General features: G+C 42.0%; 40 protein-coding genes and 2 riboswitches (2 of these 42 cut by a window edge). Of the genes, 32 read left to right on the top strand and 8 right to left on the bottom strand.

The genetic code is table 11. The annotated features are described in order from the left end of the window. The 3 genes from G587_RS0102925 to G587_RS0102910 all read right to left on the bottom strand — a co-directional run. On the bottom strand, nucleotides 1-802 hold the 5' portion of the coding sequence (locus tag G587_RS0102925; RefSeq protein WP_026491023.1) for a carbohydrate ABC transporter permease. The gene continues 251 nt to the left of window position 1, outside the view; only the first 802 of its 1,053 coding nucleotides appear in the window; it begins with the start codon at nucleotides 800-802; its stop codon lies beyond the left edge, outside the window. A gap of 124 nt (nucleotides 803-926) precedes the next feature. Continuing rightward, nucleotides 927-2,294 carry an ABC transporter substrate-binding protein gene (locus G587_RS0102915; RefSeq protein WP_026491022.1) on the bottom strand — a complete coding sequence of 456 codons (1,368 nt, stop codon included), beginning with the start codon at nucleotides 2,292-2,294 and terminating at the stop codon, nucleotides 927-929. 290 nt (nucleotides 2,295-2,584) lie between these two features. Next, nucleotides 2,585-3,598, bottom strand: coding sequence for a LacI family DNA-binding transcriptional regulator (locus tag G587_RS0102910; RefSeq protein ID WP_026491021.1), 1,014 nt, complete (start codon nucleotides 3,596-3,598; stop codon nucleotides 2,585-2,587). A gap of 209 nt (nucleotides 3,599-3,807) precedes the next feature. Between G587_RS0102910 and G587_RS0102905 the strand changes: the two genes are divergently transcribed. The 20 genes from G587_RS0102905 to malQ all read left to right on the top strand — a co-directional run bounded on the left by G587_RS0102905 (nucleotide 3,808) and on the right by malQ (nucleotide 36,683). After that, nucleotides 3,808-4,752, top strand: coding sequence for an adenylyl-sulfate kinase (locus G587_RS0102905; protein WP_242830017.1), 945 nt, complete (start codon nucleotides 3,808-3,810; stop codon nucleotides 4,750-4,752). Nucleotides 4,753-4,763: 11 nt separating this feature from the next. Beyond that, nucleotides 4,764-6,482 carry an alpha-amylase family glycosyl hydrolase gene (locus G587_RS0102900; protein WP_026491019.1) on the top strand — a complete coding sequence of 573 codons (1,719 nt, stop codon included), beginning with the start codon at nucleotides 4,764-4,766 and terminating at the stop codon, nucleotides 6,480-6,482. 649 nt (nucleotides 6,483-7,131) lie between these two features. Next, on the top strand, nucleotides 7,132-7,857 hold the full coding sequence (locus G587_RS26825) for an Ig-like domain-containing protein (protein ID WP_081679306.1): 726 nt from the start codon (nucleotides 7,132-7,134) through the stop codon (nucleotides 7,855-7,857). A 159-nt stretch (nucleotides 7,858-8,016) separates the two neighbouring features. Then, the gene (locus G587_RS0102890; RefSeq protein WP_026491018.1) at nucleotides 8,017-9,309 is read left to right on the top strand and encodes an adenylosuccinate synthase; all 1,293 of its coding nucleotides are present in this window, start codon (nucleotides 8,017-8,019) and stop codon (nucleotides 9,307-9,309) included. A gap of 65 nt (nucleotides 9,310-9,374) precedes the next feature. Continuing rightward, a complete protein-coding gene (locus G587_RS21155; RefSeq protein ID WP_035785348.1) occupies nucleotides 9,375-9,656 on the top strand; it encodes a hypothetical protein in 282 nt (93 codons plus the stop codon). Between the two features lie 11 nt (nucleotides 9,657-9,667). Further along, nucleotides 9,668-10,276, top strand: a complete 609-nt coding sequence (locus G587_RS0102880) for an HAD family hydrolase (RefSeq protein ID WP_026491017.1) — start codon at nucleotides 9,668-9,670, stop codon at nucleotides 10,274-10,276. A gap of 208 nt (nucleotides 10,277-10,484) precedes the next feature. Next, nucleotides 10,485-11,018 carry a translation initiation factor IF-3 gene (infC, locus tag G587_RS0102875; RefSeq protein ID WP_330364376.1) on the top strand — a complete coding sequence of 178 codons (534 nt, stop codon included), beginning with the start codon at nucleotides 10,485-10,487 and terminating at the stop codon, nucleotides 11,016-11,018. 132 nt (nucleotides 11,019-11,150) lie between these two features. Further along, a complete protein-coding gene (gene rpmI, locus G587_RS0102870; RefSeq protein ID WP_022760514.1) occupies nucleotides 11,151-11,351 on the top strand; it encodes a 50S ribosomal protein L35 in 201 nt (66 codons plus the stop codon). 46 nt (nucleotides 11,352-11,397) lie between these two features. Beyond that, nucleotides 11,398-11,754, top strand: a complete 357-nt coding sequence (gene rplT, locus G587_RS0102865) for a 50S ribosomal protein L20 (RefSeq protein ID WP_022760515.1) — start codon at nucleotides 11,398-11,400, stop codon at nucleotides 11,752-11,754. 473 nt (nucleotides 11,755-12,227) lie between these two features. After that, a riboswitch (cyclic di-GMP riboswitch) is annotated at nucleotides 12,228-12,308 on the top strand. Nucleotides 12,309-12,433: 125 nt separating this feature from the next. Continuing rightward, a complete protein-coding gene (locus G587_RS21150) occupies nucleotides 12,434-18,085 on the top strand; it encodes a SpaA isopeptide-forming pilin-related protein (RefSeq protein WP_155829401.1) in 5,652 nt (1,883 codons plus the stop codon). Between the two features lie 169 nt (nucleotides 18,086-18,254). Then, nucleotides 18,255-18,337: riboswitch (cyclic di-GMP riboswitch) on the top strand. A 169-nt stretch (nucleotides 18,338-18,506) separates the two neighbouring features. After that, entirely contained in the window at nucleotides 18,507-19,547 is a 1,041-nt protein-coding gene (locus G587_RS25775; RefSeq protein ID WP_026491015.1) for a hypothetical protein, read from the top strand. 165 nt (nucleotides 19,548-19,712) lie between these two features. Then, a complete protein-coding gene (gene lepB, locus G587_RS21145) occupies nucleotides 19,713-20,390 on the top strand; it encodes a signal peptidase I (RefSeq protein ID WP_051200591.1) in 678 nt (225 codons plus the stop codon). A 4-nt stretch (nucleotides 20,391-20,394) separates the two neighbouring features. Beyond that, entirely contained in the window at nucleotides 20,395-25,743 is a 5,349-nt protein-coding gene (locus G587_RS0102845) for a choice-of-anchor A family protein (RefSeq protein ID WP_026491014.1), read from the top strand. A gap of 106 nt (nucleotides 25,744-25,849) precedes the next feature. After that, nucleotides 25,850-27,319: a SpaH/EbpB family LPXTG-anchored major pilin gene (locus tag G587_RS0102840; protein WP_026491013.1), complete on the top strand. Its 1,470-nt coding sequence runs from the start codon at nucleotides 25,850-25,852 to the stop codon at nucleotides 27,317-27,319. A gap of 207 nt (nucleotides 27,320-27,526) precedes the next feature. Further along, the gene (locus G587_RS21140) at nucleotides 27,527-28,405 is read left to right on the top strand and encodes a class C sortase (RefSeq protein WP_051200589.1); all 879 of its coding nucleotides are present in this window, start codon (nucleotides 27,527-27,529) and stop codon (nucleotides 28,403-28,405) included. A gap of 5 nt (nucleotides 28,406-28,410) precedes the next feature. Further along, on the top strand, nucleotides 28,411-29,619 hold the full coding sequence (locus G587_RS24080; protein WP_026491012.1) for a Cna B-type domain-containing protein: 1,209 nt from the start codon (nucleotides 28,411-28,413) through the stop codon (nucleotides 29,617-29,619). A gap of 94 nt (nucleotides 29,620-29,713) precedes the next feature. Next, nucleotides 29,714-30,355 (top strand): sortase, encoded by a 642-nt coding sequence (locus G587_RS24075; protein ID WP_051200587.1) that lies wholly within the window; start codon nucleotides 29,714-29,716, stop codon nucleotides 30,353-30,355. A 149-nt stretch (nucleotides 30,356-30,504) separates the two neighbouring features. Beyond that, entirely contained in the window at nucleotides 30,505-32,157 is a 1,653-nt protein-coding gene (locus G587_RS0102820; RefSeq protein WP_026491011.1) for an aminoacyl-histidine dipeptidase, read from the top strand. Nucleotides 32,158-32,390: 233 nt separating this feature from the next. Then, nucleotides 32,391-35,048: a hypothetical protein gene (locus tag G587_RS0102815; protein ID WP_026491010.1), complete on the top strand. Its 2,658-nt coding sequence runs from the start codon at nucleotides 32,391-32,393 to the stop codon at nucleotides 35,046-35,048. 111 nt (nucleotides 35,049-35,159) lie between these two features. Beyond that, complete coding sequence (malQ, locus tag G587_RS21125; protein WP_035785337.1) at nucleotides 35,160-36,683, top strand: 4-alpha-glucanotransferase; 1,524 nt, start codon at nucleotides 35,160-35,162, stop codon at nucleotides 36,681-36,683. A 31-nt stretch (nucleotides 36,684-36,714) separates the two neighbouring features. Here malQ and G587_RS0102805 read toward each other — a convergent pair whose 3' ends face one another. Beyond that, nucleotides 36,715-38,055, bottom strand: coding sequence for a GGDEF domain-containing protein (locus G587_RS0102805; protein WP_207637457.1), 1,341 nt, complete (start codon nucleotides 38,053-38,055; stop codon nucleotides 36,715-36,717). 273 nt (nucleotides 38,056-38,328) lie between these two features. Next, nucleotides 38,329-39,654, bottom strand: coding sequence for a GTPase HflX (gene hflX, locus G587_RS0102800; RefSeq protein WP_051200585.1), 1,326 nt, complete (start codon nucleotides 39,652-39,654; stop codon nucleotides 38,329-38,331). Between the two features lie 111 nt (nucleotides 39,655-39,765). Between hflX and G587_RS0102795 the strand changes: the two genes are divergently transcribed. Next, entirely contained in the window at nucleotides 39,766-40,134 is a 369-nt protein-coding gene (locus tag G587_RS0102795) for a hypothetical protein (protein WP_026491007.1), read from the top strand. Here the strand turns inward: G587_RS0102795 and G587_RS26565 are convergent. Continuing rightward, nucleotides 40,106-41,419 (bottom strand): macro domain-containing protein, encoded by a 1,314-nt coding sequence (locus tag G587_RS26565; RefSeq protein WP_081679304.1) that lies wholly within the window; start codon nucleotides 41,417-41,419, stop codon nucleotides 40,106-40,108. The genes G587_RS0102795 and G587_RS26565 overlap by 29 nt on opposite strands. 23 nt (nucleotides 41,420-41,442) lie before the next feature. Further along, a complete protein-coding gene (locus G587_RS24950; protein WP_026491006.1) occupies nucleotides 41,443-42,027 on the bottom strand; it encodes a DUF4234 domain-containing protein in 585 nt (194 codons plus the stop codon). 110 nt (nucleotides 42,028-42,137) lie between these two features. Here G587_RS24950 and amrA point away from each other — a divergent pair, with 110 nt between their 5' ends. The 4 genes from amrA (at nucleotide 42,138) to G587_RS0102765 (ending at nucleotide 47,220) form a co-directional block, all read left to right on the top strand. After that, the gene (gene amrA / locus G587_RS0102780) at nucleotides 42,138-43,607 is read left to right on the top strand and encodes an AmmeMemoRadiSam system protein A (RefSeq protein WP_026491005.1); all 1,470 of its coding nucleotides are present in this window, start codon (nucleotides 42,138-42,140) and stop codon (nucleotides 43,605-43,607) included. A gap of 49 nt (nucleotides 43,608-43,656) precedes the next feature. Beyond that, the gene (locus G587_RS0102775; protein WP_026491004.1) at nucleotides 43,657-44,736 is read left to right on the top strand and encodes an acyltransferase; all 1,080 of its coding nucleotides are present in this window, start codon (nucleotides 43,657-43,659) and stop codon (nucleotides 44,734-44,736) included. 71 nt (nucleotides 44,737-44,807) lie between these two features. Beyond that, entirely contained in the window at nucleotides 44,808-46,505 is a 1,698-nt protein-coding gene (locus G587_RS0102770) for a C1 family peptidase (protein WP_196812492.1), read from the top strand. Nucleotides 46,506-46,920: 415 nt separating this feature from the next. Then, nucleotides 46,921-47,220: a hypothetical protein gene (locus G587_RS0102765; protein WP_026491002.1), complete on the top strand. Its 300-nt coding sequence runs from the start codon at nucleotides 46,921-46,923 to the stop codon at nucleotides 47,218-47,220. Nucleotides 47,221-47,322: 102 nt separating this feature from the next. Here the strand turns inward: G587_RS0102765 and G587_RS0102760 are convergent, their stop codons facing one another. Next, nucleotides 47,323-47,997: a PilZ domain-containing protein gene (locus G587_RS0102760; protein ID WP_026491001.1), complete on the bottom strand. Its 675-nt coding sequence runs from the start codon at nucleotides 47,995-47,997 to the stop codon at nucleotides 47,323-47,325. Between the two features lie 188 nt (nucleotides 47,998-48,185). Here G587_RS0102760 and G587_RS0102755 point away from each other — a divergent pair, with 188 nt between their 5' ends. From G587_RS0102755 to G587_RS0102725, 7 genes are all read left to right on the top strand, one after another. Continuing rightward, nucleotides 48,186-48,857, top strand: a complete 672-nt coding sequence (locus G587_RS0102755) for a hypothetical protein (RefSeq protein ID WP_196812491.1) — start codon at nucleotides 48,186-48,188, stop codon at nucleotides 48,855-48,857. 32 nt (nucleotides 48,858-48,889) lie between these two features. Continuing rightward, on the top strand, nucleotides 48,890-50,716 hold the full coding sequence (locus G587_RS0102750) for an ABC transporter ATP-binding protein (RefSeq protein ID WP_026490999.1): 1,827 nt from the start codon (nucleotides 48,890-48,892) through the stop codon (nucleotides 50,714-50,716). After that, nucleotides 50,709-52,538, top strand: a complete 1,830-nt coding sequence (locus tag G587_RS21115; RefSeq protein WP_035785334.1) for an ABC transporter ATP-binding protein — start codon at nucleotides 50,709-50,711, stop codon at nucleotides 52,536-52,538. The genes G587_RS0102750 and G587_RS21115 overlap by 8 nt, the downstream gene beginning before the upstream one ends. A gap of 114 nt (nucleotides 52,539-52,652) precedes the next feature. Beyond that, nucleotides 52,653-55,607 carry a glycosyl hydrolase 115 family protein gene (locus G587_RS0102740; protein WP_026490998.1) on the top strand — a complete coding sequence of 985 codons (2,955 nt, stop codon included), beginning with the start codon at nucleotides 52,653-52,655 and terminating at the stop codon, nucleotides 55,605-55,607. Between the two features lie 123 nt (nucleotides 55,608-55,730). Further along, a complete protein-coding gene (locus tag G587_RS0102735) occupies nucleotides 55,731-56,093 on the top strand; it encodes a GntR family transcriptional regulator (RefSeq protein WP_242830015.1) in 363 nt (120 codons plus the stop codon). A gap of 34 nt (nucleotides 56,094-56,127) precedes the next feature. Further along, complete coding sequence (locus G587_RS0102730) at nucleotides 56,128-57,030, top strand: ABC transporter ATP-binding protein (protein ID WP_026490996.1); 903 nt, start codon at nucleotides 56,128-56,130, stop codon at nucleotides 57,028-57,030. Beyond that, nucleotides 57,005-57,671, top strand: partial view of a DUF6449 domain-containing protein gene (locus tag G587_RS0102725; RefSeq protein ID WP_026490995.1) — the 5' portion only. The gene runs 1,583 nt beyond the window's last position; only the first 667 of its 2,250 coding nucleotides appear in the window; its start codon is at nucleotides 57,005-57,007; the stop codon falls past the right edge of the window. Before G587_RS0102730 ends, G587_RS0102725 begins: the two co-directional genes overlap by 26 nt.

Here is a 57,671-nt window from a genome sequence, read left to right as displayed (position 1 = left end):
GGAATGTGCAAATTGTGATGGTAGGAGCGATCATCGGAATCTTTATCTCGAAAAGAGTCTGAAGAGGCTTAGCACCATCGATGGCAGATGCCTCAAGTACGTCGCCTGGGATAGTATTAAGACCGGTGATGTAGATGAGCATTATATAACCTGCATACTGCCAGATATATACGATAATAATAGCAAGGAATGCTGTTTTTGTATCCGCAAGCATAGAGTACTGGGTATGTAAGAGCTCTGTAACTACATTACTGAAAATGAAGTTCCAAATATAACCAAGTACGATACCTCCGATAAGGTTCGGAAGGAAATAAGCGGCTCTGAAGAAGCCAAGTCCCTTTATTCTGGATGTGCACAGAAGTGCAAGCAGGAAAGCTACCAGATTAACAAGGATCATATTAAATACAACGAAAAGGAATGTGATGAATATTGACCACAGGAAACTTGCCTGAGTGAACATTCTTGTGTAGTTGGCAAATCCAACTGCATTCTTAACTCTGATTCCATCCCAGTCTGTAAAGGAATATCCAATACCAAGAACGAGAGGAATAATTACTGTTACCGCAAAAGCAAACAGAAGCGGGAACAGGAAAATGATATTGATGATAGTACGGTGGTGTTTGATTGTCGGATAGAAATATAAGCCGGCAATGATGCCTACAGCTCCAAGCACCAGTGTAGCTCCGCGATATGATACACCTGAACCCATGATATCCATCGCCAAAGACCATATAACAAGTGCAACACCGGCAATCAGGAATAGGATTGACATAACTTGCTTACTAGCAGATGGTGTTTTCATAACTTAATCTCCTTATTATTGAAGAAGCCTTTTGCTTTTGCCTCAAATGATCTGAAAATAGAAACTCTTAAAATTAGTGAAAAACTGGGGCAGAGCATCTAGCCCTGCCCCGGTCAAGTCATTATTAGTTGTTGTAGTAACCAGCAATAACCTTAGAAATCTTGTCTGTGAACTCAGCAGCGTCCTTAATTGTGCCCTTAGCATAGTCAGCGAATACCTGACATGTCTCGTTCTGAAGACCATCCTTCTTAAGCATTGTGTGCCATCCGCTGTAGTTACCAGCATCGATGTAGCTCTTCATGCTCTTGTAGAAAGGATTTGTAGCCTCATACTGGCAATCATCGAAAGGAGATACAAGACCAGCCTTGTTTACAAGGATATCCTGTGCAGAATCGCCTGCGCACCAGTTGAAGAATGCCTTAGCAGCATCTACGTTGCCGTCCTTGTAAGCTACCCAGTATGACGGAGGTCCAGCAATGATTGTGTTGATGCCATCCTCGAATGCGTAAGGAGCGAAACCAACTTCGAAGCTTACATCCTCGGGAGATGTTACACACCAGTTACCCTGTGTGATGAATGCATACTTCCCTTCCTTGAATCCGGCAACCTGGTTATCATATGTACCATCTACAAGAAGGTTAGGATCTGAATACTGGTTCATCATGCCAATGAACTCAGCAAACTTGTTCATTCTGTCCTCATCAATCTTACCACCGTCATTAAGCATGTCGATGTAAGTTGTGTCGTCAGCCTTAAGACCAGCGTCAAGGTACTGACCAAATACGTGTGTTCCTGAAGACCATCCAAGGTTTGCAGGCTCAGCGCACCAACCAAATACAGCTGTGATGCCAAGCTCATCCTTCTTGGAATCAAGTGTCTCACAAGCCTCTGCCCAAGCAGCGGGAGATGTGAGAGAAGCAGGATCAACACCTGCAGCCTTAAGTACGTCAGCGTTATAACCAAGAGCAGTAGCTTCTACTGTATAAGGGAAGCCGATTGTGCCCATGTTTGCGTCAACGAGCTCGAATCCTGTCTTATCTGTCCACTCTTCACCAGCGAGATCAGCAAGCATGCCATCCCATGTTGCAGCCTGGTTAGCTTCGATAACGAAGATGTCAGGCATGTTGTCAGCCTGGTACATTTTCTTAAGCTCATCACCAGCACTTGTGTCACCACCGATTGTCTCGATAGAAACTTCGTTACCAGTCTCAGACTTGTAAAGCTCAGCGAGCTCTAAAAGCTGATCGTTGATCTCAGGCTTACCATTAAGAAGACGAATAGCACCTGCAGCAGCTGTTGTATCAGCAGACTCCTCAGTAGCTGTCTCCTCTGTAGCCTCCTCAGTGGATGTTTCTTCTGTAGCTGTCTCTGTAGAAGCCTCTGCAGTAGAATCAGCTGTGTCAGCAGCGGGTGTGTTGTTAGAACCACCACAAGCTGTCATGCTAAGAACCATTGTTCCAGCAAGAAGAATAGATAATACTTTCTTTTTCATGTTACCCTCCTTATTGTGCACTTTGCTAATCAGTATATGTGATTAGCGGTTACTTTTGCGCATAAGTTTTATGCTGAAATAAAAATACCACGCCAACAGGGAAAATACAAGTATAAATTTCGAAAAAATTGCTGAAAAATCTATACCTTACGCGTGAAAGTAGACTATTACTGGCTTTGTGCAAAACAATCAAAAGTATTAAAGTTTTATAAAAAAGAGCAATGTGCATGATAGCACATTGCTCAAACGTTTTAGAGTATTGCATGGAAACTATTGTGTAATTTGTATACTTAAACCCTAGCTCTTACCGTATCTCGAATGATAAGCTCTGTTGGAAGCTGTATCTGCTTGGGAGTTTTTTCACCTCGAATTCTCTGAAGCAGAGTGTTGGTGGCAACTATACCCTTGTCCTTGACGTTCTGATGAACAGTAGTAAGAGCGGGGCGGTGAAGCTGACCAAGTAATGTATCATCGAAACCGGCAATGGAGATGTCGTCGGGGATACTGAATCCGCGATCCTCAAGAGCACACATCAGCTGGACTGCGTAAAGGTCGGATACACACATGACCGCATCGAATTCTTCTGCGCGGTGGCAGATTTCTTCAAGAGAAGCTTCGATTTCATCTGTGCGGGGTCTTATCTGAAGAAACCAGTCTTCTTCATAATGAATGCCATTTCCCTCAAGGGCATATTTATATCCGGAAAATCTCTCGTAGTCGACGCCCTTCATATTATCAGATAGGAATGCTATTTTTTGATGACCCTGTTTGATCATGTAATTAACCATGTTGAAGCAGCCCTGTCTGTCATTCAGTCCTACATTTATGAAATGCTTTAACCCTTCTATACTATAAGTATCTATACATACGATGGGCTTTTTATACTTTTCACTGACACGGATTCCGTCATTGTCGATCATACCGAAAAGCAGAAGACCGTCTACATTCCAGGTGGAAACGTGACGCATGATCTCGTCGGTGTCACTTGAAATGTACAACATCATAAAGTAGCCGGCGTTTCTGATTGATTCCTCTATACCACCTATAAGTTCGGATACAAAGGGATCCATTAGAAGATTCTCGTATTTGTCAGCTCTCGCCTTAAGTGCAACACCTATGATCTTGGACTCATTCTGTGCAAGATTTCTGGCATTGATATTAGGAACGTAGTCAACTTTTTTCAGATAATCTTCAACTATTTTAATTGTAGCCGGAGATACCTCTCCCGTTTTTCCATGAATAACATTGGAAACAGTAGTTGTACTCAGATTTAATTGGGTTGCAATTTCTTTTATCGTTATCATAAAAAGTCCATTAACTAAAAAAATTAACTTTACAAAAGTTCAAAAATGATTATAGTGTTAAAATATCACAGCGAAATTGCGCTGTCAAAAACTAAAAAATGCACATAATATAAGTAACTTTTGCGTTAAAGTTGTAACCAGGCAATTTTTAATCAAATTTATTTGAAAGGAACCACATAATGAATTCAACTTACAACAAAATCAATCCTATGAATGCAATAACAGCAGACATGGTTCAGACACTTGCACAGAAGGATATCCAGATTCCTTCCGATATACCTCATGGTGATATGCCGGGAGACAAGATCGAGATTGGCGATAGCCATATCGCCAAGGCAAAGACAATCTTCCCTAAGTTACTTGAGGAGCTTTCAAAGGTTACAGCTTCTAACCCTTACGGAAGAGCAGTAATTACAGTTTGCGGAGGATCAGGCGTAGGAAAGTCTGAGATCGCATCACTTCTTTCTTATATGCTTGAGCAGTCAGGCATCGGAAGCTACACAATGTCAGGTGATAACTATCCTCATCGTATTCCTATGTACAACGATGCTGAGAGACTTCACACATTCAGACAGTGCGGTATCAGAGGCATGGTTGACGGCGGAGCCATGAACGCTGAGAACTACAAGATCGTGAAGGGATTCCAGGAGCAGAACGATGATGCTAATGCTGAGCATGTAAAAGAGTATCCATGGTTTGATTCTTATCTCAGTGCAGGTAAGAAGGGACTTGATGCTTACCTTGGAACTCCTAACGAGACAGATTTTGCAGAGGTTGATTCCATCCTTGCAGCATTCAAGAGCGGAGCTGACAAGCTTTGGCTTAAGAGAATGGGTAGAGATGAGACAACTCTCTGGTACGACGAAGTAGATATGACTAATAAGCAGGTTCTTATCATTGAGTGGACTCATGGTAACACAGACTGCATGAAGGAAGTTGATATTCCGATTCTTCTTAACAGCACACCTCAGGAGACTCTTGAGCACAGAAGAAGCCGTGCCCGCGATGGTAAGGTAGACAGTCCTTTCACAATGATGGTTCTTGAGCTCGAGCAGAATAAGCTCGTTGCACAGGCTCACAAGGCTAAGATCATCGTAAGCAAACAGGGCGAGATCATAAGCTATGACGATTTTAAGAAGTTAATGGGAATTTAAAAGGAGTAAAAATGAGTAAATTTGTAGATAACGGACCTATGCTCAATGCATACCCCGACAGCTGTGGCGGTACACTTGGTGATATCGTTACCATGCTTGAAAAGGAAGAGTTTAAGGATACTTTCAGTTCATTCTATATTCTTCCCAGCATATATAACACTGACCTTGACAGAGGATTTTCCGTAATTGATTACGGTATTAATAAGGAACTTGGTTCCAAGGAGGATTTCGACAGACTTCGTGCACTTGGAATTGACCTTAAGCTTGATTTTATTCTTAATCATGCTTCAGTTTTATCACCTCAGTTCCAGGATCTTCTGAAAAATGGTGAGAAATCAAAGTATGCTGACTTTTTCATTAACTGGAACAAATTCTGGGATGGTTGTGGCGAGATGACTGAGGAAGGCTATATCCAGCCTGATCAGAAGTATATTAAGGATATGTTTTTCAGAAAGCCCGGACTTCCTATCCTGATGGTTCGTATGCCTGACGGAAAGGAGATTCCGTACTGGAACACTTTCTATCAGGAAGTACAGTACAGAAGACCCGATGCACAGGATATTATCCAGGCTGTAGAGGATTATAAAGAGAAAAACGTCAGCACTTCTGCTTCTGAAAATGAGCAGGGCGGCGGAAGAATGCAGTACATGACTGCAGAGAGAATCGCTAAGAGTGTCTGCGAGGGACTTAATGAGGGAAAGAAACCGGAAGAAATCGAATTTGGGAAATATGAAGAATATAAGGAGGCTGTTTTAGAGTTTCTTGCAAACGGAAGAAAGTATCTTGGTCAGATGGATCTTAACATCAAGTCTGATCTCGTTTGGGAACACTATGAGAATACTCTTAAAACACTTTCAGGTTACGGAGCTGCGATCGTAAGACTTGATGCATTTGCTTATGCTCCCAAGGAACCCGGAAAGAAGAACTTCTTAAACGAGCCCGATACATGGGATGTACTCGAGAAGGTTAAGGGAATTGCCGATAAGAACAATCTTCGTCTTCTTCCTGAGATTCATGACAGCTACGGCGCAGGAATCTATGAGAAGGTTGCAGACAAGGGCTACATGACCTATGACTTCTTCCTTCCCGGACTTCTCATCTATGCTATGGAGAAGAATAGCGGAGATGTACTTGTTCGTTGGGCTAAGGAGCTTACAGATAAAAATATCAGAGTTGTTAACATGCTCGGTTGTCACGATGGTATTCCGGTTCTTGATCTTAAGGGATTCATTCCGGATGATGAGATCGAGAAGCTTATCGAGGTAGTAGTCGGAAGAGGTGGTCTTGTAAAGAACCTCCACGGCCAGAAGAATATGTACTACCAGGTTAACTCTACATATTACAGTGCGCTCGGTGCTGATGATAAGAAGATGCTCTTCGCAAGAGCTGTTCAGATGTTCATGCCCGGTAAGCCTCAGGTTTGGTATCTTGACCTCTTTGCAGGTAAGAACGACTACGAGGCAGTTGAGAGAGCAGGCGCAGGTGGACATAAGGAAATCAACCGCACCAACCTTACAAACGAGGCTGTTGCAGAGATGATGAAGAAGCCTGTTGTAGAGAAGCAGCTTGAGCTTTTAAGACTCAGAAACACAAATCCTGCCTTCGGATTTGATTCAAAGCTCACTCTTGAGCAGGACGGGTCCGTGACAAAGTTTATCTGGGAAAAGGACGGAAACAGAGTAGCTCTTAAGGCAGACTTTGCTACTTATGACTATGAAATAGAGGCTTGATAGTATAACTTCATTATAAAAACATAGTTGTAATAAAAAAGTTATATACTGCCAAAAAAGGTTATAGATTACTAAAAAAAATAATATTCAGCTTTTAAAAAATTAACCCCTAATTTATAGACTGGTTATTTTCACCCCAATAATATTTATTAGTGTTCGGTACAATACTCCTAGTAAATATGATGTTCTCAAAGGAGCAAGTAATGGTATGAGCTTTCCCTTTGAGAAGGATTGGGGGTAACACATGAGAAATTTTAAGAGCAGACAGCTAAAATCAGCATTTGTGCTTCTATTTGCCATGCTGATTTTTTCTATTTCATGTCCTTACGTAGGTGTTACAGCCTATGCGGAGGAGGACCAGGACATCAGAGTGGTGTTCGAGGATGATGATGAAATAGACGACGATGATGACGATGATGAAGACGACGAAGACGACGGCGAAGATGAGGATGATGCTGATGATGAAGATGATGGCGATGGCGCTGATACCAAGGATGATAACGCCGACCAGGGAAAACAGCCGGAACCCTCAAATAATAGCAATACTACTAATAATAGTAAGAAGTCTTCAAAGTCTACAAGTCGCAAGACCCATCGAAAGGTTACAGTAGAGGCTTCAAGTAAGGCTACTACTTATTATGATAAGGTTGTGCCCGGTGATGATATCAGAATCACTGTAAAGATCAGAGGGCATAAGGTAAAGAGTAAGAAACTGAAATTTTCCTCAAGTAAGAAATCTGTGGCTTCCGTATCAAAGGATGGCGTTATCACAGCCAATAAGAAAGGCACAGCCAAGATTAAAATAAGAAGTAAGACAAATAAGAAAGATAAGTGCACCATGATAGTTACTGTTGCTGATAGCTCAGTAAGGACACTTTTCATAGGTGATTCCAGAAGCGTTGATATCTTCTCGGGATCAGAATCTTCAATTCTTGGTGAAGTGCACGATGACATTGTTGTATGTGCCATGAACAGTGCGAAAATATTCTTCATGAAGGATGTTCTGAAAAACAGCGACTTGAGCGACTATGACACGATCATAACCTGGATGGGTGCAAATGATTATGGTGCGTTCAATCCTTATAAGAAGAATTACTCCAAGCTTGTTTCATCAGGCAAAAAGCTTGTGCTATGCACAGTCGGGGCATCCGGGGATCAATACATGCCACCTCAGGATCTACCGTATTTTGGAAACGGAGTAATAAACAGCTTCAATTCCCAGCTCAAGAAATGGGCCAAGAAGAAAAAGGTTGATACAATACCTTTGTTTGAATATGTTCAGAAAAATGTGCACGTAGATTCAAAGGATGGAGTGCACTATTCGCCAAAGCCCAACAAGAATATATGGAATTACATTTTAGATAATATAAGTTGATCTTTTATATTTTTCTTTCCAGTGCCCAATAGGTGCATTTACTTATTTTCTAATATGTAGTATATTATCAGTTGGTTATTTAGAAAATTATTGTTATGGATATGGGTTCCTTAGTGGTGCGCATATCCATAACCTTGTAACACAGAATGGAGAACAAACATGGTAAAAGCAGTAGTTGGAGCAAACTGGGGAGACGAGGGAAAAGGTAAGATCACAGACATGATGGCTGATCAGGCCGATGTGGTTGTACGTTTTCAGGGAGGCGCGAACGCAGGACATACCATTGTTAATAAATATGGCAAGTTTGCATTACATACACTCCCTTCAGGAGTATTTCATCAGAACATTACTAATATAATCGGTAACGGTGTTGCACTTAACATTCCTGTTCTTATAGGAGAGCTTAAGGCAGTAACAGATCAGAACGTTCCTACACCGAACCTTCTTATTTCAGATCGTTGCCAGATCGTAATGCCTTATCACATCCTTTTCGATCAGTATGAAGAGGAGAGACTTGGCGGTAAGTCATTTGGTTCAACAAAGTCAGGTATCGCACCTTTCTATTCAGATAAATATGCTAAGATCGGTTTCCAGGTTAATGAGCTCTTTGATGAGGAGCTTCTTAAGGAAAAGGTAGAGAGAGTTCTTGTTACAAAGAACATCCTTCTTAAGGAACTTTATCACAAGCCTGAGATTGATCCTACAGAGCTTCTTGAGACTCTTCACGAGTGGAGAGATATGGTTAAGCCTTATGTGGCTGATACAGCTCTTTTCCTTGAAAAGGCTAATAAGGAAGGTAAGACAATCCTCCTTGAGGGTCAGCTTGGAACAATGAAGGATCCCGATCACGGAATTTATCCTATGGTTACATCATCATCTACACTTGCTGCTTATGGCGCAATCGGTGCAGGTATCGCACCTTACGAGATCAAGCAGATCGTAGTTGTTAACAAGGCTTATTCATCAGCAGTTGGAGCAGGTGCTTTCACATCCGAGATCTTCGGTGAGGAGGCTGACGAGCTCAGAAGACGCGGTGGCGATGGCGGTGAGTACGGCGCTACAACAGGACGTCCTCGTCGTATGGGATGGTACGACTGCGTAGCAAGTAAATATGGCTGCAGACTTCAGGGTGCAACAGATGTTGCTTTCACAGTACTTGATGTTCTTGGATACCTTGAAGAGATTCCGGTATGTGTAGGTTATGAGATCAACGGAGAGGTTACTAAGGACTTCCCTGTTACACATCTCCTTGAGAAGGCTAAGCCTGTATACGAGACACTTCCCGGATGGAATTGCGATATCCGCGGAATCAAGAAGTACGAGGATCTTCCCGAGAACTGCCGCAAGTATATCGAGTTCATCGAGAAGGAGATTGGATACCCGATCACAATGGTATCTAACGGACCTGCTAGAGAAGATATTATCTATCGCGAGAGCGCTCTTAGCAAATAAGATGATTTTTACCGGGCTGTCACAGTTAGTGTTGGCAGCCCGTTTTACGGTTTTAAGGAGAAATTATGAAAAATAGCGAAACACCGATGTTTAAGAGAGTAATTGCTATAGCAGGCATTATCTTACTTGTTGGTATATATGTAGTTCTTCTTTTTGAGGCTATATTCGGCGAGATGGGCCCTGGAAGTGCTTTTGCAGGCTGTGCGGCTGCTACGATTGCAATACCGATTTTACTGTGGCTTATTCTGTGGGTATATACCGCGCTTACAGGCAACAGAACAGTAGCATCAGCAGATCCCTATGGTAAGAATGACGTCCCTGCAAAGGACAGCAGTGACGCAGAGTAAGAGGCTTAGTTATGGCAATAAGTACAGTGATTTTTGATATAGGTAATGTCCTTGTGGACTTTTGCTGGGAGGATTTCCTTAGAGATAAGGGCTTCGATGAAGAGATGGTTCAGAGAATCGGAGATGCCAGCACCAGAACAGAGGCGTGGAATGAATTCGACAGAGGTGTTCTTGATTCCAAGGGAATCGTGGATGGCTTTGTGAAAAACGATCCTTCTATAGAAAAAGAGCTCCGAATGGCTTTTTCAGATCTCACAGGACTTCTTAGAAAAAGAGAACGCACAATGCCCTGGATCAAGGCATTGAAGAAGGCAGGCTACAAAGTGCTTGTTCTTTCAAACTTTTCAAAGCAGGCACTTGAACCTAATAAGTTTATGAATGAATTCCTTGATGAGGTAGACGGCGGAATTCTGAGCTATAAATATAAGATCATTAAGCCGGACCGCGCTATATTCGAGCTTATTACCGATAAATACGACCTTGTTCCGGAACAGTGCGTGTTCATTGACGATACTGTGAGGAACATTACAGCCGCTAAGAAATTCGGAATGAACGGTATAGTATATAACTCCTATGAGCAGGTTGAATCAGAGCTTCAGGCCCTGGGAGTAAATTATTGAAAAAATATTGTTGACACACCAATAGCTGTGTGATATATTTTGCTAGTATGAAAATAAAGCAGAGGTTTCCACTCTCACCCTGTGGCGCAGGCTCCAGGCGTTAATAAATTTTCGATGTTTATCCTTTCAGGATTTTATCTGCGAATTTGGATGCAGAGCATAGATGATTGTTAAGTGGATTCTTTTGCGAATCCACTTTTTTTGTTTCGTGAATTGGAGGTACAAAACAATTAGCAACAACGATTTATTCATCAATGAACAGATCAGAGACAAAGAGGTTCGTGTAATTGGAGTTGATAACGAACAGCTTGGGGTAATGGCCATTCAGGATGCCAGAAAGCTTGCAGATGAGGCAGGTGTTGATCTGGTGAAGATCGCTCCCAATGCTAAGCCGCCTGTTTGCCGCATCGTTGATTACGGCAAGTTTAAGTATGAGCAGCTTCGCAAGGAGAAGGAAGCACGTAAGAAGCAGAAGACTGTTGAAATAAAAGAAATTCGTTTGTCACCCAACATTGATACAAACGATCTTAACACCAAGGTTAATGCAGCAAAGAAGTTCCTTGAGAAAGGTAACCGTGTAAAGGTTACTCTGAGATTCAGAGGACGTGAGATGGCACACATGGGTGCAAGCGTTCACATTCTTACAGATTTCGCTGAGGCACTCAGTGATATAGCTGTTATTGATAAGCAGCCCAAGGTTGAGGGACGTAGTATGACAATGTTCCTTACTGAGAAGAAGTAATTGATTGTTTCTCTTCAATAACCCTTAGGAGAGTTACATATAAAGTAATTGTTCAGAATCGTTTCTATGGATGATTACACTGCTTAAATTAGCAGAGAATTTTAATAATTTACAGCATAGGAGGATTTAGTTATGCAGCACAAGATGAAAACAAACAGATCTGCTGCCAAGCGTTTCAAGGTAACAGGCACAGGTAAGCTGATCCGTAACAAGGCGTACAAGCGTCACATTCTTACAAAGAAGTCTACAAAGAGAAAGAGAAATCTTAGACAGGCAGCAGTAGTTGATGCTACTAATGTAAAGACAATGAAGAAGATTCTGCCTTACGTTTAATCTTAAGAGCAGTACCATTTGAAAAAATATTTAGGAGGAAACCGAAATGGCAAGAATTAAAGGTGGCATGAACGCCAAGAAGAAGCATAAAAGAGTTTTAAAGCTCGCTAAGGGCTATAGAGGCGCTAGATCAAAGCAGTATAGAGTTGCTAAGCAGTCAGTTATGAGAGCACTTACATCAGCATTCGCTGGTCGTAAGCAGAAGAAGAGAGATATGAGATCTCTTTGGATTACACGTATCAACGCTGCAGCTCGTCTTAACGGTATGTCTTATTCAAACCTTATGCACGGTCTTAAGCTTGCAGAGGTTGAGATTAACCGCAAGATGCTTGCTGAGATGGCTGTAAATGATCCTGAAGGCTTCAAGACTCTTACAGAGATCGCTAAGCAGAAGATTGCATAACATAAACATGACTATTGCAAAGGTTTTATAAATTGTATCTTATGGCAAGATAATTATTAAGTCGCGCTATCACCAGATAGGGCGACTTTTTATTATTCTAATCTAAAATGTGTGTCTGTAATTTCAATAATTTCCCGTTTTGAAATTCTTATTATAAGAGGATAAAGTTTATAAACAAGGATAAACTCTTGCTTAAAAAACTATGTAAACCCTTGTTTTTTGCATAGTTTCTATGTAAAGTACATCATAGAGGGAGAATGAGTACGAGTAATACTTCCGATGTCAGGCATCAATTCGCTCATAAAATCATATATAAATGAAAACTTGAAAAATACTTTTAAAAAATGATATTCGCTATTGATTTTTTGAATCATACAATGTATCATAAATTTAGATACAGATGTGAAATATAGTTTCAAATATGATAGTCTGCTACTTACGAAGGTGGCCTTACATCTGTAATTACATATGGTAAAGATTCAGGGCAAAACTATCGTGAGGTAGTGACGCAAAGCTACAGGGTCTGTTTTTTGAGCAGATAGCCAGCTGCCTGTACTATTTAGAACAGGTATTAGTCGATAATGCTTGTGATAAATATTTGTGCAGATGAATTTGTTAAAGCCCTGTTTGCATTGTTCAAACAGGGCTTTTTTATAGGAATTTCAGGGATGAGATTCTTGTGGGAAGGTTTTATAGAGCAATGCCGAGACATGTGGGAAAAGAGAAATTAAATGAATACCTGAAGAAGCACGAATTTCTAAAGCGCTGGCTTTCTATTATGCTTGTGCTTTCGCTTCTTGTGGGAACAGGAACACTCTACGCCATGAACAGAGGTGCATCAGCAGTCTCAGAAGAAGGTGCTGAGGAAGTCGGAATGGTTCTGGAGGACTATTCAGATGAGGGCTCTGATGGTGGTGATGATGGAGTTGTTTTTGCAGACTCTGAAGATGAAGAGGAAGAGTCTTATGACGACAGCAGCGAGGAATCAGAAGAAAGCTACGAAGATGAAACAGGATCAGAAGAGACTGAGGAAGCGGTAGAACCTGAAGAAAGCTCTGAGGATACAGAAAATACAGAGGAGAGCACAGAGGAGAATTCTGAGGAAACTGAGAACATAGAGAATCCTGAAAATGAGGAGAATGCTGAAAACCCTGAGAATCAGGAAAATACAGAAGAAGTAGCTCCCGAGGAAACAGCGGAGAATCCTGAGACAGAAGAACCTACAGAGGAAAAAGAGGATGAGATCACAAAGGATATCATTCTGAAAATTTCTTACGTTGATGATGAAGGCAATGTTCTTACTGATAATGATGGCAATGCCTATGCAGATGAAGAAGAGATAGTATTAGACGAAAGCGTTGAGCTTCCTGAGGATGCAGCAGAGCTTGAGGGCTTCGAGTTTAAGAAAGCTACCTATGATGACCTTGAGATCAAGAAGGTCGATGTGAAGAAGTACACAGCCTCTGATGAGACTGAGTATACATATTATGAATTTGTTTCTGATGATATGCCTTCCTACGATGACTACGAGCAGGATGAAGAGGGCAAGTATATCAGCAGAATTAAGGAAGATACCAGCCTTGTTTTCGTATATGAGAAGACCAAGACAGAGGAAGAGGAGTCCGAGGAAGAGAAGAAGGCTGAGAATACAGAAGAAGGAAAGGTCGCAGAGCAGGATATCCCTGAGTCAGTAGATCTTGCGGAGTATGTAACGGAAACTGTAATCGAGAGATTAAAAGAGGATGGAACCTGGGAAGCAATAACAGAGGCTGACATCAAAGAGGGTGATCATCTCCGTATTACAGTTAAGTACAGCATGCCTCAGGAAGCGGCACTTAGTGATGATATTCACATGAGCGTTCCTGAGCAGTATGGAAATGTTATTTCAACACAGCCTGATCTTGATGATGGAAACGGCACCGTTGAGGCTACAGAAGATAACCAGATAAAGGTCAACTACAGTGACGAATACAAAAAGGAGAAAATAGCCGGCGAGTCCGAAGGAAATGACCAGGATAAGACATCTGAGGAAGCTGCTGATACAGATGAAACATCCGAAAGTGGCGAAGAGGATGATAAGACTTCAGAGTCCACAGATGACAATGCAAAACTGAAAAAAAGCGGGAGTCTTACTTCCGCTTTGCTTTCATTTGTATCACCCGTGATGGATTTTTTTGACGGCTTCACAATCGTTGCCCATGCAGCAGGGCAGGATTATGGCAATGCAACTGGGACTCTTACTTATGAGACCATAGTTGATTCAACTAATGACGGTGGCATGAAGATTACTGGAGTATCAGTTAAAAAGAACCCTGATATTCACTGGAATTCAGATGGAACAAAATCCTACACTGGCGGAACTGAGATACAGAGTGGCGCACAGGTAAATCAGGGCGAAGGCCTTATCTTCAGACTTGAGTATATCCTTAAGATAGGAACTGTAAGTAAGGAGAAGCCTTCAGTTACTTATGCCCTTTCAAATCATGGTATAACTGTAGACCAGGCAGCTAGCGGTTCTGTTTACAACGGTAATAACGAAGAGGTTGGTACCTTTACAATCGATGAAAGCGGACTTATTACAATAACCTTCCATGATGAGTTTGCAGATAAAAATAAGACAAATGTAATTGATGACAGCTATTTCTTCTTCTATGCCACTGCAAAGGGAGATGAGGGCAAGGAAAAGACAACCAGGATATACGAGTTTGGAAATGACGTCACATTTACAATAGAAATTTTAAATGTTAAATCTCCGGATTTGACACTTAATAAGAAGATACTGGAGGACTATTCGCGGGCATCCGGAAAAATTAAATATCAGATAACTCTTAGCACCGAGAACGGCTCAGGCACAGAGATTCTGTTTAAAGACTGGCTGGAAGTATATAACAACTGGTCAAATAACAATAACTTTTTGCAGGATCTGACTAATACTGCTAATGCAGGTGCTACCGGAGATTTTAACTTTATTAAAAAGTACAGCGACGGAAGAACTGAAGATGCAAGGCAGTATATGTCGCTAAACAGTGAAAATTACGTGGTTCTTCAAAAGCTTGAGGCGGGAGAATCCTATGTTGCCACATATACACTTAATGTTCCGGACGTAATAGCAAAGTCCACTACACCGCTCAGATTAAAGAACTACGCGGAAGCTACCTTCAACGGATCAAATAAGAGAGAGGTAGCGGTTTATTCTGACTTTTATGGTGACGTACCTACGATTAAGAAGAGCGGAAAGGCTGATAAAAATAAAGGTGAGGTAACCTGGAACATAACCATAAATGAAGGACATGTTAATCTAAAGGGCTACAACTTATCTGACCTTATATACAAATTTGAAGATAGTGGCTGGACACAGGTGACTACTCCTTATATCGGAGAGCTTACCGTAAAGAGCGTAGAAAAGGGAAGTGCTGAAAACTACGGACCATTAGCCAAGGGAAGCACAATAACACTTGGTGAAAACGGATATACCTTTACTCAGGATGATTATTGCAAATATGAATTTACTTACACTTATAAGTATTCTGAAAATGAAATTATCTATGGAAACCTGAAAAATCAAGCACGTATTAGCATTCAGGGCTCACAGAGCGGTAATACTGCTGAAGCTTTTGTTTGGATTGGAACTATCGATCCTGCAAGTAAAACAGCTGAGGGTGTGAGCATAAACGCAGATGGAAGCGCAAAGGTATCCTGGAAGGTTACACTTAACGCTCCTATCCGCAGGAATGAAGGAACAAACAACCAGGAGTACTGGAGATTCTATGAGATGCTCACGGATTCTGACGAGGTATTCACATCGTCAGATATAGAGAACCTAAAGAGTGCGATCAGAAGCGTTTATAGCGGAAGATTTGAGGTATCAGCTTTAGATAGTAAAAAAGCCGGAACTATAAGCGGAACCAGAACTCTTGAAATAAAGTTCTACGATGACATAACTGAGACAGTATCATTTACATTCAGCACGACCGGTAATATCGGAGACGGAAAAGGTTCAGTTTTATTCAAAAACAGAGCGGCTGTATATAACAAGGATGTCTATGCAAGAACAGCGCAGCAGTCCTTCGAGCCTTTTGTTAGAAAGTATGACGGAAAAAATATTGAGAAAGAGTCCGAGGTCGAATACTACACTGAAGACTGCTACAAGCAGGGAATACTTACCTGGATAATCGAGGCGAATATACCGGCAAATAATGAATTGGGAACACTGTATGTAATTGACACATTGCCTTCAGGTGTCTCTTTAATTGAGAACGGAACATATAGCGGTAAATTCCTGTATGGAGTTGAAGTCTCTGAAAACAACAACTTCAGTGGAGCAAGTGGATTTGATGGCGACCAGGCAAGCCTTAACGGAGTAAGCTTCTCTAAATCCGGTGACTCGGGCAATGTAATCATCAGCTTCGATGGCAAGGCAGCCGGTGGAAAGAAATTATATTTCAGAGTACATGCGAAAATAGCAAATGATTATGACTTTGCATCAGTAGGAACCGCTTCTTTTACTAATAACGTTGTGGTTAGCAAGGATGACAGTGGAAGTGAGAAGCTTGGAGAGGCTTCCCAGACACAGAAGGTAACAAAGACAGAGTATGCGATGACCAAAAAGAGTCAGCTTGCATCGGGAAGTATTAATACAATTGAGTATGTTCTTGATGTTAATCCCGGCGCTGCGGATCTTCTTCAGGGGGGTGACACACTTACATTAACGGATGTGCTTGAATCAAAGTGCCTAAAGGATTACACGATCTACCTGGTTCCTGATTCGGCTGTCGCTTATGAAGTGACCACTGATGAAAATGGCGTTGAAACAGAAACACCGCTTTCACAGTCAGAGTACTCATATAGTCTTAGCAGCTATGAATCTGAGGCTTCCTACTATGGAGGAAACGAGAAAGGTAAGTTTGTATACAGCACAATAGTATTCAAGATACCTGATGGAAAGCACCTGAAAATAAAGTACAGATATACCTTTACAGGAGAAACAAATTCCAATGTTGAGCTTTCTAATGACGCGAAGCTTGAAGGAATATCCTTGGAGCACGATTCAGCTAGCAACAGTACAACGGTTACAATTCAGGATGCCGGAGCAAGAGCTAACGTAAGAGGCATTAACCTTTACAAGGTGGATGCTGATAACAGCGGAATAATGCTTCAGGGAGCGATTTTCTCACTCAGCTATTATGATGGTACACAATGGGTAGAGCAGAAAAATGAGAAATCCGCTGATGGAACATATACGACAGACTCCAATGGACTAGTGGCGATAGCACCTCTTGTCTACAACGTTGGATACAAGCTTGTGGAGAAAACGGCGCCTCAGGGCTATGCGAAGGATGAAACACCTATCTGTTTCTACATACCTTCTGCAGATACAGAGAATTACAAGCTTAAGCTGCCTGATAACTTCTTTACAGAGCTTGGAGGAAGTGAGTTTACCGCAGGCCAGCCTGTATATGCTCCCAATAAAAAGAATTCAACTTCATTTACAGTCAAGAAGGATTGGGTAAATGCTGATGATGTTACAAAGCCATCAGCCATTTCAATAAGGATTGGGAGAAGACTTGGAAATGTTGTCAGCGGAAAGTCGGATTCCTCAGGGCTTGGAAATTACTACACAGTAAACATTGACAGGAGAAATCCGAATAACCAGATACTTGAATATGTGGGATTTCCGTCTGTAAAGGATGGTTCACAGCTGACATTCACCTTTGCTACACATGGGAATGATCTTACTAAGGTCATAATCAATGGTGAAGAGCATACATATGCTGATGAAGTTAATTCGAATTCAATAGCCAGGTTGACTAAGACCATTACGATTTCGGGAAATACTACTATACAGATATTGAACGGATGGCAGACCTGTGACAAACCAATGGCCAATGTTTCAGCTACAGTTGCTTCATCCGATGCAGGGCTTGATACATCAAACAGTACCAAGGGAGCCACCGGAGCTACAGTCGGAGCAGAGGATATCGGTTTTAAAAAAGAAACAACAATAACTGCGGTTGACGGCTGGAAGGTTACATTAAACGGACTGGACAGATTCTATAAAGATGATACAACCGGCATTACATACGAGTGGCTATATTATGTTTCTGAGGTTGCAAACCTATATTACACGGCAAGCTACTCTGACAATAATTCACCTGGAGTAAATTCCGGGACAATAACAATTACCAATGCAAGAAATGATGTTCAGGCATATGTTCTTCCATCTACAGGAGGAAGTGGAAGAATACCTTTCACAATAGGTGGACTTGTTCTTGTAACACTAGCTCTTGTGGGTGAGGAGTATTTCAGGAGGAAACGAAGAAAGCGAAAATAAGATCAGTTTATAAAAATTATAAGGTACATAAACTATCCTGGGAAACTCAGTAAAAATCAGTTTCCCAGGAATAAATAAAAAGTTCAAAAAAGCGCATCTTTTCTATTGATTTTTATTTATGGCTATCATATTATGAGTGTGCTGTAAATAACAAAATATGGTTAAGCGAAGAAATTCAGGGCAAAGCTACCGCAAGGTAGTGACGCAAAGCTAAAGGGTCTGTTCAATGGGGATAGACAGCCAGTTGCTGGTGCGCTTAGTAAAGGAAGCGCATCATTATTATTCTTTCTTTTGATGCAAAGCCTTGTTTGAACTCAAACGGGCTATTTTTTTGCCATAAAACAGGTTCAGCTGCTCTATAAACATAGTACGAGGGGACTATTTTGAAGCATTTATATGTGGGGATGAATTAAGGAGATTCATGGCACGTAAAGAACTTAGGAAATTAAACAGGAAAGAATTACTGCAGATGCTGGTTGAGTTTTCTGAAGAAGCAGAATCCATTAGAGCTCACGAAAAGGAGATGCAGAATCAGTTCGACAGGGAACGTGAACAGCTCCTTCAGCAGATGGCTGATGAGAGAGCAGAGCTTCTTGCAAAATTCGATGAAGAAAAGGCTGAGATGAGAAGTAAGTTCACACAGCAGAAGGAACAACTGATCGCACAGCATGCAAGGGAGAAGGCCGCTTATATGCAGCAGGCTGCTATAGAGAGAGCCAACCTCCTAAACGGCTTCAATGAAGAAAAGGCAGAAATGCGTGAGAAGTTCAATGAGCAGAAAGCCAAGGCAGAAGCTTTGTTCCAGAAGGATATCACGGGACTTAGGGCAAGGCATGAGCGTGAATTTAAGGGCTTCCATGCGAGACTGGAGAGAGAAAGAGATGCTCTTCACGCTGAAGAAGAAAAGAAGCTTATGCAGATCCAGGATGCAGGTACGCTTGCAGAGGCGATACTTTCCATAAACGGATTCTTTGAGGCTGCTCAGAAAGCGGCTATACAGTACGAGGAAACTGTTAAGAGGATAGAGGCTATGCGAATAGCCGAGGCCGAGCGCGGCTTTAAGCCGGAAGAAGAGGGTGAGGCTGAGGAAATGCTCAGAATCAAGGAACTCTCCGGCGGACTTAAGAAGGCAGCAGCCAAGAAGACAACCACCAAAAAGACAACCACCAAAAAGACAACAGCCAAAAAGAAGGCTGAGCCGGAAGAGACTGTTGAAGAAGAGAAGCCTGAAAATACAGTAGAGAACGTTGAAGAAGAGAAGTCTGAAAATACAACCGAGACTGGTGAAGAAAAAAAGCCTGTAAAGAGGACAAGAAAGACTTCAACAGCGAAGAAAACTAAGGAAACTACCACTGAGGAGAAGTCTACTGCAACTAAGAAACGCACAACAAGAAAGATAACCAAGAAGGCTGAAATAGATAGTACTGATACGGATAAAATGGAAACTGCCGCAGAAAGTTAAATGTTACATACATAAGAAACTATTGTTGTCAAGTACGGATTATGAATAGCTTAGTGCATAATTCGTATACATAGAAGTTTATAAAAATTTTATAATTGGTAAGCTACGCTTCGAATGTAATGTTCTTATGCGGTTAAGCACAGACAATTAGAGGGTCTGAAAATTATGGAAGATAAAAAGATTCCATCACAAGAAGCTCCAAATGAACAATTGAATAGACCGTCGCTTGAAGAACTGAGAACAGAGCTAAAACGAGAATACAGAAAGCACGACTACAAGAGAACACTCAGAAATACACTGGTGGTTATTGTAGTTGTGGCCGCTATCTCAGTGCTGGTATCAAGCTTTTTTATCACAGTGCTAAGAGTTACAGGTGACAGTATGACACCTACGCTCGAGACAGGTCAGATTGTAATAGCCAATAACTATTCACAATTTGAGGCCGGAGAACTGATCGCGTTTTACTATAACAACAAGGTTCTGGTAAAGAGAGTTGTAGGATCTCCCGGTGACTGGATAAATATCGACGAGGCTGGAAAGGTTTATGTAAACGGCGTTGAGCTGGATGAGCCTTATATATCAGATCCGAGTCAGTATGCAGCCGGCATGGGAGAGGGCGACAAGGTTGAGTTTCCGTATCAGGTTCCGGACAAGAGATATTTTGTTTTAGGAGACCACAGGTCGGTATCAATCGACTCCAGATCAACAACGGTAGGATGTGTTTCTGCAGAACAGTTGATAGGAGGTGTATTTTTCAGACTTTACCCTTTTAAAGATTTTGGGGGGATAGAGAGTAAAGCCAGCACCGGTACAGAAAGTATGGAAGAACCGGAATTACAGTAATTCGATGGGCGGAGAAAAGGTAACAAGGGAAAGAAAAGGAATGAGGAAATTAGACAACAATCGTATAGAGGAATATTTAAAGAAGCATGTTTCCTTGAAGAAATGGGTTTCAATAATGCTTGTTGTGGCACTGCTGGTTACAACAGTAACAATGTACTCATTAAACAAGTCAGCAAATGCTTTGTCAGACGATGCTGCTGATGACGTAGGAATGGTGCTTGAGGGCGAGGATATCGAGCAGCTCGCTTCCGGAAATGAAGATGCCGGGGGTACAGACTCTATTACGGATTCCGAAAGTGAAGACGGCTCTGATGGGGAGAGCACTGAAGAAGAAACTTCTGAGGATGGCAATTCTGAGGAAGGAAATTCTGAAGGTGACAATTCAGAGAATGGCAGTTCAGAGGATGGAAATACTGAGGAAGGTTCTGCTGATGAAGCTAATGGCGAAGAAGGTACATCAAATGAAACTAATTCAGATGACACTACTGATGTAGCTGATGCTTCCACAGATAACACTTCAGAAGATAGTGAGAATGAGGATTCGTCCAATGAGACAGAAGGTCTTAAGGACAGTAACGATGTAGAGCTCACTGAGGATGTTGTTCTTACAGTTTCCTATGTAACCGAGGACGGCGAGCAGATCGCAGATGAGAAGGAAATCAATCTTTCCGAGAGCCTTGACTTTACAACAGAGGCTCCTAAGCAGGAAGGGTATAAATTCAAGAAGGCTGAGATTGATGGAACCGAGATTTCCATGATAACAGCTAAGCAGGATGCTAACGGATATAGATATTATGAAGTTACTGTAGGCAAGAGCACTACAGAAGATGAAGATGCTACAGAAGAGAGCACTACAACCGAGGATACTTCTGATAAGAGCGATTCAACTGAGAATGCTTCTGACGATGGCATTTCAAACGAGACCTCTACAGATGAAGATTCTGTAGATGGAGAATTCACAAATAAGAGCGCATCAGAGGAGGAACCTTCTGAAAATTCAGCTTCCGATAATGCAGCTTCTGAGGAGAATGACTCAAACGATACAACATCAGAAGAGACATCTTCAGATAATTCCCTGGAGAGTGCAACAGATGGAGATGTAGTTGCTATAAAGGAAAACAAGACAGTAGTTCTCACATATAAGTCTGACAAGGCTACTAAGACAGAATATGTATATGAGGACGAGAAGGTTCGTGTAACAGCTACTCTTGAAAACGCTGATGCAGTTCCCGATGATGCTGAGTTCGTTGTTAAGGAAGTAACAACAGAGACAGAAGGTTACAATTACGATGCTTATATGAAGGCTCTTAATGATGGCGAGGAGCAGGGCATTAAGAACCACAATGCAATGAATACTATCCTTTATGACGTAGGTTTCTTTGTAAATAAGACTGACGAAGAGGGCAACGTTATAGAGGGTGAGAAGGTTGAGTATCAGCCTAAGGAAGGAAGCGTAACTGTTAAGTTCGAATTCCTTGACAGCCAGATGTCTGATCTTCTTGAGAGTACTGATAATGAAGCTGAGATCGAAATTGATCATCTTCCTTTAAATGAAAATGTTAAGGAAAGTACAGATTCAACATCAGAAGCAACAAATATTGATGCAACTGATATTCAGAAAGAAAAGGTTGGTACTGTAAACGAGTCTGCCGGAGAGAATGTTGAGATTTCACTTGATAATTTCTCAATAGTCGGTTTCTCTGCAGTAAAAGGAAATAGCTCAGTATACACTTTTAAAAAGGGTGACAGAACACTCACATATGCGGAGAATTCCACTAAGGATGCTTATAGAACAAGTAGTTATTATGATGATTCACTTGCTCTTGGAGTTGCAGGAAACTTCCATATAGTTGCCTTTGATACAGCAAAGCTTAGTACTCACACAAATGGTAATGTACTTGCCAGGACTTTGTACGCAGGCGCTAATTTCGGAACAAATAACATCGAGAATGAGCTCTCATACGCACAGAATTTTACTGCTGTAATGGAGAGAATGGCTTCTAAGGAAGAGCACACACTTGTTGTTGGCGATAAGGTTACTGTTGGTTTATGGGGGAATGACGGACTTTTTTCAGTAAATAATACAAAGGTATCAGCTCCTTACAATATCATTCAGGATACTTCAACAGGCAGCACACCTTACATCGACCTCGCTACAGTAAAGAGTGAGATAAAGGCTATGTCTTCCAAGATGGCTGCTACTGAAGCAGGAGATGTTAAGGTAACAGAGGGAAGCGGTGGACAGAAGATAATTACCTATACAGGACTTGGCGGTGCAGGTTATTTAAACTACACAGGATCCCAGTGGAACAGTCTTGTAGCTAATAAGGAATTGCAGTTTGAGTTCCCTAACGATTTGGAACATCAGTCAATAATTATCAATATTAACTGTGCTGATGTGACAAATGTGATGCATCCTACTAAGGCCAGTGTTATTACGGTAAATAGCACAGCGCTTTCAACCGGCGAGGAGAAGGCGGTTAAGGCAGGACGAGTTGTTTACAACTTCTATAACTGCGATGGCAAAAATATCGACATGGTAGAGGTTTTTGGTCAGATCATAGCTGTGGGCGCAAACCTCACAGTTACTAATGGCAATGGTAACTTCGTAGCTGAGAACGTAACTATTACAGGTGAGACACACAGAAGAGACTTCGTAGGTACTACAGAGAAAGGCGCTCTTGTATCAATAGAAGCTAAGAAGCTTGTCAATGGTAAGGAGCCCAGTGCTGATCAGGTATATACCTTCAAGGCACAGAAGATGAATAGACCTTCTAAAAAAAGTAGTGCTCTTGAATTTACAGATAAGGTAATTACAGGTAAGAATACCGGAAGTAAGATATCAATCGATGTATCTGAGTTTATCGAGAATAAGACAGGAAATTATTATGTTCTTATTTCAGAGGAAGCGGGAGCTGATACATCTGTTACATATGATAAGACACAATATCTTGCTGAAATTCATATCAGCAGTAAGAAGGATGGAAATAAGACAATTTATTATGCTGATTCCATTCAATACTATGGTGATAACTGGACAAAGATAAACTCTGAGAATGTAGTATTCAACAATTCTATAAATGAGCAGCCTGTAAAGATTTCAGCGCAGAAATATGTTGATGATCAGCTTGCAGGTAACGATACTACAGGTAAGTTTGGCTTTACACTTCGCATGCTTGATACAGACGGAAAGTCCTGGAAGAAGGATGCGAACGGAAATGTAAAGACAGCAACCATTAAGAACAATGGAAGCGAGATTTCCTATGACATAAGCCCTGCTGAATGGGGAATGACTTATGGCTGGGATTCATCAAAGGCAAGTGATAGTAGTGGTACTTATCAGAAAGAGCACACCTATTACTTCATGCTTACAGAGAATGATGTAGAAGGATATGCTAAGGATTCATCCGGAATTCTTATAAAGATAAAACATTTTGTAAACGGAGAGGTAAATTACTACAGAATTACATCTGATGAAGTTAAGTCCATGGAGTTAAATCCTGACTATGGATTTTACAATACCCCCAGACGTATAAAGGATAGCAACAATAACAGTGATAAGAAATATAACAATGTTGCTTTCTATAATACTACCGGTGGCGGAATGCTCAGAATCCACAAGATGGTAATCAATGACTTTGGTTCAGATCTTGTTAGAGATTCAGATGCTTCTATCCTTAATGGATGTAGATTTAAGATTACAAATACCGTAACTAAGGACTATATAGTAGTTCATGGCTTTACCGGACATGCTAAGGATACAAATAAAGCACTTGAATATCATAGCAATCATTCATTGACAGGCAAACAGTATACTGTTACCTATAACCAGGGAGCACAGTGGACAATCGAGGGACTTTCTGCTGGAACATACACTGTTGAAGAGGTTGGTGATGGATTCACCTTTGTATATGACGAAGAGAAGGATACAAACAGCCTTAAGCCTGATTCAAAATGGTCCCGCGTTACCAAGTATTATGTGACAGTTGATAATGAGACGGACAATTCTACTTATGGTACAGGCGGAAATAATGAAAGAGTAGTATTCTCTGCAGACCTTACAACAGATGGAGATACAGATGCTCATCATTTGGATGTTTGCCCTGTAGTTTCCGTAGGAGATACTTCGGTTAACAATACTTCACATACTCAGACAGCGCAGATATGTAATTACTACAGTATACCGGTTGGACCGATTAGAATTACTAAGAAATTTACCGGTGGTACCTGGAAGGATATGAACTTTACCTTCAATATCGAAGCTGTAAGCTGTATTGCAAGGGATTCAGCAGGTGCTGAAATACCCGGTGTAAGTGTTCCGATGCCTGAGAGAACATCGGTTACGTTAGCTAATCCTGCAACTACTGAGAATGATGCAGTATCCTCAGCAATAGCTGATTTTGGTGCTATAGCATTTAGATACGAGGGTGAGTACTTCTACAAGATTACCGAGGCAAATACCGGAATTGATGGTGTTAAGTATGATTCCAATGTTTACTATGTAAAGATTGACGTAAAGAAGAAATACACAACTGCTAAGAAGACTTACAAATCAAGCAACATGACAGACCTTGCCAAGTATAAGAATAGTGGAGCTACAACAACAATAGATGATGATTTCTATTACCTTGGAGCAGACATTACTTATACAAATGGTAAGGGAGAGGTTAAGGCTCAGTACAGTCTCTATTTACCTAAGATTGATAGTGCAGACGAGAAGTTTGCCAGCGAATTCTTGGTAAAAGAAATAGCAGGCTCAATAGATGATGTAGTATTCACAAACAGCATCGCTGGTCATTTGACAGTCAATAAGGTTTGGCACGACTCAGCAGGAAATGATGAGAGCGAGAAGCATTCATCTCTCAGACTGAGCATCTGGCAGAGAGTAAAGGGAACAACCCAGTGGAATAAGTATGGTGAAGATATTGTGCTTGCTCCTAATGCTGAAGCTGATAAAAACTGGAGAGCTACCGTTTCTGATCTTCCGATTGTGGATGAAAACGGAAAACCTTATGAATACACTGTGAAAGAGGAAGACAGTTATACTCAGAACTGTGAAGTAATCTATCAATATGTAGGAGCTGATGGATCAAAGGCAGAAGCTAATGCTAATGCACTTCTGAATGATGCTAATAAGATAACCGTTAATGGTCAGACTACATATGACACAGGCTATGTAATGACAAATAGTGGCATTAACTATGGTGAAGTAACAATAACCAACAGAAGTCTTATAGTTAATACACTTCCTAATTCAGGAGGAATGGGAACACTTCCGTTCATGGTAGTTGGTGCTGCCATTGCAATCGCTGCGCTTGGAGCATTGCTCTTTGGCCGCAAGAAAAAGGATTAAGATGCCTATGGCATTTTAACAAGTGCTCATTTGCACAACATAAAGTTACAAAGGAACTAAAAAACGTCTAAAACAGACAAGATTCAAACAAAAGGAGAGAGGTTTAATGAAAGGACTCAAGAAATTTTTAACTGGAATCCTTGCTGGTGCTATGGCTCTTACCATGACACTTTCAGCAGGAACCGCAATGACTGCTAAGGCAGCAAACGGTACTATTACAATTGGTAATGCTGTACCAGGACAGAAGTATAATGCATACCGCGTATTTGACTACGTGCCTGCTAATGAAGCACAGGCTGAAAATGGCGGTGTTTACAAGCTTGCTTCTAAGTTTTCCGGTCTTACAAATTACACATATGATAATGACGGAAACAATGTAGCAATGAGCTCATTTTTTACAGTTGGCGATAATGACATCCTTAGTACAACAGGACTTAGCACAGAAGACGATGCCAAGGTTTTTGGTAAGGCTGTACTTGCTTACGCAAAGGCTAAAGGAATTGAAAATGATGGTTCAGCTGTAGCTAATGACGATGGAGAAGCTACAATTCAAGTTAGTGAATATGGTTACTATGTAATAGATTCATCACTTGGTAGTGCTGTAGGAATTGATACAACAACTCCCAATGCAACTATTAAAGAGAAGAATAGTGTACCTGAACTTAAAAAAGAGGTTACAAGCGCTACTAATTCTTCAACTGTATATACAGATAAGGCAGGAAACAATGCACAGATCGGTGATACAGTAGAGTTCACTATCACAGCTGATCTTAAGGCTGGTGGTAGGGGCTATGTTATCACTGATAAATTGACACCCGGACTTACACTTATTCCTGTCGAGAATAGTAACGTATCTTTCTCAGACAGTGTTACTCTTGATTTTTCAATCAACAATGATTATGTTGCTGATGATGGAAAGAAAGGATTCCAGATCACATTTAATGGTGAGCCTTCAGCTAATACAACTGTAACAGTTACATACAAGGCAGTTCTTAATAAGGATGCAGTTATCGCTGCTGATAAGAATATAAACGAGGCTTACCTCATCTATGGTAACAAAACAGAGACAACTCATGTTACAACAGAGACAATGACATATCCTCTTCAGATTAAGAAGATTGCAAAAGGCGATACAACTGAGAAGGTTCTTGCAGGTGCTGAGTTCAATGTATACAGAGAGTTTGATAATTCACAGGTTATGTTTACAAAGATTTCAGATACTGAGTACAAGGTAGATCCTGAGGGATCAGTAGATACTATCGTAACTGTTGCTGATACAGCTCTTACAATTTCCGGTCTTAACGCAGAGAACTATGTTCTTGTAGAGACAAAGGCTCCTGAGGGCTATAATCTTCTTGAGAGCAGTGTTGGAGAGCATAAACATGCACAGCAGGTAACAGTAGCAACTACTTCTACTACTGAGGCTATTCAGGTTGAGAAGGTTGAAGATGGAACAGGTCTTACACTTCCTTCAACAGGTGGTATCGGTACAACAATCTTCTACATCATCGGTGGACTTCTTATAGTAGCTGCTGTTGTATTCTTCGTAGTTCGCAGAAAGAACGACGCTGAATAATTAACTGTTTGGCAAATATAAGTTTTTTACAGGTAGAGATTTAAAAAATATAATTTACTGAAAAATGAATCTTGTTTCTGTAGACAATATATATAGAAACATGCTGTAGTTCTGGGACGGGCTCATCTGTCCGTTCCGGAATGCAGGTTTTCAGGAAATCAGATTTGGGAATATAAACGTACTTACATTTAATGGATGGATAATAGGATGAAGAGTAAGGGATTTGCAAAGCAATTACCAAACCTCATATTTGCAGCCGTTTTCTTTGTAGGCCTTGGTATTTTTCTGTATCCGTCTGTAAGTAACTATATAAATACCAAGAATCAGAGTAGAGCAGTAAACAATTACGAAGAACTCATGTCTACGTTTACAGAGGAAGATTATACGAATCTGTGGAATGCTGCCAAGGAATATAATGAAAAGATTCTTTCGAGAGGAATGAATTTTAACCTCTCAGATGAAGAACTCGCTGAATATCATTCAGTACTTGATCCCACCGGAACCGGAGTAATGGGACATATTGAGATTGAGAAGCTCGGCGTTGACCTGCCGGTTTATCATGATGTAACAGAATCTGTTTTGCAGGTTGGAATAGGTCATATACCTGGATCATCGCTTCCTGCCGGTACAACCGGTTCACATGCGATTTTATCAGGACACAGAGGACTTCCGTCCGCAAAGCTCTTTTCAGAGCTTGATCAAATGATAGAAGGGGATACATTCCTCTTACATATAATGAATCAGACCTTCGCGTATCAGGTTGATAATATACAGATTGTTCTTCCTGAGGAGACACAGGGACTGACGATTTATCCTGACCAAGACTATGTCACGCTGGTGACGTGTACACCCTATGGCGTTAACACTCACAGAATGCTCGTTAGGGGCAGGCGTGTTGATTATAATGAAGAAACCAGACTTATAGTTCCTGCTGATGCAACTAAGTTTAATAATCTTGTAGTTGCTCCGTTTATTGCAGGACCGATCATATTAGTTCTGTTTATTTGGTTTGTTGCAAGTACATCAGACCGAGGGAAGAAGAAAAAGTCTGCGACAGTAGATGATCTGCGCAGACCATCGAGGTAAGTTTTATGAAGATTTTTGAAAAGGCAAAGAAATGGATTATGGGTGGAGCCATGGCTGGACTTTTATCAGTCTTGCTGATTCCTGCTACAGCCAGTGCCACAACATCAGACAGCTATGCTTCTGGTAAGATTGACATGAGCAAGGATGCTACATTGTCAGTTTACTATTACTTTGACGGCAATGAAGAGCTGCCTGAGTATGGCAAGATGGCTGGAGTAAATGTAAAGGTTTACAAGATGGCTTCAATATCCGAGAACGGAGAGTTTACATTAGTAGCTCCTTTCAATCAGCTGGATGCAGAGATTAAGGATATGTATTCCATAGCAGACCAGGATGTCTGGAACGGTATTGTTACCAAGGCAACAATTCTTGTAAATGAGAATGGTGTTCAGCCCAGCTATACAGGAACATCTGATGCAGAAGGTTTTGCAAGACTTGGAACCGTTGATAAGGGACTTTATCTTGGAATCAATGAGCCAGTTGTTATCGATGATATTCAGTACAAATACTGGGATTTCCTTTCAGTAGTTCCCGGTCCTAATAACCTTGAAGAAAATCAGGGTAACGATTGGGACGGAACCTGGTCAAATGCATATTATGATGTAGTTGCTATTCCCAAGAGAGAAGCAATAAAGCTCGAGGGAGATCCTGAAGAGTTTGAGGTATATAAGCAGTGGGTTGATAATGGGTCTGCTGACAGACCTTCATCGATTGATGTAAAGATCTACTGTGATGGATCACTTTTGGAGACAGTTACACTTTCAAGCACAAATAACTGGCAGTACAAGTGGAAATCTGAAAAGGGACATACCTTCTCGGTAGAAGAGGTTATGAACTCAGATAAGTACACACCAAATATTTCAAGGAATGAAAATACATTCATCGTAGTAAATACCAAAAATCCTGAGACACCGGATGAACCTGATGAACCCGACAAGCCGGATAAGCCGAAGAATCCTAAGAATCCCGACAACCCGGATAATCCGGATTCACCCGATACACCGGATAAGCCCGACAAGCCGTCTAATGATTCAGCTTCAGATGATGGCGGAGTACTTGGCGCGATCAGAAAGGTTGCGGAAGAGCTTCCTGCAGTATTGGGTGCAAGAAGACTTCCTCAGACAGGTCAGCTTTGGTGGCCTATTCCGATACTTGCTATTGTTGGAATAATTCTTATATTCCTTGGCTTTAGAAGTGAGAGAAAAAGAAAATAATTATCATATTGTCAGCATAGCTGACGGTGGGGCGACAGGTAGATTAAAGTGAAATAGTGGGGCTTACTTTCATATATATAAAGGTGGGCTTAACATGAAAATAATCACAAAAGGTAGGATAATGATTCTGCTGGGATTCATCTGCATAGGGATTGCCGCAAATATCGTGGTACATAACCAGCAGGAGGATCTGGCAGCAGGAGTGAGTGCAGCAGGACTCCTTGAGGGAGTTGAAGCGCAGATTACCAATACTCCAATAGAGATGAATCCGACAGGGGATATGAAATCCGTTGATGTTAACGGTCAGTCTTTTGTTGGAATAATAACAATACCTGCTATTGATATCAGACTTCCGATCCAGACAGAGTGGTCTTCTACAAATGCGAAGACTTCACCCTGCCGCTATAAGGGATCTGTTTATGAAAATGATCTGATTGTGGCAGGCCACAATTATACGAGGCATTTTGGTAATCTCAAGAACCTTATTGCAGGAGACACCATTATTGTGACCGATATCGATGGACGCCAGTATTATTACGAGGTTACTTACATCGAAGAAATCGGTACCTATGAGGTCGATAAAATGGACGAGGGTGAATGGGACTTTACAGTATTTACCTGTACCATTGGCGGTGCAAGCCGTGTGACAGTACGCTGCGATTTCGTTAAGATGGTTGCTCCCGGATCAGGAGATTCAGTGACCAAGGAAATCGAGAACGCGGTTTCAGGAGATTAAAAAAGAAAATATAATAAAAAAGTTTTACATACGTTCCGGTTTGGGTTTTCTTACTCAGACCGGAATTTTTATTGGGGTAAAATTGTGGTATCATATTAATTGATGCATATAAAGCTTTTAAATTTTTTCTTGAAAGGAAATTTATAATAATGGCACTTGAAAAGTTAGAACCAAAAGAAGTATTTAAATGGTTTGAGGAAATTTGTAATATTCCTCATGGCTCTAAGAATGTAAAGAAGATTAGCAATTTCCTTGTGAAATTCGCAAAGGACAGAGATCTCTATGTGAGACAGGATAAGGCGCTTAATGTTATCATCAAAAAGCCCGGAACTAAGGGCTATGAGGATCATGAGCCTGTTATCCTGCAGGGACACATGGACATGGTGGCTGTATGTGAAAAGGACGCCAAGATCAACATGGAGAAGGATCCTCTTAAGCTGCAGACAGACGGAGAGTATATCTGGGCAGATAAGACCAGCCTTGGTGGCGATGACGGAATTGCTGTAGCTTATGCTCTGGCACTTCTTGACAGCAATAAGATACCGCATCCTCCGCTTGAAGTTATCATTACTACTGACGAAGAGGTTGGTATGGATGGCGCTGTAGCCATTAAGTGTGATGATATCGAGGGTAAGAGACTCATTAATATTGATAATGAGGAAGAGGGTACACTTATAGTAAGTTGCGCCGGTGGTGCACGCTTCCATGGATACCTTCCTATTACCAGAGAAAATAAGAGTGGTATCAAGGTTAAGATTCACGTTAAGGGTCTTTTAGGAGGTCACTCCGGTGAGATGATAGTCAAGGGCAGAGGAAATGCCAATGTTATCATGGGAAGACTCCTTCTTGAGATCACAGATGCCCTTGAGGTTGGTATTATAACCCTTAACGGTGGTGTTGCTGACAATGCCATTGCTACTGACTGCGAGGCAGAGCTTTTGCTCATGGGACTTGCATCACAGATGCACGGCAACATAAAGGGACCTAATGTATCATTCTTCGCACTCTTTGGAAAGCTTTCTTCAATTGCATATAAGGTTGAAGATGAGCTGAAGAAGGAACTGGGCGTAAAGGATCCCGGACTTTCAATTGTTGTTGAGGAGGTTGTTGATACAAGCCTTCCTCCGGAAGAAACAGATGTGTCCAACATGGCTTCAGTTAACCTTGATTCAAGTGTTGACGCCTTTACAGAGAACCACGAGAAGAGACAGGTTATATCAGGCGTAATTCCCTGTGCTGAGGTTATAGAGCTGGCAAGATGTATCTGTGCTATGCCTTATGGCCCGCAGGCTATGAGCGCTTCTATAGAGGGACTTGTAGAGACATCACTGAACCTTGGAATCTTGAAAATCGTTAACAGTAACATAGGAGCTATCGAAGGAAAAGAGGCTGCAAGCCAGAGTTCAGGCACAGTTGAAGAGGCATTCCTTCTTGATTACTCCGTAAGAAGCTCCATTAAATCTGCTAAGGAAACACTCCTTCGCAAGCTGGAGATCATCATCGAGGGATTTGGCGGTATTCATGAGACTACCGGAGAATATCCCGGATGGGCTTATGCTGAGGAATCACCCCTTAGAGATAAGATGGCAGAGGTATTTAAGAGACTCTATAATAAGGATATAAAAATCGAAGCTATTCACGCAGGACTTGAATGTGGACTTTTCTCTGAAAAGATCAAGGACCTTGACTGTGTATCCTTCGGACCTGACATGCAGGATATTCATTCTACAGGAGAGAAGCTTAGTGTTGCTTCTACAAAGAGAACCTGGGAGTATTTATGTGAAGTTCTTAAAGAGCTTTGATAAAAAGACAGCTTAAAATATTTAAACAACCCTTCATGAATTTTCATCAAAACCTTGACATTTTGATGAAAATGATAAATGAAGGGTTATTTTTTGTCTGAAAAAGGGATATGCATAAAATGATGTGTTTGTCAAGTACGGAATATGCACAGATCTGTGCATATTCCGTTGAAACGCAGTAATAGAAACGCTTTATAATGGTTTATGTATTTTTGCATTTAGGAGGGATAAGTATGAAGAAAGGTTTTGTAAGGAAGCTTACAGCCGTACTGGCTATAGCTTTACTTTCATCGACCATTACTTCCGACTATAACAGTCTCGGAGTAAGAGCGGAGGTCGATGAAGCACCAGCAATCGAAGCGCAGGTTGGGGATTTGCCTGCCGATGAGAAAGCTGCAGACATCGAGAAGAATTTAACAGATCCGGCAGATGTGGCTGATCAGGAAGTAAAGGATGAGAAAAAGGCTGATGGGGACGTTGAAAAGCCTGCAGATCCTACAGAAGATTCAACTGAACAGAAGGACGATACATCAGATGAGCCTGCTGTTGAAGCACCTGCAGCTCCTGCAGAAGAACAGCCTGCAGAGGATGTAAAGGAAGATAAAGCAGCAGAAGATGTTGCTGACAAGCAGGATAACACTGATGTTGATAAGGCTGCAGAGCAGAATGACGCCGATAAGGCAGCTGCTCCTGAGGAAGAAGACAGTGCAGATAAGGTAGAAAAGAATGCCGATGCAGATGCTCCTTCTGATGGAAATGCAGGTGATCCTGTGGATACAGAGCCTGAAGTTAGTGATGGCGATGCCAATGTACCTGCCGCAGGGGATGCTGCTGAGCCTGAAACTAATGAGATTTCCATAACATATAGCGCAAGTGCTGGTGGAAATGTCTCTATGCTAGGCCGTTGGGTACGTAGTTACACTTTTAAGTTAACGAAACCCGAGGTAGCAACTGCTAATCCTTATAGTGGATATTATTTATATAACTGGACCGACAAGGATGGAAATGTAGTATGTACCACAAAGAATTTTAAGGCTACAGGTGATCTGTTCGTAGACGGTGCAGAATATACAGCAAATTTCCGTAAGATTGATACAAAGGAATTTGCATTCTATATCCTTAAGCCCGGTCAGAAGCTGCTCCAGCCTCAGCCGAAGGATAAGCATAGTGATGAAAAGGTATACTATAGTCCCGATGGCGTTGAATGGCTTGGAACAATCAAGACTCCTCTTGCCAGCTTAGTTAATGATGAAAAGAAGAATAACTATTATTCTTTCTATAATGAAGAGGAGAAAGAATATAAGAACCTTGATGGAACATATTCAACACTTGTAAGAGATAACGTTGATTATGAAAACACACCTTCTTCAACTATTGAATCCATAAATAAATATCTTGCAAAAACATATCCTACAATCGAGAACACAGAAGTGCTCACAGAAAAGAACGTGGTTTGGTATGTATACAAGCTTGAGGTTGATGGCTATCACATCGACGGATATGTTTCCGCAAGAGTAACATATAACTCCAATTATCCTGCAGACTGTGGTAAGGAAAATGCTTCACCTGTAGTACGCGGAATGAGAGTTAATAACACAAAGTACAGTGTAGAAGATATTAAGTTTGACGCTCCTGAAGGATATTTCTTCGACGGATGGTATATGACACCTGATTGCAAGGGTGAGAGAATTGATGTCGGACACACTTACGATAACATTACATATAATGTAAATCTCTACGCAAAGTGGTCTAAGAGAACTAAGATCAAGATTGCTATCACTCCTGATACAGATGGACAGGGACCTATCACAAGAGTTTATTACAACGGTACAGAGCAGACTGCTAACATGAACGTTCATATCACTACTGTGGTTGAGAAGAATAAGCCTGAAAAGAATGAGTCAGGGGAATCAGATGAAGATGCAAGATCTGGAATTATTCCTCCTCAGACCATCTCAGTTGATATAGGCGCAGAGAACCCTATCGATGTTACTGTAAGCGGACTTAAGGTTACAGGCGGTAGAGGTACTGATGTTGTAGATGAAGAGCATCAGAAGATTGATGAAAACGGTGAGCGTTACTATCCTATTATTCTTGATATGAGCGGTGTAACAGCAAATGTTGATGGTGTAGAAGGAAACATTAAAGATTGGTTCTCATTTGAGACTGAGGTAGACCTTAATGGCAATTCTACAACCAAGACAACAGTTGATACAGAGAAAAATGCTGATGGTGATACAGCAGATACTAAGGAAATTGGTCGTCTTTACGTAATGCCCAGAAAGGTAGAGCTTGTGTCAGCTTCTGCCGAGAAGGTTTATGACGGAAAGCCTCTTACAGCAGAGACCGTTACAGAGAACGGCATCGCTGATCCTGGCAAGGACAATGGTGGATTTGTTGGAACTGATGGAGTAGAGAAATATAGCAATTTCGCATCTCAGACTGAAGTTGGAGAAAGGGAGAATACCTTTGATTATCAGCTGAACAGCACAACAAAGCTTTCAAACTACGAGATCCAGCAGAGATACGGAACACTTAAGGTTACATCATCTACAGAGGGCAATCCTCCGGAAGATCCTAAGGACCCTGAGAATCCGTCTAAGAAGAATAAGAAGAAAAATAACAAGAAGACAGAGTCACCTAAGAAAAACGATGATAACGGTGGCAACAACGATCAGGTAAGCAATAACACACCTAACCCTGAGGCTCCTGCAGTTCTTGGAGCTATGAGACCGCTCAATGGTACAAACGAAGAGCCTGCAGTTCTTGGCGCTGCAAGAAGTGCTAACACTGAGGATACAACCAATACTGCAAGAGTATTTGTACTTATGGGTGCAGCTGCTGCTATAGCTATCCTGCTTATCATCAGTAGAAAGAAAAAGGAAGAATAATAATTCTTTCAATATGAGATTATTAAAGAGCGTCACTTTGGTGGCGCTCTTTTCTTTATAGCGATATAATATAAACAGGAAAAAGTATTTGTTCAGAGGGGAGTGAGTTTTATGCACAGAGAAAGTGGAATTCTTATGCCGGTGTTTTCGCTGGCTTCTAAATTTGGAATCGGATGTTTTTCAAGAGAAGCTTATGAGTTTGTGGACTTTTTAGAGAAGTCCTATCAGGGATACTGGCAGATGCTGCCGATTGGTCCTACGGGCTTTGGCAATTCACCCTATCAGCCTGTTTCTGCATTTGCAGGAAATCCCTACTTCATTTCTCCTGAGACACTAATAGAAGAGGGACTGCTCACCTGGGATGAGGTAAATGGTGTCGACTTTGGGAACGACATAGAGAAGGTTGATTACGGCAAGATGTATGAGAACCGCACACTTATTCTTAAGAAGGCCTACGATAGATTTTCTGAAAATGAAAAATCCAAGGAATATAAGACGTTCCTTAAGGACAATGAATACTGGCTGGAAGATTACGCACTCTACATTACGATAAAGGCTATGGAGGAAGGCAAATCCTGGCTTGAGTGGCCTGAAAATCTTAGAAAGAGAGATGAGAAGGCTCTCAATAAGGTAAAAAAGGAACATAAAGAAGATATAGAATTTATTTACTTTGAGCAGTTTAAATTCGAAGAGCAGTGGGAAAAGCTTCATGAATACGCACTGGAGCATAAGGTTAAGATAATAGGAGACCTGCCGTTTTATGTTGCGATGGACAGCAGTGACACCTGGGCTCATCCTGAAGCCTTTCAGATGGATAAGGACTTAAAGCCCAAGGCTGTGGCAGCATGTCCTCCGGATGCCTTTTCACCTACGGGACAGCTCTGGGGCAATCCTGTATACGACTGGGATGCTTTGAAGAAGGATGGATATTCATGGTGGGTAAAGAGAATTCAGAGAAATTACCAGTGGTTTGATGTGATCAGAATCGACCATTTCCATGGTTTTGCAGAATATTATGAGGTTCCCTTCGGAGAGGAGACTGCAGTAAACGGCAAACAGATGAAGGGACCCGGAATGGATCTTTTCAATGCTCTGGAGAAAAAGCTCGGGAAGCTTAATATGATAGCGGAGGATCTTGGAACCACCACAGAGGAAAATATGAAGCTGTTGGAGGATTCAGGGTTCCCCGGAATGAAGGTCTTGCAGTACGGCTTTACAAGCTGGGACAGCATCTATGTAAATCACAGGCATATAAGAAACTGTGTTGTTTACACAGGAACCCATGATAATACGCCGACCTTCGCATGGGTACAGGAGATAAGTGAAGGGGAGAGAACCTTTACAAGAAGATACGTAAATTCCATGAACACCGACTATGGTGCATTTGTGTGGGATATAATAAGAGAAGCATACAGATCTGTAGCTGATCTGTGTATCGTTCCTCTTCAGGATTATCTCTGCAAGGGAAGGGAAGCAAGAATAAACACTCCCGGAACCTCAGAAGGCAACTGGCAGTGGAGATTAACTCCCAACTTTCTGTCTGAGGACCTTGCAAACAGTATAAAACTCATGACAGAAACCTATAGCAGAGTACCGATTGCCAAGGAAGAGCCAAAGAAAGCGACAAAGAAATAAAAAGAGAATGCCTCGTGAAGTGCTGATAGTATCAGGCTTCTCCGAGGCATTTTTTAATCGCTGCTGCAACTTTATCCGGATAATTTGGTACGGGAATTATTACGTCTGCACCACCTTCTCTTGCGATAGCAATGTGATCGGGATTGGGACAGGCTGCAATGACCTTGATGTGTGAGAAGTTAGGTCGCTGCTTGATGTAGGCAAGAACCTGATCCGGCGGAATCTTGACTATGGACATATCAAGGATGATGACCTTTAGCTGGTTGCTGTACTGGCTGGCAAGGTTTAGAACTTCATTCCCGCTCTCGGCATAGATGAGGGCATAATCCTTTCTGAGATACTCGTCGGTTTCCTCAATATTGGGATGCATTCTGGATGCGCTCAGCATGATAAGGGGCTTATCGTTGGGGATAAGCTTATCATAGGTGTACCATTCTGAGAAACAGTCCCTGCCACGGATTTTACATTCATAGAGGGCATCGTCAGCCATTGCGAAAATAGATTCAAAGCTTTTTTGGTGCGTATCTATGACAACACCCAGACTGCAGGTGAAGGTCCAGCCACCCTCGACCTTGATCTCTGAAATGCTCTTCTGGATTCTGCGGCATACGGTATCGAGATGGAAGGGAGGAACTACGCCCTTCATTACAACCAGGAATTCATCACCGCCGTTTCTCGCTACGATATCATCAACGCGGAAGTGAGTCTTAAGGATTGAGCCTATATTGGCAAGGACAACGTCTCCGGCTGAATGCCCCAGCTTGTCATTTATCTGCTTGAAATTATCTGCATCGATTGAAATTACAACGGTATTTTCACCAAGAGGTCTGCGTGAAAAGTACTCCTCAACCTCCTTCTTGGCAGCGCCCTTGTTAAGAAGTCCTGTGAGCTTATCGTAGGAGCTTTCCTCTCGAAGATACTGATTTTGCATTGCCTGCGCATTTCTTATGGAGCTTACCATCAGAGATACAAAGATAGCGATTGGAAGGGCTATGATACCTTCTATGAGATCTCTTTTTGCAAACTTATTGCTCTTTATCATGAAAACAGCAAGCCAGTACAGGATACTGAGAGCTGTCTCGGTGAGCAGATAACCTGAGAGTCTGTCTACATAAATTATGGGAAGAAGCATTATCAGCGCAGGAAACCACATGGATTCAGTGTGATTAAAAGCAATTGTCTCCACCAGAATTATCTGAAGTGCAAAGATGGTGTAGTAGGAGATTGCGTACAGATCAGACAGAGTGGAATCGGGGCTTATCTTCTTATGAAGAAAAACAATAAGATGATACAGAATCTGTTCGGGAATAAAGAACAGAGCAATAGATAAGCTGTCTATTGAGCCCTGGACATTCCAGGAAATTGCTATCATTAAAAAATATAGCAGGGGACACACGAAAAATGATACATACAGGTGATTGTTATTATCTTCCTGTATGCTCTGAGAAAACTTGTTAAAATATACAGATTCATTTATATCCTGAGACTGAAAATGATTCAGGATAATCCGCACAAGTTTTTTCATTTCGAAACCCTGCTATATATGCATGGAAATAAAAACTACATAGTTCCGTTTTTATTATACTATTATTCAATTATTGTTTTATAAAATTCCGATAAAATATTACTAATAAATTACTAATGTTCAGACGGCATATTTCATGTATTTCAGCGCCATCTTTTTGCTGCATTTGAGTGTAAGATGCGTGCCTTCTTCGGTATATTCCGTATCAGACACCTCAGCTCTTGAGGTTATGTCGTGAAGGGCTGCGCCGTCCGAATAGGGGATGATGAACTCACAGTCCACTTTTTCGCCCTCAAGAGTGCGCTCGATCATGGTTACAAGATCATCGAGACCGATGCCATCCTCAGCTGACATATATATCCTGTCATCCCTTACGTGAGGTATGGTCATGGAGCGGTGCTCGGAGTTCCCAACCACCAGGTCAGCCTTGTTAAATACATAAATGATCGGTATTTTTGATGCTCCGATATCCTGAAGTGTCTTCTCTGTGATCTCGATATGTGTCATGTAATCCGAATCTGAAAAATCGATCACCTCCAAAAGAAGATCAGCATAAACTGCCTCCGAAAGAGTGGAGCGGAATGCCTTAACAAGAGTAGTCGGAAGCTCATCGATAAAGCCTACCGTATCTGATAAAAGGAAGGGTCTGTGACCCGGAAGTTCAATTCTTCGCACTGTGGTATCAAGGGTTGCAAAGAGCATGTCCTTTTGCATAACCTTCTTGTTGTCCTTTTCTTCGATATGACTGGCGTCAATAAAAGAATTGAGGAGAGTGGATTTACCTGCATTGGTATATCCAACAAGGGACACTCTGGGGATATCTGAGTTCATACGCTTTGCACGCTGGGTATCGCGCTCACGCTCTACGTTTTCAAGCTCTCTTCTGAGCTCTGCACAGCGCTGCTCAATGCGACGTCTGTCCAGCTCCAGCTTTTTCTCACCGGCACCCTTATTGGAAAGTCTTCCGCTGCCTCCGCCCTGACGGCTAAGCTCAGTGCGCATGCCTGCAAGTCTGGGAAGCATGAATTGAAGCTGTGCGTACTCTACCTGCATGCGGGATTCTCTTGTTCTTGCTCTTTTCGCAAATATCTGCAATATAAGGCCGGTTCTGTCGATGACCTCAGCGTCCAGAATCCTCTCAAGGTTCCTTATCTGAATGGGAGAGAGGGTATCACCGAAAATTACTATGTCAGCATCAAGCATACTGATCAGGTTTTTTAGCTCATCAACCTTACCGCTGCCAATGAATGTGGCGTGGTCGGGATGAGGAAGAGTCTGGGTTATTGTCATGGCAGGCTCTAGGTCGCAGGCCTTGGTCAGAGCATTAAGCTCATCAAGGGAGTGGGAAAATGCCCTCTCATCGCGACCTGTATGATTTAACCCCACAAGGATTGCCTTGGGAGTATCGTTATTTTCAATTGTCTCGTAGGTTTCTGAAATACTCATGAATTAGTCCTTTTTATATAGTGATAAGAATCATTATATATGGTTTCTTACTAAAAGATAAGACATTTTAAGCCGATATAAGTAATAGGAATATGGGAAAAAGGAGTGCCTATGAGTTACGATTTATCATCCTCTATAAACAAAATGACAGACCTATACCTTGATAAGCTTGGAAAGGGTGAGCTTTTGCAGCAGGATAGCAAGGTAAAAGAGAAGATGGGCTCTGAGTTTTCAGAGGTTTATGATTCACTGCAGGCCATGAGAACCTTAGATCAGACCATGCGCCAGAGCTATGAGATGAATCACAGGGATGATGATAAAAAAGACCGCATGAAAACATCCCATTCCGCGCTGTCATTTTCGAAGGGTAGCAGTCGCATAATGGATATGCTTACCGAACAGGTAAATAATGATATGGATGAAAAGGTGAAAAAGGCCTTAAATGACGGCCTTAAGAAAATAGATCCCGAACAGCCATAAGAACAAAGCCAAGCTCGTTCTTAGCCTGGAAATCAGAATCTTCCATATGCCAGTTTTGAGGCGGTGTCTTTAAGGCGCCGTTTTCTGTTAGCAGTTCTTCCTTTGTAATGCCTGCTCCATAGATATCATCGTTAGGATTAGCGTGTATCAAAACCGTGTCATCTGTGGACAGAAGAGCATCTGCGAATTTTTTATCTGACAAAAACTTTCCGACATTCGCATTGAAAAGAATTTCCCTGTAACTGTTTTTCCATACGGAATCATCATAATTTTTGATGCTGTCACCAAGTCTCTGGCAGACAGCAGGATCAGACTCGTTCATGATCTTTTTGTAAGAATTGAAATCGTTAAAAAGAAGTGCCTTTTCAGAGGATATGTACTGAATGGCAGTGAGGTACTTACGGCCGTTTATATAAATCGGCTCGCCCTGGTACCAGGGTGACAGCTGACAGAAATCGCTGTTCTTTTCAGCGAGCCAGAAGCAGGTGTAGGTGTGCGGAGTTCCATTAGCTACTTCATCTATAAGCCAGTCGATATGATACCTGTTGTAAGGCGCACTCTGGAAAATCGGAGGCACCGGTATATCTGTGGGCATTTCTATTTCTGCTTCTTCCTCTTTGGGTTCTGTAGAAGCAGCATCAGTAGATGCGATCACGTCTTCGTTAACAGCTTCCTCAGAAGAAGCATCCTTTGTATCTTCCTCAGCAGCCTTTGAAGTCTTTGCTTTTGACTTTGTCTTTTTAGCAGGCTTTTTCTTTTCTTCAGGCTTTTTAACAACTACATTTTTGACCTCTTCAGAATAAGCATTAAAGCTCAGATCATCTGAGAGTACAAAGCTGATGTCATCAAAGGAGTCCGGATATTCTGCAACAAAAGCAGAGACTGTAGCTATTGCGAGCTTGGCAGCCTTGTCTAAAGGATATCCGTATTCACCTGTGGAAATGGAAGAAAAAGCGATTTTTCTGATGTTATTATCGAGAGCAGTTTGCATGGCGCTGGCGTAGCAGGAGCCAAGAAGCTTTTCCTCGCCGGCGGTACCGCCCATCCAGACAGGTCCGACAGAATGAATCACGTATTTACAGGGAAGATCATAACCAAGAGTCAGCTTGGAATCTCCGGTTTCACAACCGTTCAATCTGCGGCACTCGGTCTTGAGCTGAGGACCGGCAGCTCGATGAATCAAGCCGTTAAGCCCCCCTCCGCCCAGAAGAGAGTTGTTTGCAGGATTAACTATAGCGTCAAAGCCGGATACCTTAGTTATGTCGCCCTGAATTACGTGAATCATGTCGTCCCCCTTAAATCATGTAATTACTGATAGTTTACTGCTTTGTTGATTGCATCCTGTGCGATAGCATAGTTTACAATACCAAGGCCAAAGATCTGAAGAATGATGAATATGATTGAAGAACTTCCGCTGGGATCGTTCTTGATAGCATCTGTCTTCTCACCAAGCTTGTAAGCCCAGTACCAGCCGTAGATACCGCAGGTAATAAGTGTAAGAAGGAATGAAACAATACCTGAAGTGTCGTTAGGACGACCGCTAAGCTGATTGGTCTCGTCTGTAAGTACTATGAACCAGTAAATAGAATAGATACCACAGGTTACAAGAGATAAGATGATCGCAACAGCGATATTTCTTCCTGTAATTCCTGCGCCGCCGAAGTAAGGAGCCGGCTGGCCTTGCTGGAAATCATAGCCATTTGAACCATTCTGAGGATTGAAGCCCGCAGGATTTCCTGAAGGATCAAAAGAATTTGCAGGATCAAAGCCTGCAGGATTGGAATTAGGCTGTGAGAAGCCATTGTCCTGGCTCTGAGCCCCTAAGGGTGCACCACAATTGGTACAGAATTTAGTTGAGTCTGAATTTTCAGCCCCACAATTTGGACAAAACATTTTTTATATTCTCCTCTCTATAAATAATTGTACTATCTGATTATAGCACAAAGTAGTATGATACTGATATAAAGCTTACGAAAAATGGATAAATATAAGGGGGAAAATATATGCCGATAGTTGGAGCTTTCATGGTACCACATCCGCCGATTATGTTACCTGAGGTAGGACGCGGAGAGGAGAAGAAGATTGCTGAAGTTACTGCTGCGTATGAAAAGGTTGCTGATAGGATTGCGGAATTAGAACCTGAGACAGTCATTATCTCAAGTCCGCACAGCATAATGTATGCGGACTATTTTCATATATCACCCGGAAACAGCGCGTCAGGTGACATGGGAAAATTCCAGGCAGAGGAAGTAAGTTTTGATGCGGAATATGATGAGGAGCTTGTTGAGGAGATATGCCACATAGCTGAAAATGGTGGTCCTGATGCGGCCAGCTCATCCGGAAAGAAAAGAAAAGGGGAAAAAGGACTTGCCCGTCATGAATTCCCGGCAGGAACCCTGGGGGAGAGGGATCCTTCTCTGGATCACGGAACTCTGATTCCCCTGTACTATATATGCAAAAAATATACAGACTTTAAGCTTATAAGAATCGGCCTCTCAGGCCTTCCTTTAGCACTCCATTATCAGATGGGTCAGATCATTCAGGCTGCTGTAAATAATACAGGAAGACGCGTTGTCTTTATTGCCAGCGGTGACCTCTCCCACAAGATGAAGGAGGATGGACCTTATGGCTTTGCGCCCGAGGGACCTGAATATGATGAGAGGATAATGGAAGTCTGCGGAAGCGGAGACTTTAAGAAGCTGTTTGAATTTGAGGATAGCTTCTGTGAAAAGGCTGCTGAATGCGGACACAGATCCTTTGTCATGATGGCGGGCGTCCTTGACGGACTATCCGTAAAGGCAAAGAAGCTTGTCCATGCGGCCACCTTTGGCGTGGGCTATGGAATCTGCACCTACGAGGTCGGAGGACCTGATGAGAGCAGACATTTCCTTGATACCTGGAGAGAAGAGAAGTTATCTGAGCTTAGAGGAAAGCAGAGAGATGAGGATATCTATGTAAAGCTCGCCAGATTTTCACTTGAAAACTATGTGAGCGGTGGAAAGAGCCTTCACTTAGCTGATCTTAAAGGAACCGAATTCGAAAAGCTCCCGGAGGAGATGACAAGCAAAGCTGCAGGAGCATTTGTATCCATACATAAAAACGGCGCTTTAAGAGGCTGTATCGGAACCATTGCGCCTACCCAGAGCTGCGTTGCTGAGGAAATACTTCAGAATGCCATAAGCGCAGGGACAAATGATCCGAGATTCTCCACCATAACCACGGATGAGCTTCCCTGGCTTGAGATAAGTGTTGATGTTCTCGCAGAGCCTGAGCCAATATCCTCAACGGATCTTCTTGATGTAAAAAAATACGGAGTCATTGTCACAAGCGGACAAAAGAGAGGACTTCTTCTTCCCAATCTTGATGGCGTTGACAGTGTTAACCAGCAGATCAATATCGCCTGTCAGAAGGCAGGAATACCTGCAGGTGAGGAGATAAGCCTTGAGAGATTTGAGGTGGTAAGACACCTGTAAGGGAATATTGTGATACAATTGGAGGATACTGATAATTTTCGGAGGATATATGAAAGAGAGAGCAGAAAGGCAATCGAATATAGAATTATTGAGGATCCTGGCTACCTGCATGGTCATCGTTCTTCACTACAATGGCCTGGGTAATGGCGGGTTTGCCACGGTTTCTGACGGAAGCCTTAATCAGCTTATTCTGGTTCTCTTTGAAACTATTAGTATCTGCGCTGTTAATGTTTTTGTTATAACAACAGGATATTTTCTGTGTAAAACCAATACCAGGGATTTCTTAAAGCCCCTTGGACTGGTGGCGCAGGTGGCCTTGTTTGCTATCTTATTCTTTGTGCTTGTAAAGCTTACGTTGCCGGATATCACAATTGATCACCTTTTTGAGGGTCTTTTTTCAACAAACTGGTATGTGTATATATTCTTTGCACTGTATCTGATATCACCATTTATAAATGTCATGTGGGACAGGCTTAACCTCAGCGGGAAAAGGATACTCCTTACCTTCTCGATTTTTCTCTTTTCAATATATCCCACATTTATAGATATCATCAGATATTGGTCAGGCAGACAGTTAAACGGAAGCAGCACTATAGGTATCGAGGGCTCACAGGCAGGCTATACCATTGTAAACTTTGTGGTTTTGTACCTGCTTGGTGCAGCCATTCGGGATAATGTGAGTAAGACCAGGGAGAGAAGTAAGCTCATTACTGCCTACTTTATCTGTCTCTGTCTCATTATGGCATGGGCCTATGCTGACGGAATGAGAGCCGGCAAAAATATCTATGATACAGTTGCCTGGAATTATAGCAATCCACTTGTTATTGCTATGGCTGTCATTGTGTTTATACTATTTAAGGATATCAAGATTAAAAACAGTAAGATGATAAATACGCTGGCAGGGGCCTCCTTTACTGTATATATTCTGCATATCAGGTTTCTTGGGCTCTTCAAAATAGAGCAGTTTGCGGCAGGTAATCCGGGACTTATGCTGGTGCATCTGGTAGCAACTGTTATATGTATTTATCTTATATGTACCATATGTTATTTCGTGTACTCGGCGGTTGCAAAACCGGTATCAAATGTTATAGCAAAAAAAATAGGGAACTATAGAAACTTTACGATTTAAAGCATAGAGGACGGATGATTATAAAAAATCGAGTGGTCTCTGCTGCTTATATTGTGGCGGCGACGTCTATTATGGTTACAAATTCAGCATTTGATTTTAAACGACCAAAGGAAATCCTTCCGCTGGAATTATCAGAGCTTGAGGTTTGTGAAGCAATTGTTATTGATGACGAGGAAGATACTAACCTGTTAAAGAAGGCTGATGGATCCGAGGTGGATTACGGCTCTGTTTCGGGCTCTTATTCAGATGGGGATGAACAAAAGGAAAGTGAAGATTTGCCTTCCTTCTACACCTCTGATCAGGTTAAGGACAAGGATTATATAACGACTGTGAGGAATCAGGGAGATACAGCTCTTTGCTGGGACTTCGCAGCAATAGGAGCGGTGGAGAGTGATCTCCTTCGCCATCATGAAGGACTCAGGGTTGAGGATTTAAACCTCTCTGAGAAGCATGTTGCTTATTACAATATGCATAAGGCTGCCGGTTCTATAAACGGCGATATCGATAAGGATTACAGAGAGTTCGTTTTTGAAAACGATGATAAATTTCTTGGAGAGTATGACACTAGCTATTTATCGGTGGGAGGTGTTACGGATTACTGCCTTTCACTTTTTACAGCCTGGAAGGGACCTGTGGCTGACAAGGACACCAATTCCTTTCATGTGATAAAGGGACAGAATGATATTTATACGCAAAATGCAGATGTCCCAACCGGTGCCTATGATGATGCCATATGCCACGTACAGAATGTGTACGAAATTCCAGCCACGGAAAAGAACAGGGATATCATAAAGCACATGATAGTTGAGCACGGAAGTGTGACAGCAAGCGTTAATACTTCGAAATCCTTCTGGACAGGGAAAAAGGTCGCTCTGTACGATTACAAAAAGTACGGAGAGGGCAACTATGCAGATCATGAGATCCTGATAGTCGGATGGAATGATGAATACCCGGCAAAGAATTTCGTGACAAAGCCTGAGGGCGATGGAGCCTTTATTTGCAGAAACAGCTGGGGAGCAAAAGCAGGAGCCTCAGGGTACTTTTATCTATCCTATTATGACAGTGTTCTTACCAATAATAACGTGGTAGCTTATGACGCTGCCATGCCTGAGGATGACAACTGGTATGATAACAATTATCAGTACGCCGGATTTATCACACACGTTATGGATCCTATGGTAGATCAGAAAAATATGGTCTACATGTATGATAAAAATGACGCGGGATATGGAGTTACCATAACAGCTGTTAATGATGAAAAGCTTGAAGCTGTGGGGTATTTTTCCATGAGCACAGGCACGGAGGATAAGCTTTACATCTATGAGCTTCCGGTAAGAATACCTCCTGATATCGATGCGAAGGAACTGGCTGACACAATAAACCAGCTTGATGAGAGTAATGGTAGAGGAAAAGGCAAAGCCCTGGAATATATCGACCTTGATGAACTAAAAAAGCCAATAATAACAATGAGTTGCAAAGCTGTCACCGGAGGATATCATACGTTTTCTTTGAAACAACCAATTGATATTAAAGCCGGAAAGGACTACCTGATCGTAATAAGACCGGGAAAGAAATCAAAGCTAATCTATGAAAAGGCTATGGATTCGACTACGGCAGCTCATAGGGATGAATGGCAGCACAATCTGGGAGCGATTCATACACTAAACACTGCCAGCGGACACAGCTATCTGCAGGATGTGAGCGGAACTGCCATGATAAAACAGGCTGATAAGGACTTCTTTGTAAAGGTATACACAAACAACAAATAGGCAGAAATAAACCCGGGCTTCTAACTATGAAGTCCGGGTAAAATTATCTCATTAATGGGAGGTGGCCATGCGATGGGGAGTCGCATGGCCATGTTGTATGAAAAAAGTTTTTTGGGGTTCAGAAGATGTTGTTCATCTCTGATGAGTATATGTTAGGATAAATATATGTACAAAATATGGCTGGTTTATAAAGTAAAGATATTATGTTTATAAACTAATTGGACAAGTATGAAGATGGAATAAAAATTGACGGATTGCCGTAGCTGCCTGTTTAAAAAGCCCAGTAAACAGGCGGAATTCACTTTGTTAAAGTAATGCCAATCCTTGCAATGTGATTTTGGATGTGCTATATTTTGTGGTAGAAGAAACTTGAAACACAAATTCTGCTAATTGTTTGATTTATAGGAGGTTTGTAGTGGGGAGAGAAGATAAGACACCTGCAGAGATTCGTACCACAGATAAGCTTAAAATCCAGAAGATCCTCGGCGAAGCCGGATATATCGTAGAGATGGGGAACGGAAGCGTACCTACGGTGGTTTGTAAGAGACGAGAGGATATGAGTAAGGATTTGGCTGCTATCCGTAAAATACTTAAGGAACAGCGATACGAGGGAAGCTTCGGTGTTCGCGCTCCGAGGAAGACGGATGAGCTGATTACAAATGAAAATAACGATAGTTCAGATGTAATGGATGAGATGGTACCTGTAGCAGGCTGATGAGATAATTAAAGGAGTTGTTTTTAACAACTCCTTTTTATTGTTGCACAAGACCTTTTTCAATTGTTCCGTGCTTTCTATAGCGCGGCTTACGAATAAGGATTATTCGTCTGCTGACATATCGTGAACCAGTACCTTTGACTGGGACTGAACACGCTTTATTTCGTCCTTCTGTTTTTTGATAGTCATGATGTAGGTCATGAGCTGGCTGTCTATTCCGCGCATCTTACATCCGACGGCATCATAAGTACCTATTTTGAAATTTCTTACCACAATGAGGGTGATCTCAAAGGCCTTGGTATATCCCGCAGGCTTGAAGGTAAGTCTTATCATGTCGCCTTCCTTGGCAGTTGCATTTTTTCCAAGAAGAAGTGACATACCGCGAATTGAAATGTCATATATAATTGCACTGGTAGTGTTTACGTGATTGATAACGGCTTTGCCAAGAGCATTTAAAACGTAGCGCTCAGCCTTTCTCTGATTATCAATCTCGGATATGATCTCTGATCCCTTAAGAAGATAATAGGTATCGCTCCAGTTTTCAAAAGGTATGACAGAATGAAGATGAAAACTGACAGTGAGATTCCTCGGGGGAAGCACCGCTACTGCTGTTGCCTGTGTGGCTGCAGGTATGGGCTTGCCATGGTATTTAAGCGGCTCAACCAAAAGAGCATCCTCCATAACAGAGATGGCTTTTGTCTTTATGTTGACCGGCATATTATCTATTAGTATGCTTACAGTAAGTTCTGTGCCTGATACAAGCTCTGTGATATTCATTGTAACCTCTCTCATAAAACACGGTTTAAGTGTATTTTAATTATGCACAACCTTATAAATTTAAACACAGTAAACTATTTGTGTAAATAGCGTTTACAGCAAAAGTTAAAGCGTGGTGAAAATAAATGCCAAAAAAACCAAAGTTGTATGAAAAAATAATACCGAAATATATACCAAATTGTATAGTTTTGTTCTTTTTTTCAATTATTGCATTCTTGAGCGGCTCTGTAAAGAAGGACGTTAGAGCGCGGCATTTAGAAGAAAACGAGAGGTTTCTTTCTGAGAATGGGAATAGGCTTTTTTGCTGCGGAGAGCTGATCGAGAATCAGAAGACCTGGGAAGGTGTTGCCTTCGGCAGTCACAAAAAGTCCAACATGAGCTATTCGGGGTGCGAGATAATCGCTACCTATAATGCTCTTAAGTGCCTTGGTGAAAAGGATGTGAAGATTCCCCCTCTCATTAGTTATTTCGAACAAAAGGGGGCTGCACTTAAGGGGGGATTTGGAATTACACCCTCAGCACCTGCTTCATTTTTTAAGAAGAGAGGATATGAGGTAAAAAAAGTAACCACCAGGAAAAAAGCGGTCATCGACAGTCTGGGAGATGAGTTTCATACTTTCATCGTGACCTTTTACTGGAACCATGAAAATATAAGAGACCAGCTTCATACGGTCTGCATATCAAAGGAATCCGACGGATTCTATATTCATAATAATTATTGCAAGTCAAAAGAAGGAGACTTCGTAAGACAGGGAGCTTACAGGACGCTGAGTGATGCTGCATTTGGCGCCGGAGAAAAAACTGTTCCTCTTGTCACCGTTGCCATAAGAAGACCTTCGTCAGACAAATATAACTACTAACCAAACATGTTACATACAAAGACTGGAGGACTATGAAAACTACTAAAGAACAATTTCCTACTAAACTATCACTGGTCCTGTTCTTCCTTAGAGGGAGTAAAGCCTTATTTTTCGCCGGCATATTATTTTCCATGGCTGTCGCTTTTCTGGACATGGTCAATCCAAAGATCATCCAGTATACGGTGGACTACCTGATCGGAGATTCCGAGTCGGTAATGCCCTTTTACATGCAGATGCTTATAAATCTGACAGGCGGAAAGGACTATCTTAAGGGGCACATTTTTGTAATAGCGCTGATCGTTGTGCTGATAGCGCTTGTTTGTGCTGCTTTTCGTTATCTCAACAAGCTGTTTAATTCCATGGCTGCTGAAAAGCTTATATGCAGAATGAGGGATATTCTCTTTGAGCACATCTGCCATCTGCCATTTTCCTGGCATGGAGAAAACCACACGGGTGATATTATCCAGCGCTGTACTTCTGATGTAGAGACCATAAAGGTTTTTCTTTCAGAGCAGCTGACTGCGCTCTTCAGGATAGTGATAATGATCGGCCTTGGAATATATTTTATGTTCCAGATCGATTTAAAGCTCTCACTTTTATCAGCGGCGTTTATCCCGATAATCGTGCTGTATTCACTGTTTTTTCATAACAAGATCGGCAGTGCCTTCGAGCATGCGGACGTTGAGGAGGGTAAGCTCTCAGCGATTGCCCAGGAGAACCTGACAGGTGTGAGAGTGGTTCGTGCCTTTGGAAGAGAGAAGTTTGAGCGCGAGCGCTTTGAAGCTAAAAACAAAGACTACACCAAGATGTGGATTAATCTTATGAGGCTCCTTGCGGCCTTCTGGACATCCAATGACATGATATCCGGAATGCAGGGAATGACTATGCTGGTAATGGGATCCATATTCTGCGTAAACGGAAGCATCACAGTTGGTGAGCTTATCGCCTTCGTATCCTACAATGCCATGATCTCGTGGCCGGTACGTGTACTTGGAAGAGTTATCTCTGAAATGAGTAAGGCAGGGGTATCGATCGACAGATTAAGATACATCATGAATTCAGAGGTTGAAAAAGACAAGGAGGGGGCGATAGAGCCGCCTCTTGATAAGGACATTGAGTTTAAGGATGTGAGCTTTTCATATAATAACGGTCAGGCTGAGATATTAAAGGATGTCAGCTTTACTGTAAAAGCGGGAGAGACAGTGGGCGTTCTTGGAGGAACAGGCTCAGGAAAATCGACACTTATGTACCTTCTGGACAGACTTTATAACCTTCCCGAGGATGGCGGAAGCATCACTATAGGCGGCGTTGATATCAGAGACATGAAGATGGACTATCTAAGAGAAAACATCGGTCTTGTGCTGCAGGAGCCCTTCCTTTTCTCAAGAACTCTGTATGAAAATATCGGTATAACCAATAAATCCGCCGGCATAGAGGATATCAGAAAGGCTGCCAGAATGGCATCTCTTGATGAGACAATAAAAAGCTTTGATGACGGCTATGATACCTTTGTCGGAGAGCGCGGAGTTACCTTGTCTGGAGGTCAGAAGCAGAGAACAGCTATCGCCCAGATGCTTGTGTCAGAGCCTCCTATCATGGTCTTTGATGATTCACTTTCAGCGGTGGATACCGAGACCGATGCTAAGATAAGAGCTGCTCTTGATATGCATGTTGGCCGAGCTACAACAATTATCATTTCACATAGAATTACTACACTTATGCATGCAGACCACATAATAGTTCTTAGTCACGGAAAGGTGGCTGAGGAGGGAACTCACGAAGAACTCCTGGCGAAGAGCGGTCTGTATCGCAGAATATATGATATTCAGATTCAGGGAGGAGGAGAAGACATTGCCTAATAGTAAGACATCAAAAGATAAAAAATACGTCAAGCTCCCCTGGTTTGGAATCCCAAGACTTATGCCATTTTTAAAACCCTATCTGCCAAAGATGGCTATGATGATTTTTCTTGGCAGTATGGTAAGTATGGTGGATTCCTTCATTCCGCTTTTTAACAGATATGCACTTAATAACTTTATTGCAAAGGGTACGACCAAGGGGATTGGATACTTTGCTCTTATCTATGCCACTGTGCTTATAGTAAAGCTCGTCATGGACTTTATAAGTGCAAACACCTGCGGAGAGATTGAGATGTCAATTGACAGGGACCTTAGAAACGCTGCATTTAATCATCTGCAGGAGCTGTCCTTTTCATATTTCAATCAGAACAACGTGGGCTATATCCACGCCAGGGTTATGAGTGATACCGGAAAGATCGGTGTGATGTGCGCATGGAGACTTATGGATATAGTCTGGAACGGAAGCTATATCCTGTTCGTGCTGATAGTCATGCTGGCAGTAAACGTAAGGCTTGCTATGTATATACTGATGCTGATACCAATCGCGATCGTGCTTGTTATTTATTTTCAGAGACATCTGATCATATTAAACAGACACATCAGGGAGCTGAACTCAACAATTACCGGTAACTTCAACGAGGGTATAACTGGCGCTAAAGCCATAAAGACTCTCGTTATTGAGGACAGGATACAGAACGACTTCAGGAAGGATACGGAGAACTACAGGAAAAATGCGGTACACGCAACACACTTTTCAGCGATGTTCTCTGCCTCCGTTACAATGCTCTCATCCTGCGCCCTGGCACTTGTGCTCTGGAGAGGCGGAAAGATAACCATGGAGGGAGTTATGGAGATAGGAACCCTTTCAATTTTCCTGTCCTATGCCCTTGGAATTCTTGAGCCTATACAGAATATTATTGTAACAATATCAGACCTAATTGCGGTTCAGGTTAACGTGGAGAGACTTACAAGACTTTTGGGAACAGAATCTGATGTTGCAGATTCACCTGAGGTTATTGAAAAATACGGCGATACCTTTAATCCCAAGAAGGAGAACTGGGAGGAGCTTATCGGGGATGTGGAGTTTAAGGATGTATCCTTCCATTATCCTGATGGAAAAGAGTACGTGCTTGAGCACTTTAACTTAAAGGTCCCTCAGGGCACAAACGTTGCGATAGTTGGTGAGACAGGAGCAGGTAAGTCCACACTTGTTAATCTTGTGTGCAGATTCTTTGAGCCCACAAGCGGAGAGGTTCTGATAGATGGCAGAAATGCCAAGGAGAGATCACAGCTCTGGCTCCACAGCAATATCGGCTATGTGCTGCAGACACCTCACCTGTTTTCAGGAAGCGTAAGGGAGAACCTAAAGTACGGTAATCCCGATGCCACTGATGATAAGATATGGGATGCATTAAAACTGGTTTCAGCAGATAAGATTGTGGAGAGAATGGATAATGGCCTTGACAGTGACGTAGGTGAAGGCGGAGACATGCTCTCAACAGGAGAAAAACAGCTTCTGTCCTTTGCAAGAGCGATCCTTGCTGATCCCAGAATCCTGGTTCTTGATGAGGCGACCTCATCCATTGATACCGTTACTGAAAAAGCGATCCAGGATGCTATTTCCGTAGTGATAAAGGGAAGAACCTCATTTATGATAGCGCACAGATTATCAACTGTAGTTGATGCTGATGTAATCCTTGTTGTAAAGGACGGCAAGATAATCGAGCGCGGAACCCACAAGGAGCTTATGAAAAATGTGGGCGGCTATTATCACCAGCTGTTCTCAAGGCAGTTTGAGGAGATGGAAGCAAAAGCGATATAACATATTGTTTTATACGGCATATTAGAAGCGCAAAATAATATATAAGAATAGCAAGAATGAATAAGCCTTCGTACTTTCTATGTGTGATACTAGGAAAGTACGGAGGTATTTTTTATGAGCAGTTTCAGTTTGTATAAAGACGATAAAGTAGCTGCATTCATAATTGAGAATGAGAGCTTTGAAGGAATAAAGATGATAGGGGAGACTGTGGCTTCTGATGTTGAGGCAGTTACAGATGTTCGCCCGGAAATAGTAAGTAGTGTAGACGCTCTGGAGAGCAGCTTAAATAAAGGTGCCATATCAGACAATAGCCTTGTGCTTATGGCTACCATAGGAAAAAGCCCTCTCCTTGACAGACTTGAAAAAGAGGGAAAGCTTGGCCTTTCTGATATCAGAGATAAGCGAGAGGTGTATAAGATTACTGTAATAGAAGCGCCCTTTGAGGATAGCCAAAATGTGAAGGAGCTTCTCGTGATCGCAGGAAGTGATAAGAGGGGAACTATCTACGGTATGTTCCACTTATCTAAGATGTGCGGAGTATCACCTCTTATCTATTTTGGAGATGTAGCTCCCGTTAAGAAGAACGAGATAGTCCTTGATTTTGATAAGGAGATAGTTTCAAAGGAGCCTTCAGTTAAGTACCGCGGATTTTTCATAAATGATGAGTGGCCGGCATTTGGCGGCTGGGCTACAGAGAAGTTCGGGGATGTTAATGCTAAAGCCTATGAGAAGATATTTGAGCTTCTTCTCAGGCTTAAGGGTAATTACATGTGGCCTGCCATGTGGAACTCCTCATTTTCAGAGGATGGACCGGGACTTTTAAATGCAGAGCTTGCTGATAAGATGGGCGTAATAATGGGAACATCTCACCATGAGCCTCTTTGCAGAGCAGGTGTTGAATGGCAGAGACAGTATAAGAAATACAGTGATGATAACGCCTGGAGCTTTTTATCCAATACAGAAGGAATTACAAGGTTCTGGGAGGATGGCGTAAAGCGCAATAAGGATTTTGAAAATGTGATCACTATAGGTATGAGAGGTGAAGCTGATTCAAAGCTCATGCCCGAGGATGCAACTCTTAAGGATAATATAGATGTCATTAAGAAGGCCATAACTGTTCAGGACGAGCTTATCAAAAAGAATGTAAATGAGGATATTCAGAAGGTTCCGAGAATGCTGGCAATCTACAAGGAGGTCGAGGACTATTACTTTGGAGATGAGACAGCTGAGGGACTTAAGGACTGGGATGAACTGAAGGATGTCATTTTTTTACTTAGTGATGATAACCACGGACATGTAAGGGCTCTTCCTACAGATGATACCAGAAATCATCCGGGCGGCTTTGGAATGTATTACCACTTTGACTATCACGGCGCTCCTGTCAGCTATGAGTGGGTTAACTGCAACAGACTTACCAAAACCTGGGAGCAGATGAGTCTTGCTTATGAGTCAGGAGTAAGGCAGATGTGGATTGTGAATGTGGGCGATCTTAAGATGAACGAGTATCCCCTTTCATTTTTCATGGACCTTGCCTATGACTATGAAAAGTATGGGGAGAAGAACATCAACAAAATAGAGGAGTATGTCCGCGGCTGGATCGATGTGCAGTTTGCAGGAGCAAGTGCAGAGCAGAAAAACGATATCACCAAGGTTATCGAGGGCTATACGAGATTCAACGCCCAGAGAACTCCCGAGACCATGAATGAGGATGTCTATAATCCTGTGAACGGTCTTGAGGGCGACAGGGTACATGCTGATGCAAAGGATATACTTGATACTGCTGACAAGCTTAATGCGGAGCTTAAGGACGAGGCACTTATGGCTTTTCGCAGCATTATCTATTATCCGGCAGCAGCCAGTCTTAATAACGTTCTTATGTGCGTTGAAGCAGGCATGAATAAGGAGCTGGCAAAGAGGGGCTGCGTGTATGCAAATTACTACGCTGAGTCTGTAAGGAAGAGGATAAACGAAGATAAGAGATACGTGGAGGAATTCCACACATTTAATAACGGCAAATGGAATCACATGATGAGCTCAGCTCATACAGGCTTTAGAACCTGGGATGCCTATAACTGGACATATCCGTCTGTATCCGTTGTGACTCCTCTTCATGAGCCCAAGGTTGCTGTATCATTTAGAGGTGAGAAGTATGTTTATCTTGGAGACCACTGGCAGGGATATCCTGCTCCCAGGAGCTTTGGCTTTACGAGACCTGAGACAAAAGAGGTTCTTCTTGATCTGGACAGCAGAGGTGATGTCAGCTACTCATACGAGATAGTAAATGAAAATGACTGGCTTATCTGTGCTGAGAAGGAGGGCAGAGTTGAAGTAAGCGATGGAAGAAATGCTGCGGTTATCTATGACAGCGATAAGCCCGGAAGAAAGACAGTGCGCTTTACTATAGACAGAGCTCTCATATCAGGAAAAACTACAGCCAAGGTAAGGGTTAACGTTAAGTTTGATAATGGCGCTACTACATACTGCGACCTTATCTTTGAAGCTGATAATGTAGTTGTTCCTGATGGATATACAAGCGATAACATTGCAATGGAAAACTGCGGAATCATATCAGTAAAGGCTGAGAATTTTAGTGAGAAGAAAGCAGCAGGCGGCGCAGAATTTAAGGCTGTAGACTTCCTTGGAAAAAGTGGAAAGCCGGCCATAAAGGTATTCCCCTCAGTAGCTGATTTTAGTGAGGATGAGATTCTTAAAGGAGAAGTACCCTTCGTTAAATACAATATCTTTGCGGAAAGTGATGGTACCTACAATCTGGATTTCCATCTTACTATGACCAATCCCATAGTAAAGGGCGGAAGACTTAAGTTTGGATATGCCGTAAATGATGGAAGGATAAGCACAGAGCACGGCGTTGGTGAAGGCTACTTTACGGATTTTCCCTGCAGGGAGTGGTGCGAATCTGTTCTTGCCCATGAGCACGTCTCTTCAGTGAAAGCGTACCTTCACATGGGTATTAATACAGTGACCATCTATGCAGGCGATGCAGGAGCTGTATTTGATAAGCTGGTACTTTACAGAGAGGATGTTACACTTCCCGAGACCTATCTGTGATGAGCCTATAATCGCAATAATAAAGCGCGTTTCTTGATATATAGGTGTTGACATAAGTCAGCACCTATAATATTATTCTAAGTGTACTAGATATGATAGTACACTACAAACAGGAGGAATATTATGCTGATCGAAATTGACTTCAGAGACAAGCGGCCCCTATATGAACAAATATCAGGGAAACTGGAAGAACTAATACTGTGCGGCGTAATAGGCGCGGATGAGGCGCTTCCTTCGGTTAGATCTCTTGCTATGGATCTATCAATTAATCCCAACACCATTCAGAAGGCGTATGATGCGCTGGAGCAGAAGGGCTTTTGCTATTCGGTAGCAGGCCGTGGAAGATTTGCGGCAGCAGCTGATGAAGTACTTCCTGCAAGGAAGCAGGAAATTCTGGATGAGCTCGGGAAGGTTGTTGATAAAGCAATCAAAGTTGGGATTACCGAGAAGGATATCGGGAAATACGTTCACGAGAAATACCAATAAGCCACAGTAGGAAGAAAAGTTTAGGAGGAAGAGTATGATTAAGGCAACCAATCTTTCTAAAAGATTTGATGATATACAGGCGATTGCCGGTGTTGACCTTACGATAGAGGACGGACAGGTCTTTGGCCTCGTTGGAACGAACGGCGCCGGTAAGAGCACATTCTTGCGAATGGCAGCAGGCATCCTGCAGCCTGATAGAGGAACAGTTACCATTGATGGGAGACCTGTGTATGAGAACCCTGCAGTGAAAAGGGAGATATTCTACATCTCAGATGATACTGCGTTCTTTTCAAACACCACACCCCAGGAGATGGCGACCTTCTATAATCGCGTCTATGACAGCTTCAACATGGAGCGCTTCAACTATCTCATGAATAATTTTGGCCTTGATAGAAAGAGAAAGATCAAGACCTTTTCAAAGGGAATGAAAAAGCAGCTGTCTATTATTCTGGGCATATCAGCCAATACCAGATATCTGTACTGCGATGAGACCTTCGATGGCCTTGATCCTGTTATGAGACAGGCAGTTAAGAGTCTTTTCATAGGAGATATGGCTTCAAGAAAATTCACTCCCGTCATAGCATCCCATAACCTCAGAGAGCTTGAGGATATATGCGATACGGTTGGGCTCCTTCACAAGGGAGGTATCCTCCTGTCCAAGAACCTCGATGACGCAAAGACTGATATACATAAGCTGCAGTGCGTATTCAGGGATGAGGAGAGCAGAAAGAGAATTGAGGAGCAGCTCACGGTTCTCACATCCGAGAGCAGAGGAAAGCTTATTACAATGACCATCCGTGGTCAGGAGGAGGATATTAGTGATGCACTTAGGGCAGAGAATCCTATTTTCATGGAAATCCTGCCGCTGTCTCTGGAGGAGATATTTATAAGTGAAACGGGGGTACAGGGATATGACATTAAAAAGATTATTTGTTAATTTACTGAAGGAAAATTCTAAAAGACGCCTCTGGACTATAGCGATGGCGATCACTGCCAATTTCTTTGCTCAGATCGTATACGCAATTTTGATGTTTGGCCGCTATAGTGAAAGACTTGCAACTGACCGCACTACTCTGGACGATATAAGGATACATTTTTACAACAATGTAGGTGGTATGGGAAATGTCATGGTTATTGGAATAACCTTTATACTTCCGGTCATCCTCGCTCTTCAGGGATATTATTATCTTCTGGATTCAAAGCAGACTGACCTGTACTACTCACTACCTATTAAGAGGGAAAAGCTTTTTGATATAAATAACCTCTGCGGAATACTTGTATTTGCCATACCGTATCTGGTATTTAACATAATTACAGTGATTATGGGACTTGCAAGGGGATATGCTACCTTTGATACGATCCTCTTATATCCTTTAAACGCGCTGGTTATTCTTTTGTCATTCATTATGCTGTATGAAATCTGCACACTGGCAGTGGTTCTTACAGGGCACATAGTAGTAGCAGTACTCGGCTGTGGAGTGTTTTACCTCCTTGGGTCTTTCGCCTATTCTATTTTTTCATTCCTTATGGCTACGTTTTTTACAAGCTATTGGAATGAGGTTTCGGATTATAATATAG

This window comes from Butyrivibrio sp. XPD2002, from assembly GCF_000423945.1.
GTDB lineage: Bacteria > Bacillota > Clostridia > Lachnospirales > Lachnospiraceae > Butyrivibrio.
This window is presented reverse-complemented; position numbering and strand designations above follow the sequence as displayed.

Bases quoted from the DNA above. Each gene is read 5' to 3' on its own strand.
- G587_RS0102915 (WP_026491022.1), bottom strand. From the start codon at position 2,294: ATGAAAAAGAAAGTATTATCTATTCTTCTTGCTGGAACAATGGTTCTT.
- G587_RS0102910 (WP_026491021.1), bottom strand. From the start codon at position 3,598: ATGATAACGATAAAAGAAATTGCAACCCAATTAAATCTGAGTACAACT.
- G587_RS0102905 (WP_242830017.1), top strand. From the start codon at position 3,808: ATGAATGCAATAACAGCAGACATGGTTCAGACACTTGCACAGAAGGAT.
- G587_RS0102900 (WP_026491019.1), top strand. From the start codon at position 4,764: ATGAGTAAATTTGTAGATAACGGACCTATGCTCAATGCATACCCCGAC.
- G587_RS0102890 (WP_026491018.1), top strand. From the start codon at position 8,017: ATGGTAAAAGCAGTAGTTGGAGCAAACTGGGGAGACGAGGGAAAAGGT.
- G587_RS21155 (WP_035785348.1), top strand. From the start codon at position 9,375: ATGAAAAATAGCGAAACACCGATGTTTAAGAGAGTAATTGCTATAGCA.
- G587_RS0102880 (WP_026491017.1), top strand. From the start codon at position 9,668: ATGGCAATAAGTACAGTGATTTTTGATATAGGTAATGTCCTTGTGGAC.
- rpmI (WP_022760514.1), top strand. From the start codon at position 11,151: ATGCAGCACAAGATGAAAACAAACAGATCTGCTGCCAAGCGTTTCAAG.
- rplT (WP_022760515.1), top strand. From the start codon at position 11,398: ATGGCAAGAATTAAAGGTGGCATGAACGCCAAGAAGAAGCATAAAAGA.
- G587_RS25775 (WP_026491015.1), top strand. From the start codon at position 18,507: ATGGCACGTAAAGAACTTAGGAAATTAAACAGGAAAGAATTACTGCAG.
- lepB (WP_051200591.1), top strand. From the start codon at position 19,713: ATGGAAGATAAAAAGATTCCATCACAAGAAGCTCCAAATGAACAATTG.
- G587_RS0102845 (WP_026491014.1), top strand. From the start codon at position 20,395: ATGGGCGGAGAAAAGGTAACAAGGGAAAGAAAAGGAATGAGGAAATTA.
- G587_RS0102840 (WP_026491013.1), top strand. From the start codon at position 25,850: ATGAAAGGACTCAAGAAATTTTTAACTGGAATCCTTGCTGGTGCTATG.
- G587_RS21140 (WP_051200589.1), top strand. From the start codon at position 27,527: ATGAAGAGTAAGGGATTTGCAAAGCAATTACCAAACCTCATATTTGCA.
- G587_RS24080 (WP_026491012.1), top strand. From the start codon at position 28,411: ATGAAGATTTTTGAAAAGGCAAAGAAATGGATTATGGGTGGAGCCATG.
- G587_RS24075 (WP_051200587.1), top strand. From the start codon at position 29,714: ATGAAAATAATCACAAAAGGTAGGATAATGATTCTGCTGGGATTCATC.
- G587_RS0102820 (WP_026491011.1), top strand. From the start codon at position 30,505: ATGGCACTTGAAAAGTTAGAACCAAAAGAAGTATTTAAATGGTTTGAG.
- G587_RS0102815 (WP_026491010.1), top strand. From the start codon at position 32,391: ATGAAGAAAGGTTTTGTAAGGAAGCTTACAGCCGTACTGGCTATAGCT.
- malQ (WP_035785337.1), top strand. From the start codon at position 35,160: ATGCACAGAGAAAGTGGAATTCTTATGCCGGTGTTTTCGCTGGCTTCT.
- G587_RS0102805 (WP_207637457.1), bottom strand. From the start codon at position 38,055: ATGATAGCAATTTCCTGGAATGTCCAGGGCTCAATAGACAGCTTATCT.
- hflX (WP_051200585.1), bottom strand. From the start codon at position 39,654: ATGAGTATTTCAGAAACCTACGAGACAATTGAAAATAACGATACTCCC.
- G587_RS0102795 (WP_026491007.1), top strand. From the start codon at position 39,766: ATGAGTTACGATTTATCATCCTCTATAAACAAAATGACAGACCTATAC.
- G587_RS26565 (WP_081679304.1), bottom strand. From the start codon at position 41,419: ATGATTCACGTAATTCAGGGCGACATAACTAAGGTATCCGGCTTTGAC.
- G587_RS24950 (WP_026491006.1), bottom strand. From the start codon at position 42,027: ATGTTTTGTCCAAATTGTGGGGCTGAAAATTCAGACTCAACTAAATTC.
- amrA (WP_026491005.1), top strand. From the start codon at position 42,138: ATGCCGATAGTTGGAGCTTTCATGGTACCACATCCGCCGATTATGTTA.
- G587_RS0102775 (WP_026491004.1), top strand. From the start codon at position 43,657: ATGAAAGAGAGAGCAGAAAGGCAATCGAATATAGAATTATTGAGGATC.
- G587_RS0102770 (WP_196812492.1), top strand. From the start codon at position 44,808: ATGGTTACAAATTCAGCATTTGATTTTAAACGACCAAAGGAAATCCTT.
- G587_RS0102760 (WP_026491001.1), bottom strand. From the start codon at position 47,997: ATGAATATCACAGAGCTTGTATCAGGCACAGAACTTACTGTAAGCATA.
- G587_RS0102750 (WP_026490999.1), top strand. From the start codon at position 48,890: ATGAAAACTACTAAAGAACAATTTCCTACTAAACTATCACTGGTCCTG.
- G587_RS0102740 (WP_026490998.1), top strand. From the start codon at position 52,653: ATGAGCAGTTTCAGTTTGTATAAAGACGATAAAGTAGCTGCATTCATA.
- G587_RS0102735 (WP_242830015.1), top strand. From the start codon at position 55,731: ATGCTGATCGAAATTGACTTCAGAGACAAGCGGCCCCTATATGAACAA.
- G587_RS0102730 (WP_026490996.1), top strand. From the start codon at position 56,128: ATGATTAAGGCAACCAATCTTTCTAAAAGATTTGATGATATACAGGCG.